This window comes from Symbiobacterium terraclitae, from assembly GCF_017874315.1.
Lineage (GTDB): Bacteria > Bacillota > Sulfobacillia > Symbiobacteriales > Symbiobacteriaceae > Symbiobacterium > Symbiobacterium terraclitae.
Genome location: NZ_JAGGLG010000037.1, coordinates 1 through 41530, shown reverse-complemented (window position 1 = coordinate 41530; position 41530 = coordinate 1). Strand labels below are relative to the sequence as shown.

The following is a 41530-nucleotide window of genomic DNA, read 5'->3' as shown; positions in this document are numbered from 1 at the left end:
CAGACAGCGCATGAAGAAGTAGGCACGATCGTTGATATCCAATCATTGGGAGTCTGCCCCTATCTCACGTGCGGTTACCCGGACAGGCTCCTAGGAAACCGGCCCTCTCGAGGGCCGGCTTTCACGGAAGCGCTTACATGACTAACTTGTACGAACTACTAAACTCTTTCTAATCCCACCTGTTTGGAGGAATCGTCTGCTGGAGGGAGAATACACCCCTTTTAATACGTTAAAGGGGTGACAGAAAGAAATGCCAGCCATCCGCCGCATCCTGGTGGCAAACCGGGGCGAGATTGCCATTCGAATCTTCCGCGCCTGCACGGAACTGGGCAAACAGACCGTGGCGGTCTACTCCGAGCAGGACAGCCTCTCCCTCCACCGGTACAAGGCGGACGAGGCCTACCTCATCGGCGAGGGCAAGGATCCCGTCGAGGCTTACCTCGACATGGAGGGGATCATCCGGCTGGCACGGCAGCACGACGTCGACGCCATCCACCCCGGCTACGGCTTCCTGGCCGAGAACGCCGCCTTCGCCCGCCTCTGCCGGGAGAGCGGCATCGCCTTCATCGGCCCGGACCCGGAGCACCTGGAGATGTTCGGCGACAAGGTGGCCGCGCGCCAGATCGCCCGGGAGGCCGGCCTCCCCCTCCCCCGGGGGACCGACCGGCCCGTCACGTCGGTGAAGGAGGCGCTGGCCTTCGCGCACGAGGTGGGCTACCCGGTCATCGTCAAGGCCGTGCTGGGCGGAGGCGGCCGGGGCATGCGCGTGGTCCGCTCCGACGCCGAGCTCAGGGCCGCGCTGGAGCGGGCGGGCTCGGAGGCGCGCGCCGCCTTCGGCTCCGGGGACCTCTACCTGGAGCAGTACGTGGAGCGGCCCCGCCACATCGAGGTCCAGGTGGTGGCCGACCGGTACGGCAACGTCGTCCACCTCTACGAGCGGGACTGCTCGGTCCAGCGCCGGCACCAGAAGCTGGTGGAGATCGCGCCCTCGCTGGCCCTCACCGAACCCCAGCGGCAGGAGATCTGCAGCGCCGCCGTCCGCCTGATGGCCCGGGTGGGCTACGTGGGGGCGGGCACCGTCGAGTTCCTGGTGGACCCCGACGGCCGCTACTACTTCATGGAGGTCAACCCCCGCATCCAGGTGGAGCACACGGTGACCGAGGAGATCACCGGCCTCGACATCGTGCAGGCGCAGATCCGCATCGCCGAGGGCGCCCGGCTGGACGAGGCACTGGGGGTGCCGTCGCAGGCGCAGGTCCACCGGCACGGCTACGCCATCCAGTGCCGGGTGACCACCGAGGACCCCACCAACGACTTCCTGCCCGACACCGGCCGAATCCTGGCCTACCGGTCGCCCGGCGGCCCCGGGGTCAGGCTGGATGGCGACAACGGCTTCCCCGGCGCCGTGATCACGCCCTACTACGACTCGCTGCTGGTGAAGGCCACCACCTGGGGCCTGACCTTCGAGGCCGCGGCCGCCAAGATGACCCGGGTCCTCGAGGAGTTCCGCATCCGCGGGGTCAAGACCAACATCCCCTTCCTGCTGAACGTCGTCCGCCACCCCCGCTTCCACAGGGGCGACGTCGACACCAACTTCATCGCCGACACGCCGGAGCTGTTCCAGTTCCCGCCCCGCCGGGACCGGGGCACCAAGCTGCTCCGGTACATCGGCCACGTGGTGGTCAACGGCGGGCCCGGCGTGCCGCCCGGGGCCAAGCCGCCCGCCCGGGGCCACCTGCCCCTGCCGCAGGCGGACGGGCCCGTCCCCGCCGGCGCCCGGCAGATCCTGCTGGAGCGGGGGGCCCAGGGGCTGGTGGACTGGATCCGGTCCGAGCGGCGGCTGCTGGTGACCGACACCACGATGCGGGACGCCCACCAGTCGCTGCTGGCCACCCGGGTGCGCACCCGGGACATGCTGGCCGTCGCCCCGGCCACGGCCCGGCTGGCCTCGGGGCTCTTCTCGCTGGAGATGTGGGGCGGCGCCACCTTCGACGCCGCGCTGCGCTTCCTGAAGGAGGACCCCTGGGAGCGGCTGGCGCTGCTCCGGGAGGCCATTCCCAACATCCCGTTCCAGATGCTCCTGCGCGGCGCCAACGCCCTGGGCTACGCCAACTACCCCGACAACCTGGTGCAGGCCTTCGTCAAGGAGGCGGCGGCGGCCGGCATCGACATCTTCCGCATCTTCGACTCGCTCAACTGGCTGCCCAACATGCTCCCGGCCATCGAGGCCGTGCGCAGCGAGGGCAAGGTGGCCGAGGTCGCCTTCTGCTACACCGGCGACATCACCGACCCCACCCGCACCAAGTACGACCTGAAGTACTACGTGAACCTCGCCCGTGAGCTGGAGGCCGCCGGGGCGCAGATCATCGGCATCAAGGACATGTCCGGCCTCCTGAAGCCCCGGGCGGCGACCATGCTGATCTCCGCCCTGAAGCAGGAGGTGGGCGTGCCGCTCCACCTGCACACCCACGACACCGCCGGCACCGGCCTGGCGACGCTGCTGGCCGCCGCGGCGGCGGGGGTCGACATCGTGGACGCGGCCCTCTCCTCCCTCTCGGGCCTGACCTCGCAGCCCTCGCTCAACACGCTGGTGGCGGCGCTGCAGGGCGACGAGCGTGACACGGGGCTCGACCCCGCCGGCCTGCAGCAGCTGGCAGACTACTGGCAGGAGGTCCGCCGCTGGTACGCCCCGTGGGAGTCCGGCCTGGCCGCGACGTCCGCCGAGACCTACCTGCACGAGATGCCCGGCGGGCAGGTCTCGAACCTCAGGCAGCAGGCGGCCTCCCTGGGCCTCGGCGCCCGCTGGTCCGAGGTGGTCGCGGCCTACCGCACCGCCAACCTGGCCCTGGGCGACATCGTGAAGGTCACGCCCTCCTCCAAGGCGGTGGGCGACCTGGCGCTCTTCATGGTGCAGAACTCCATCTGCACCGCCGAGGAGCTGGTGGAGCGGGGCGAGAGCCTGGCCTTCCCCGAGTCGGTGGTGCAGCTGCTCTCCGGGTACATGGGCCAGCCTCCGGGCGGGTGGCCCGCCGACCTGCAGCGGGTGGTACTCAAGGGCCGGGAGGCCATCACCGTACGGCCGGGTGAGCTGCTGCCGCCCATCGACTTCACGGCGAAGCAGCAGGAGCTCTCGGAGAAGCTGGGCCGCCCTGCCAGCCGGCGGGAGGTGCTCTCGGAGATCATGTTCCCCGGCCTGGTGGAGGAGCTGGCCCGGCACCAGGAGGAGTTCGGCAACACGGCCGTGGTGGACACGCCCACGTTCTTCTACGGCCTCCGCCCCGGCGAGGAGACGCGGGTGGAGATCGAGCGGGGCAAGACGCTGATCATCAAGCTGATCGACGTGCGGGACCCGAAGCCCAACGGCATGCGGGAGGTGCTCTTCGAGCTGAACGGCTTCCCCCGGGAGGTCGAGGTGCCCGACGCCCGCCTGGCCGAGGCCGGCGTGCGCCGCCCGAAGGCGAGGAAGGGCGACCCGAACCAGCTCGGCGCCTCGATGCCCGGCAGGGTGGTCAAGGTGCTGGTCTCCCCCGGCGACGAGGTGGCCAAGGGGGTCCAGCTGGTGGTCACCGAGGCGATGAAGATGGAGAACGTGCTCACCGCCCCCCGGGACTGCAGGGTGGCCGAGGTGCTGGTCCGGGAGGGCGACCGGGTGGAGGCCGGCGACCTGCTCGTGCGGCTGGAGGGTTGATCGGGCGCCCCTCACCGGCGACCTGCCCGTCCGGCGCGCGGAGCGGAATGAACGGCATGGCGAAGGCCGGCGGCCGCCTCGTGGGGTGGCCGCCGGCCGCTGTGTGGTTCCGCTCCTCTATTCGTGCGAGACCGCCTGCTTGATGTACCGGTAGAGTTCGCCATCCATGCCGAAGATCAGCCCCGCATCGGGGTTCTCCCGATAGTACCGCTCCGCCGCCTGCGTGAGCGGTTCGTCGGCAGGCAGCAGCGCCCCGGTCGCCTCCTTCCAGCGCCGGGCCAGGGCGATGACCTCGGGGTCGTCCGGCGGCTTGCCGGCGCTCAGGCAGCGGCGGAACTCGGAGACCAGCCGCCGGCCTGTTTCGAACAGCCGCTGCTGCTCAGCAGGGTCCAGCGCCAGGTAGCGCCGCCGCAGGTCCTCCACCTGTTCCCGGCGGAAATGCGGGCTCCGCGTGAGGGTCAGCGCGTGGGCCACGGCCATGATCTCCTCCGTGGAGACCGGCCGTCCACGCTGCAGGTGTTCGTAGATGCGCCGCACGCGGTCCCGCACCTCAGTCAGCGCCGCGATCTCCGCGTCCAGCCTGTTCAGCTGCAGCTCCAGCATCTCCCGGGGGTCAGCGCCCCGGTCGCTGATCATCGCCCTGATCTCGCCCAGCGAGAAGCCGAGCTGCTTGAGGGAGATGATCTGCAGGAGCGTGCGCACGTCCTCATCCGAGTACACCCGGTGCCCCGACTCCGTGGTGTGCGACGGCGAGAACAGGCCGATCCGGTCGTAGTGGTGCAGCGTCCGCACCGTCAGCCCGACACGCCGGGCCAGTTCGCCGATCTTCCAGCCGCGCCCGCTCACCCGCCTCCCCCTTCCGCAGCGCCGCGCCCTCCGCCGCAGCTTTCGCCATCTCCGGGGGTTGAACCTGACGTAGCGTCAGGTTCTATACTCGGTGGCGACCCAGCCTGGTGGAGAGCGAGGGGATGTCTTGTCATGGAAAACTATATCATCAGGACGCTGGCCTTCAACCGCAGCGTCCGGATCATGTTCGCCGAGACCACCGGCATCGCCCGGGCCGTCTGCAGTCAGGGACAGGTGAGCGGCCGGGCCCTGCGCGCGGCGCTGGCCACCACGGTGACGGCCGCGGGCCTGCTCTGCGGCACCTTGAAGGACCACCAGCGCCTGAGCCTCAAGGTGGGGGCGAGCAGGCCGGGCTGCCGGATCTTCGCCGAGGTCGACTCCGGCGGCAACGTCCGGGGCTACCTCAGCGACGAGTGGCAGACGGTTCCTGCACCCGAGATCGCCGGGTTGTCGCTGCCGGAGCTGATCGGCACCGGCGGATCCCTCCAGGTGATCAAGGACCTGGGGATGTACCGGGGGTTCACGGGCATCACCGACATGCCGTACGGGAACATCGTGGATGACCTCGCCCACTACTTCCGCCAGAGCGAGCAGACACCCACCTGCTTCGTCTGCCACGTGGAGTTCGACGGGGACGACGAGATCGTCGCCTGCCGCGGTGCGATGGCGCAGCTGCTGCCGGGGGCGGACGAGGACAGCCTCCGCGAGGTCGAGGGCATCCTCCGCGCCCCCGCGGTCGCAGACCCGGAACGGCCTGTGTCCGAGCTGCCCGCGCTGCTGCCGGCCGACACGGCTCTCCTGGGCATCGCCCCCCTTCGGGCGTCGTGCGGCTGCTGTCGGGAGATGTTCTACCCCATGCTGATGAGCCTGGGCGTGGCGGACCTGAAGGATGCGGTGGCGTCCAACCGGAGCCTGGACGTCGTCTGCCACGCCTGTGGCTGCCGGTACTCGTTCGCGCCCGAAGAGGTGGCCGCGCTGCTCCCCCGGAACTAGCCCCTGACCTGGCGGGCGACGGATGTGCCGACGGTCTGTCCCGCGGTTGACGGCATGACAGAGAGACCCGGCCGCCCGGGGGTGGGCGGCCGGTCGCCGTTACTTCCGTTTCGCCTCCAGTTCATCCACGAACTGCCGGGCGGCGCGGCCCGACAACCCGTTCTGCCACAGGGCCCAGCGCCGGGCGGCGTCCCGGAGCTCCTCCCGCCCGATCGGCAGCCCCCGCCGGGCGGCCAGGTGCTCGACGATCGCCAGGTACTCGTCCTGGTCCGGACGCAGGAACAGGATCGTCCGGCCGAACCGGTCCGCCAGCGAGAGCCGCTCCTCCAGGGCGTCCTGGCCGTGCACCTCGGCGTCCTCCGGGCTGTTCCGGTCGGCCCAGCGCTCGGGCACCATGTGCCGGCGGTTGGAGGTCACGTAGAGCAGCAGGTTGGGCGGGCGCCGCTCCAGCGCGCCCTCCAGCAGCGACTTGAACGCCCGGTAGTCGGCGTCGTCGGCCTCGAAGGTCAGGTCGTCGAGGAACAGGATGAACCGCTGCGGGTGCTTGCGGACGATCCTGTAGAGCTCGGCAAGGCTCCCCAGGCGCTCCCGCGCCACCTCCACAAGCCGCAGCCCGGCCTCGCCGTAGCGCGGCGCCAGCCCCCGGACCAGCGAGGACTTGCCGGTGCCCCGGGGGCCGTAGAGCAGCAGGTTCTGCCCGGCGCCCCCGCGCAGGAACGCCTCGGTGTTCTCCTGCACGGCCTTCTTCTGATCCACCAGGCCGGCCAGGTCGTCGAGGTCTACCACGTCCGGCTGCTCCACGACCTGGAGGCGCCGGCCGTCCCAGGTCAGGAACCAGGAGCAGGCCACGGCGCCACAGCCGTGTGCGCGGTGAAACGCCGCCAGGTCGTCCACCAGGCCGGCCCAGTCGTCCGCCTCGGCCAGCCGGCGTGCCATCTCCCGGAAGCCCGGCGCAAGGGCGGGACCCGCGTCTCCCTCGATACGGCCCGACCAGGTGGGCAGCCCGTCCAGGCGCACCTCACCCCGGGAGCCGCCGTCCGACCGACCGCCTGCGATCGCCAGGCAGCGCGGGCCCGACAGGCGGAACAGCTGCTCCAGGATGCGGAGATCCCACGCCGCCGCCTCCCGCAGCGCGGCGGGCACGGACCCGCCGGCCGCGGCGCGGGTGAAGGCGTTCTCCGCGCGCAGCAGATGGTGAAGCAGGTGGTCCTGCCAGGCGTCACCCGTGGGGCCGGTTACGGGGTCGGCTGCGTACATCGTGCGCACCAGGCGGAGGTAGGCCATGCGGGCCTCCTCCCCGCCCCGCGGTGCGGCCCCGAGGAAGGCCGCCATCGCCGCGCCCTGAGGGGTCTCCAGCAGGTCGTGGTAAAGCAGCAGGGAATCGAAACTCGGTAGCGGTGATGCGGCCAAGACATGCTCCCCCTTTCAATCGGGGGTAGATTGGCGAACCGCCGGCCCGATTCCTGCCCGACTACCTCGGCTTGCGCTCCAGGCGGTAGACCTTCTCGTCCAGCTCCATCCACTTGGCACCCAGGTACTCGAGGCGCTCCTCGATGCTCCTGAGGCGCGCCGCCACGTCCTCGTCCATGCCCTCGCCACCGAAGGCGCGACGCGCGCGGTCGCCGCTGCCCTGGTCGCGGGACTCTCCGCCTCGTTCTGCGCCCCCGCCTTGCTCCCGGCCCTCTCCGCCTCGTTCGGCACCTTTGGCCTGCTCGCGGTCCTCGCTGCCGGCACCACTCCGCCAACCGCGGCCTTCGTCGCTCCGGCCGTCGGCTCGGCTCCTGTCCGCACCGCTGCCCTGCCCGTTCAGGCCACCGCCGTGCTCCCGGTTCGCGCCGCCGGCCGGCTCTCCGCCGCCGTGGCCCGGAGCCCCGTTTCGCTCGCCCTGCGCCTGGCGCCAGTTGCCGTCGCCGTTGGCGATCTTCGCGCGCAGCGACTCCACGTTACCCTGAACGTCCTTGATCTTGTAGCGCAGCTCCTTCACCTCGCCAATCAGCCCCTCCAGCCGGTTGAAGCTGGCCTTGAGAAGCTCCTTGGTCTCGTCCATCCAAACACCCCCGCCCGGCTAGTATGCCCTTGCGGCGGGGCGCCCAGCCCTTCCGAACCGGCTGCGCCCGCGCAGCAGCGGAAGGGGGACGGCCTCGCCGTCCCCCTTCCCGATATCCAGTTCAGGAGCGCTCAGCGCCACTCGCCCGGGGCGACCTTGTCCAGCAGCCGCTTGATCACCGTCGCCGTCTCCGCCCGGGTCGTCAGCTCCAGCGGGGCGAAGGTGTCGGCGGAGCGGCCCTTCAGGAGCCCCTCGCCCACGGCGAAGCGGACGGCGTCCTGCGCCCAGGGGGCGATCTGTCCCCAGTCGGCGAACATGGCCAACCGCTCGGCATCCTCCCGGTCCAGCGTACCGGCCAGGTCCAGCCTCCCGGCCATCCGGCTCAGCACCACCGCCAGCTCCTGGCGGGTCACCGGCGCGTCCGGCCTGAAGGTGCCGTCCGGGTAGCCTGTCATCATCCCGGCACGGATGGCGCCGCCGATCTCGCCGGCCATCGCGTCGAACGGGGAGATGTCGTTGTAGATGCGGGCGAACCGGTCGTCCTCACCCAGCTTCAGCGCCCGGACCAGGATGGCGGCCAGCTGCCCCCGGGTGATCGGCCGCTCCGGATCGAACTCCGTGGGCGTGACGCCGCGCAGCACCTGGCGGGCGGCCATCTCGTGGACGATCTCGTGCGCCCAGTGGGTCTCGGGCACGTCCCAGAAGCGGTTCTCGTAGGAGAGGAGCACCGTGACGCCGGGGGTCGTCTGCGCCACCTGGATGGCGTCGCGCGCGGGCGTCAGGCGGCCGCCCAGCGGGACGAGCTGGGCCGTCGGCTCCGGCTGTGCGAACACGGCCAGCGTGACCGCCTCGATGGGGTCGGTGGCCGCCACCGGGTGACTGATCAGGATCGGCGCAGGCAGGGTCGTGACCGGCGTGGCCGCGCCGGATGCGCTGACCCGCGCCAGCGACACCGCAAACGGCTCGCCGGCCTGGCGGTAGCCGCCGACGCCGCTCCATGGCTCCACGTAGCGCGGATCGATCTGCGCCTCCGAGATGACCACGGCCAGGCGCTCATTCGGCGCCAGCCTGAGGTCGGTCACCAGCGCGGGCGTGAGGGTGACGGCGCCCCGGTCCGACTCCACAGTTACGGGCACGCCCAGCCGGGCTGCCCGCTGCAGGGCGGCCGCCTCCAGCAGCGCCACCCCGTAGGGCCGGTTCGCCAGCCGCACGGACACCGCCCGTTCGGCCTCGGGCACGTCGGATGCCAGCGCCGCCGCCACGGCAGCGCCCATGTCGGGATCGGTGACGGTGGCGGTGGCCACCAGCTCCGGCTGCGCCCCCTCGGGCGCCACGCTCAGCGCGATCTCCTTCTCACGGGACGTGGCGGGGCAGGACAGCGCGCCATCCGCACGCACCTCGCAGAGCCCCTTGGCCCCGGGCGCCTCGGTCCGGAAGGCGCTGACCAGCTCGGCGTCAGTGCCGACGGTCCGGTCGGCGTGGATGCGGTAGGTGTAGCCCGTGGCCGGCTGCAGGCCCGTCAGCGAGACCGTGTGGCTGCGGCCGTGGCCGCCGCTCCGGCTCTGCTCCTGGCCACCCGCGGCCCGGTAGTAGACCGTGACCGTCGCCGCGTCGTCGGTGTCGAACCGCAGCGTGGCCCAGTCGGGGCCCGTCTCCACCTCCACCTGTCCGATCGACAGGGGCGCGGGCTCGCGGGTCACGTTGATCGTGTAGACCTTCCGCTCGCCGTTCTCCGCCAGCACCGTGACGGTGATCCGGTTGCTGCCCACGCGCAGGTTCTGGTGGCCGTCGACGTACACCTTGGTCCAGGCGTCGCCCGGCTTCGCCACGACCGTCACCGCGGTCACGTCGTGAGGCACGGTGGCGGAGTAGCTGGTCCGGTCAGGCCGGAACTCGGGCTCCAGCCGGCCAGGGTTGATGGAGAGCTCCACCAGCTCCGCCACGGTGGACTTCGCCCGCACGAAGGTCAGCAGGTAGGGCTTCTTGATGCCGGTGACCGGCGAGTAGACCTCGACTTCCACATCGCCGCCGCCGTCGTCGAGGACGATCGCAGGCGACGGGACGCCGCTCTTGGCCTCAAGCCAGTCGCCCGCCGTGTCGGCCCGCCGCACCCGGAGGCGCACGCCGGCGTCCTGGGTGGTGGCGGTCACGCGGGCCTCGGGCAGCCAGCCCGAGTAGACCACCGCGTAGCTGAGCACGTGCTTGTCGAAGGCCGGGGTCATCGTGCCCGCGGAGGGCACGAGACCGCTCAGCCACAGGTCGTTGACGATCAGGTCGAACGTGCGGGTGCCGGTCGCGCCCTCGGCGTCGGTGGCCTTCACCGTGATGGTCGCCGTGCCGATCCGGCCGTCCTGCGGCTTCAGCTGCAGCTTCCACTTGCCGGGGCCGGCGGGGGTCAGGATGATGTGCCCGGGGTCGTTGGGGACCAGGCTGGTGTTGCCCGAGGTGACAACCACGCTGATGAGGCCCACATCGGAGTCCACGTCAGTGACCTCGATGTCGATCTCATCGGTGATCTGGCCGATCTCGGTGCCGATGGTCGGGATCTCGGCGATCACCGGCGCGTCGTTCACCGACCGCACGTTGATGATGAACTTCTGCCAGGGCGATGCGTCCTCGCCGCCGTAGGCGGTCCCGCCGTCGTCCACCAGGCGGACCTCCACCTCCGCCAGGCCGTACTTGTCGGGGGCCAGGGTGTAGGTCAGCGTGCCGTCCGGCTCCACCGCAGGACCCGCGGCGAAGAGGTCGGGGTTGTCGGTCCTGACCTCAAAGGTGACCTTCTGGTCCTCCTCGAACGGCCCGGGGGTGATCCCGGTCGCCCACTTGGCGATGCGCTGCGGCGGGGCGTCCTCGTCCACGGTCTGGTCGGGACCCTTCACGAACGACGGCGGGTCGTTCACGGGCTGGACCGTCAGCCGGAAGCTTCGGCTGGAGCTGTCCTGCCCGTCGGAGACGGTCAGGGTGATCGTCGCCGTGCCGTACCGGTTGTCGGCCGGCTTGGCGGCGATGCTGACCGTCCCCTGCGCCGCCCCGCCGGGATCGGGGGATGGCACCACGGACAGGCTGCCGTCCGGCAGGAGCTGCGGGTTGTCGGAGGTGGCCTTGAAGGTGAGGGCGCTGGCCGGCGAGTCGATGTCGAGGTAAGTGAGGCTGATCCCGGTCAGCGACTGGTCTTCCAGAATGGTCCTATGGGGCTCGGTGAACTCGCTCAGCACGGGCGGGTCGTTGACCGCGACGACCGTCAGCTCGATCACCGTCTCGGCCCAGGCGCCGTCGTCATGGCTCCGGGTGGTGATGATGATGGTGGCCGTGCCGCTCTCGTCGGGCGTGGGCTCCACCACCAGCCGGCGGTGCGCGCCCGATCCCTCCAGCCGCACGGCGTTGCCCTGCAGCAGGTAGGGGTTGGCCGGGTCGACCTCGTACCGGAGCGATACCTCCACCGCGCTCATGGGCGAGTCGGGGTCGTAGATCTCGATCTCCTGGTTGAGCCGGCCGTCCTCTTCGAGGGTGATCTGGCTGTCGATGCCCAGGATCCGCGGGGCGTCGGGAACAGGGGCGACGAGCACGGTGAACGTCCCGCTCACCTGGTCCGTCCCGTCGCTCAGCGTGACGGTCACGGTGGCCGTGCCGTACTGGTCCAGGGCCGGGGTGATCACCAGCTCCCGCTGCACGCCGGCGCCCTTGAAGACGAAGCTGCTGGGGGGCAGCAGGTCCGGGTTGTCGGAGACGGCGGTCAGGCCCAGCCGGTCCAGCGGCGTCTCGACGTCGTCGACGCTCATCCAGATGCTGGCGGTCTCGTCCTCCAGCATGTTGATCCGATCGCCGAAGATGGTCAGCTGCGGCGGGTCGTTGATCTCCCGCACGTTCACAGTAATCGTCCGGGAGGCCACCGGCGACGCCCCGCTCTTGGCGGTGAGGATGATCTGGATGGGCCCGCTCTTGTTCGGCTTGGGCGTGACAGTGATGGTGAACGTGTCCGTGTAGCCCTCGCGGGCGACGAGTGCCGTCGTCACCGCGGCATCGACGGACGTGGCCTCCAGGTCAACGCCGCCGGGGCCGTCGACGTCCTTGACGACGACGGTGAACGTGGCCGTGGTGTCCTCGTCCATCGCCAACGGCGTGTCAACGATGATCTCAGGCGGATCGTCCACCGGCTCGACGGTCAGCAGGAAGGAGGTGCTGTCCTCTTCATTTCCCTGGTCCCGCACCGTCAGGGTGATGACGGTGGAGCCGTGGGCGTCCTTGAACGGGCGGATGTGCAGCATCCAGTCGGTGCCCGAGCCCGTCCAGGTGATGTAGGGTGCGAACGGCGGCACCACGTGCTCGTTGCTGGAGGAGACGAAGATCGTCGGGTAGTCGTACGGGTCGGGGTCGTAGAGGTAGAAGGGCACGCTGATGGGCTCGTCCTCCAGCGTCCGCTGGGGCGGGATGGGCTTCGGTTCCAGGCGGGGCGGGTCGTTCACCGGGTTCACCGTGAGGGTGAGGTGGTGGGTGGTGGTCAGGTACTCGTTCTCGGCCGCCACCGTCACCACGGCCTTGCCGAACTGGTTCTCCGCCGGCTTCAGCACGAGGGTGTAGCTGCCCTGCGAACCGGCGAGCAGGGTGACGTTCGCCTGCGGGAGCAGCCGGGTATCCAGGGAGGTGGCCGTCACCTGCTTGATCTTGTCGTAGGGCGACACCGTGAAGGTGATCGATATCGTGCCATCCTCGTTGACCACTTCCTGGTCCGGCAGCCCCGAAATCTTGAGGTAGTCGGCGATGACCACCGCGAACTTCCGCTCAGACGTATCGCGGCCGTCGTTGGCCCTGACCGTGATCTCGGTCCTGCCCTCCCGGCCGGCCGGCGTGATGTACAGCGGCCAGCGGTCACCCACGGGGGAGCCCACGGTCACGTCCTGGATGAAGTAGGTGTCGTAGCTGGTCGTCACCGTGATGCCGCTGCTCGTCGACTCGACGTCGGTCACGCGCACCTGCACGGTGAACTGGCCCGTGCCCAGCTCGCGCACGACGTCCGGGATCGGATGGATCTCGGGCGGATCGTTGACCTCGAGAACCCGGAGCCGGAAGCTGTGCTCGTCGACGCCGCCGTTGCCGTCACTCACCTGCACGGTGATGCGCGTCTCGCCGTGCTCGTTGGGGCTGGGCCGCAGCGTGACCGTCCACTGGCCGGGGGAGCCGGGCGTCACCTCGATGCGGTCCATGGGCAGCACCACGGTGTTGCTGCTGAACACGTGCAGCGTGAGGGGATCCCCGTCGGGGTCGTGGGCCTGCACGTACTTCAGTTCAAGCTCTCCGTCCTCGAGGATCTCGCGGTCGATCAGGTTCGTCCGGTCCAGAACCGGTGCGTCGTTCACCGGGCGGATGAACAGCCCGAACGCCTCGGTCGTCTCGCCGCCGTCAGGATCCCGGACCGTGACGGAGATCTGCGTGTCGCCGTTCACGTCCTTGACGGGCTTCCAGCGCACGCTCACGTCGCCGGCCGGGCCGGGCCCCGTGATCTCCGGCGAACCTTCGAACCAGGAGGCATGCGTGGCGGTGACCTCCACGGTCAGGTCAGTGGCGGCCGACTCCGCGTCCTTCACCACAAACGAGAAGTTGAGTTCGTGGTCCTCGTCGATCGTGATGTTGTGGAGCCCGATGATCTCCGGGGCGGAGTTGACGGCCGTCACCGTCACGGGGAACGAGTAGGTCGCCTGGTCCTTCCCGTCGGTCGCCGTCAGCGTGACGTTGGCCGTGCCGCTCTTGCGCGGGACCGGGGTGATGACGAGCATCTGACCGGCGCCGGTGCCCGTCACCGCGACCGAGATCAGGTCGGGGTTGTCGGTGGTGGCCGAGAGGGTCACGGCGTCGCCGTCGCGGTCATGCAGCGCGATGTGGAGCTGGCCGGCGGCGGCCATGGCCTTCCCCGCTGCTCCCTGCGTCCTGATCGGGAGGGTCACCGGCGCGTTGTCCTGCGTCTCCACCAGGTCGGCCGTGAACGCGATGGTGGGAGGGTCGTTCACCGGCGTGACCGTGACCGCTACCTGGGTGTTGGTGTAGAGGTTGCCGGCATCCGTGGCCGTCACCGTGATGGTCACATCACCGTGCGCATCGGGCTCGGGGATGATGGTCAGAACCCGGTGCGCCCCCGTTCCCGAGATGCTCAGGCCGCTGTCCGCCACGATGGAGGCGTTGCCGGAGGTTGCCGTCACCTTCACGCCGGCCGGGTCCTCGTCCAGGACCTCCAGCGTGACCTGGACGCGCCCGTCCTCCTCCACGCTCACCGCGGCAGGCGCCAGGACGGTCGGAGGCGTGTTGGCGGTGGCCATCTCGATCTGGAAGGCGAAGTCGCTGTCATGGTGCTCCCGCCACGCCTGGGGCGCGTACTCGAGCAACTGGTATCCCGGCGCGGCATCAGGCCGGTCCACGTCGAACCAGAGGAAGCTGGTGGGCTGACCTGGACGGCTCTCGCCGACGCTGGTCACCACCAGGGCGTACTCCTTGTCCCTGGTCAACCACTTTCCGGGCCGGGCCTGCAGCTCGATCGTCGTCCAGGCCGGCACCTGTCCGTCTGCGTGGAGAGGCACCTGCGGGACCGGCCCGGATTCGGCCAGCACCTCGCCTCCGGGCGCACCGCCGGTCACGGTGCGCACCTCCACCCGCAGGGTCGCGGTGTCCCCTGTCCGCGCCAGCGGAAGGCTGACGCGTTCAACCGTACCGGTGGTGCTGGCGGTGAAGACCTGCGCGCAGGCGTAGCCAGCCCGGCACTCCTGGGGCACCGGCGGGTTGTTGACGTCCGGCTGGACGAGGAAGTGGTCCGCGCCGAGTGCCAGCGGGGCGCACAGATTGGACACCAGTACAAAGATCAGGGCGACGGCGAACCGGTTGACTCTTCGCATCCCACATGATCCTCCCGTTTCCCCGAACTTGATGGCTGCAGTCCGGGCCAACATCTGCACAAGGGTTGAAAAAGTATTGTTCAAAACTTGTTCGCTCGCGAGGCATCGATTTCCTCTCAGGGAACGCCTCCCCAGTCCAACTGGGCATACTGAAGGGGAGGTGAGTGCGGCATGAGGCAGGGCAGCAGCAGGCCCCGGATCGGTTTGGCTCTCGGAGGGGGAGGTGCGCGGGGGGCGGCCCACGTCGGCGTGCTGCGCTGCCTTTCTGCGGCAGGGATCCCCATCGACTGCATCGCGGGGACCTCTGCGGGCGCCATGGTGGGCGCCGCCTACGCCGCGGGGCTCACGCCGGACCAGATCGAGGCGATCTTCGCCTCGATCCGCCTGTGGGATCTCTTCCGCCCGGCCTGGTCCCGGGACGGCTGGCTGGACAACGCGCCGATGGCGGCCTCCTTCGAACGGCTGGTGGGGCCGCTCCGGGTCTCCGACCTGCGCATCCCCTTCGCCGCCATGGCCACCGACGCCGACACCGGCGAGCCCGTCACGCTGCGTTCGGGACCCGTGGGACCGATCCTGCGCGCCTCGACCGCCATGCCCTGCATCGTCCGGCCGGTGACACTGGACGGCCGGCGGCTCGTGGACGGAGGCGTGCTGCACAAGGTGCCGGTGCAGCTGGCCCGCGAGCTGGGGGCGGACGTGGTCATCGCCGTGGACCTGTCGGTTCCCTACCCCTGGAGACGAAGGAAGCCCAGGCACCCCCTGGACTTCCTCATGCGCATGTTGGAGATCATGGACGAGCGGCTGGTCACGAGCCAGCTGGCCAGCGCGGACGTGGTCATCCGCCCCTGGGCGGAGTGCGGCACCTTCGAGTTCCGCCGCTACAAGGCGCAGATGCTGAGCGGCGAGGCGGCGGCGGCCGAGGCCCTGCCCGCCATCCGGGCGCGCCTCGCCGCACTGGGAACGGACGCCGCGCCGGCCGCCGCGGCGGGGGAGCAGGTCTCCGGGTTCTCCGCCCCTGCGCCTGCAGCGGGCGAGCCGGCGCCCGCACTCGCCGCCCCGGCGCCGGTGAACGGTTCACCGGCGCCGGGCGCCGCCTCCACCTATGCGCGCGGGCGGGTGCGGTTGGTCGGCGAGGCGGTGAGCGGGTCCTCGGGCCAGTAGTGCTTGGGGTACCGCCCCCGCAGCTCCTTGCGGACGAGGAAGTACCCCTCCCGCCAGAAGCTGGCGAGGTCGCGGGTCACCTGCACCGGGCGGTGCGCCGGCGAGAGCAGGTGCAGGGTCAGCGGCACCCGCCCGCGACCCACCCGGGGCGTCTCGGTCCAGCCGAAGACCTCCTGCAGCCGGACGGCGAGGACGGGCGCGGCCGGATCCGAATAGTCAATGGGATGCCGGGAGCCGCTGGGCACGGTGACGTGGGTCGGCGCTTCCTCGTCCAGCGCCCGGCGCTGCTCCCACGTGAGCATACCCAGCAGCAGCGGCCCCAGCCGGAGCCGCTGCACCTCATCGCGCCTCCGGAGCCCCCGGATGTGCGGACCGAGCCAGTCGGCCAGCGCAGCGGCCAGGGCCTCATCCGAGACGTCCGGCCAGCCCGCCTCCAGCCGGGCCATGAACCGGATGCGCTGCTGCAGCTGCCGCGCCTCCCGGTTCCAGGGCAGCGCATCCACCCCCTCCTGCCGGATGCCCTCCAGCAGGGCAGCGGCCACCAGATCCGGGTCGGGATCCTCCCACGGCACCTCCCTGAGCCTGAGCGCGCCAAGCCGCTGCCGGACGGCGGCCCGCACCACGCCGGCCTCGCGGTCCCACCACACCCGCCGCTCGGTCTCGATCTGCGGGCCCCACAGCCGCTCCAGGTCGGCCTGGGTCAGCGCCGCGGCCAGGAAGATACGGCTCTCGGCCCCCTGGTCGGCCAGCTCCGCCGCCACCAGGAAGGGCTCCTCCGCCAGCGGCTGCCCCGGGGGCACGAAGGCCCCGCGTCCGCTGCGCAGCAGGAACCGCCCGCCGCCCCGGCTCTGGGCGATGCGGTCCGGAAAGGCCAGGGAGAGCAGCCCGCCGGCCTGCGCCTCATCGGCGCCTGGCGCGGCACCGTGAACTGTATCGTGGGCCGTATCGTGAGCAGCGCGAGGTGCACCGCGCACCGTCCCCGTGAGCGCCCGGCGGAGCGCCGCCGCCTCCACCTGAACCCGCCGCAGCGCGGCCGCATCGCCCGGCCCGCCCGTCCGGAGCAGGCGCAGCCGGGCGCAGAGGTCGACGTCGTCCGCGCCCCGGAGCGGGTCCCGCTCACTCAGGATCGCCGCCAGGTCACAGGCCAGGCCGCCGAGGCCCATCTCCGCGCCGGCCAGCAGCATGTGGGCGAGCCGGGGATGTACGCCCAGCTCGGCCATCCGGCGGCCGTGGGGCGTGACGGCCCCCGTATCGTCGAGGGCGCCCAGCATCCGAAGCAGGTCCCGCGCCTGGGCCATCGCCGCGGCAGGCGGCGGGTCCAGCCAGCGGAGCGACTCGGGGCCGGCCCCCCAGACGGCCAGTTCCAGCGCCAGAGGGGCGAGGTCGGCCTCCCGGATCTCAGGCGTGCGCCGGGGCACCAGGTGCGCGTCCTGCTGCGCGGTCCAGAGGCGGTAGCAGACCCCCGGCCCCAGCCGCCCCGCCCGGCCGCGCCGCTGGTCGGCCGCATCCCGGGTCACCGGCACGGTGACCAGCCGGCTCATGCCCGTGCGGGGCGAGTAGCGGGGCACCCGCATCAGGCCGCTGTCCACCACCACCGCCACGCCCTCCACCGTCAGGCTCGTCTCGGCGACGGCGCTGGCCAGCACCACCTTGCGCCGCCCGGGCGGGGAGGGGCGCAGGGCCCGGTCCTGGTCGGCCGGGGGCAGTGCGCCGTACAGCGGCAGGACGTCCACCGCCGCTCCGCCTGTCGGGGGCGCGTCCGGCGGCCGACCAGGCGCAGTCCCAGCAGCCCGCCCTGCGGTATCCGGCCCATCCCCCACCCCCATCTCCTGCAGAAGCCGCTCCGCCCGCCGGATCTCCGCCTCACCCGGCAGGAAGACCAGGACGTCTCCCGGGTGCTCCCGCAGCGCCCGCAGCACGGTGCGGGCCACCAGCGGCTCGACGGGGCCCGCAGGCGGGGCGTCGAGGTAGATGGTCTCCACCGGGTGGCTGCGCCCCTCGCTCACCAGCACGGGCGCACCGCCCAGCAGGCCGGCGACGGGCTCCGCCTCCAGCGTGGCCGACATCACCAGGATCCGCAGGTCCGGCCGCAGCACCGACTGGCACTCCAGGCTGAGCGCCAGCCCCAGGTCGGCGTGGAGCGACCGCTCGTGGAACTCGTCGAAGATCAGCAGGCCGACCTCCTCCAGGGCAGGGTCGGCCTGCAGCATGCGCGTGAGGATCCCCTCGGTGACCACCTCGACGCGGGTCTCCCGCCCCACCCGCGCCTCGTGGCGCACCCGGTAGCCCACCCGGCCGCCCACCTGCTCGCCCAGCGTGGCCGCCATGTAGCGGGCGACGCTGCGGGCGGCCAGGCGGCGGGGCTCCAGCATCAGGATGCGCCGGCCGCCCAGCCAGTCCTCGTGCAGCAGGGCCAGGGGGACCCTCGTGGTCTTCCCCGCCCCGGGCGGGGCCACCAGCACCGCGGCCGTTCCCTGCCGGAGGGCGGCGCGCAGCTCCGGCAGGATCGCCTCCACCGGCAGCACCGGACTCACCCCCACCTAGGCCTCCTGCTCGTAGCTTCGCCGGGCGTACTGGTCGGGAATCCAGCCCCAGCCCCAGATCGGCGTGGGCTGGCTCGGCACGGTCCCCAAAACCTCCAGCGGGTCGAGGTTGGAGGAGAGCACGCTGCACTGGTGGTGCCAGTTGGCCCCGAAGTCGAAGATGTAGGCGAACCGCTCCCCTCGCCTCACCTCTGCCCCCACCCGCACGGTCTGGTAGTCCCGCACCGCCAGCGGGTTCTCGTCGTCCGGGATGCCGAAGCAGCGCCCGTCGGCGAAGCGGAACTCGTGCAGGTGGCTCAGGTCCCACCGGGCAAAGCCGAGATCGATGGCGGTAGCCAGGTCGAGGAACGTATGGGTTGGCCCCACCAGGAAGATGCGGCCCGGCTGGGGGGCAAAGCGCAGGCCTGCGCCCGAAACCAGATCGACCCGAACGGTGAACCACCCTCGTACCGCCAACTCGGCGCCTCCTCCTGCAGCGGCGCGGCGGGCCGGCCGGCCCGCTGCGCGGCGATTGCATGGCACTACTGCTTCGCAGGCGGACCGGTGAACTCCTGCACCCGGGCAGCCGCGGAGGGACAAAACTGGGGGCACCGTTCTAGCGGGGGACGCGGTACCATAGCCTGTGACCGACCTGCCTTCGAGGGGAGCGGCTGCATGCGGCGCGTCTGGCGCCGGATTGCGGCGGGAGCCGGGCATCGTCGGGGGGCCTGCGACGAGGCACCGACCGGCCTCTTCACGGAGCGGTTCACCGACACCCTCTGCCCCCGCTTCCGGCGCACCTGCTCGCCGCCGGTCGCCATCCAGGGCCACTGGCAGCCCGCTCCCCCTGGCGAACCTGGCCGGCAACCTGCGCCGCCTGACCGAGGGCGTGACGTGCGAGGTGAAGGCCGCCATGTGCAAGGGGGCGTGACAGGAAGATGGGCATGAAGCGAATCAGGTGGTGGGTAGCCGCAGCCGCCTCCCTGCTCCTGCTGCTCGGGTACGTCAGCTGGCAGTTCGGCCTCTTCGCCCAGCCGCACCGGGCAGCGCCGCTGGTGATGCCGGAGCCGTCGGCCCGGGCTGAGACGCCCGACGGGGCCGCTGCACCGCCCGGGCATCAGGCGTACGAGGGCGGCGCAGCCGGCCCTGGCAAGGGGCTGGCGGGCACGCCCGGGCCGGGCGAGGGCGGCGAGCCCGCCGACCCCGAGGATGGCCGGACAGGACCGAACGGCCGCCTCAACATCCTCCTGCTGGGCTTGGACGCCCGTGAGCCCGGCGAGCCGTCCCGCTCCGACATGCTGCTGCTGCTGTCGCTGGACCTGGTCAGGCGGCAGGGCTCGCTGCTCTCCATCCCCCGCGACAGCCGCGTGGAGATCCCCGGCCGGGGGCTGGACAAGATCAACCACGCCCACGCCTTCGGCGGCGTCGACCTCGCCCTGCAGACCGTCGCCAACGCCTTCCAGGTGCCGATCCACCACTGGGTGCGGATCGACATGACCGGGGTCGTCGCCCTGATCGACCGGCTGGGCCCGGTGATCATCGACGTGCCGTACAGCCTGACGCTGGACGACGGCACCCTGATCGGCCCCGGCCCCGTGGAGATGGACGGCCAGCTGGCCCTGAACTACCTGCGGGAGCGGTACAGCGATCCGAAGGGGGACGTGGGGCGCACCGAGCGGGCCGGTGCCTTCCTGATGGAGGTGGGGCGTGCGCTGGCCGCCAACGTGGGCCCTGCCGACATCCCCCGCCTCTACGCGCTCCTGCGGGAGCACGCCGACACCGACATCGAGCTGCAGGACGGCCTGTGGCAGCGGGCGCTGCGGATCCCCCCGGACCAGGTGCAGCGCGGGACCGTCCGGGGCCGGGGCGTCATGATCGACGGGATCTACTACTACGAGGTGGACTGGGCCGAGACCGAACGGGTGCTGCAGGAACTGGGGATTCACTGACCGGGGCTCGCGCGTCCTCCCGCGCCCCCCTGGAGCCACGCCTGGTACGGGCGTGGCTCATCTACTTACCGCTGCGCAGGGAGTCGGGTTGCGTCGGCGCCTCCAGGTACCGCACCTGTGCGCCGGCGCCCCGATCCCGCGGTCCGCGCGGGTCGGAGGGGTCTGGGGTCGGCGGTCCGGGACGAGGCACGCGGCCCTGACTATCACCACTCCCCCGCCGCCTGAAGAGCAAGGGCGGCAAGCGGTTGCAGGGGTGGCGGCCCCAGGCGTCTGGGAAAGCCGCTGCGGTTTTCCCTCACATCTCGTCCGCATGGTGACCCGCCCCCCGGTATGGAGACGACCCCTGGTGCATAAGCATCGTCCATCCTCCACCGGTGAAGGGGGTCGCCATGGGACTCCGCGTGAAACGCTGTTTCGACCTGATCGGCTCAGCTGCGCTTCTCCTCTGCCTCTTTCCGTTAATGCTGCTGATCGCGCTGCTGATCCGATGTACCTCTCCGGGTCCGGTGCTCTACGTGCAGGAGCGGGTGGGCCTCCACGGCCGGCGCTTCCGCATGTTGAAGTTCCGCACGATGACGGTAGGCGCCGACCGGATCACCACCGCCCTGCACGAGTCGGACCCGCACATCACCCCCGTGGGACGCGTGCTGCGGCGCCTGAGCCTGGATGAGCTGCCGCAGCTGTGGAACGTCCTGCGCGGGGACATGAGCCTGATCGGACCGCGGCCCATGCTGCCCGAGACGGCCGAGGGGCTCCGGCCGCACCAGCAGCGCCGCCACCACGTGCGCCCGGGCCTGACCGGCCTCGCCCAGGTGCGGGGGCGCAACGCCCTCTCCTGGTCGGAGCGGGTCGCGCTCGACCTGGAGTACGTGGACCGGTGGTCGCTCTGGCTCGATCTCCGGATCCTCTGGCAGACGCTGGGCACCGTCCTCAGCGGGCGGGGCCTGTACGGACCCGACGGCTGGAACAGGGGGCAACTGGATGTCGACCAGCAGACCGGTTGAGTGGCTCGGGCTGGACGAGGCCGAGCGCTGGGACCGCATCGTGCAGGCGATTCCGGGGTGGGACGTCTACTGGCTCTCCGGCTACGCCCGGGTCTGGGAGGCCAACGGCGACGGGCAACCCGTGCTGGCCGCGCTGGAGCGGGGGGACGCACGGGCGGCGGCCGTCTACCTCGTCCGCCCGATCCCCGGCGAACCAGGCCTCTGGGACATCGCCACCCCTTACGGCTACGGCGGGCCGCTCTTCACCCCGGGCGCCGCCGGCCTGGCCTGCGAGCTGCTGGATCAGGTGGGCCGCTGCGCCGCGGCGCACGGCGGGGTGTCGGAGTTCATCCGCTTCCACCCCCTGGCGGCCAACCACGCGGGGCTGAACGCGCCGGGCCTCTCCGTCGCGCAGGTCTCGGAGACGGTCTACCTCGACCTGCAGCGGCAGCCCCACTTCGCACACGACTTCCGGCCCGAGGTGCGCAACCGCATCCGCCGGGCGGCGCGGGCGGGGGTGGCGGTCCGGCTCACCCCGGGACCGGAGGACGTGGACGTCTTCCTCCCCCTCTACACCGAGACGATGACCCGGGTGGGGGCCCGTCCGTACTACTTCTTCCCGGCCGAGACCTTCCGGCTGCTCTGCACCGGGCTGAGCCGGCACCTGCTGCTGGCCGAGGCCGTCCATGCGGGACGCACCATCGCCGCGGCGCTCTTCCTTTACAATGACCGCTTCCTGCACTACCACTTGGGCGGGTCGGCCACCGACGCCCTGCACCTCGCCCCGAACAACCTGCTCTTTGCCGAGGCAGCCGAGTGGGGCCGGCGGCGCGGCATCCGGTTCCTGCACCTGGGCGGGGGCGTGCGGCCCGGCGACTCCCTGATGCGCTTCAAGTCCGGCTTCTCGCCGCTCCGGGCCCCGTTCTTCGTCGGCCGCCGGATCCTGGATCCCGACCGCTACGCCGCCCTGGCCGCGGCCCGCGCGGAACAGGTCCGGCCCACCCGGCCGGCCCCGGACTTCTTCCCCGCCTACAGGGCGCCTGCGGTTCCGGTCCCCGCCGAATCCGCTGCTGTGAGGTAAGGACCTATGGGTACGATCCACCGGTTGGGCTGGCTGCTCACCGACGCCGTGCTCCTCACCCTTGCGGCCTGGTTCAGCGCCGCGCTGGTCGCCGGGGAGTTCCCGCTTGCGATGGGCCCGAAGCAGATCTGGCCCCTCGTGGCTGCAGGGGTCGTCTGCTGCGGCGCCGGGGCCCTGCTGGGCGTCTACCGGCGCCTGTGGCAGTACGCCGGCCTGCGGGATGCGCAGGCGCTGCTCCTGGCCTGCCTGGCGGGCGGGGCCGCGCTGCTGGCCGTGCCGGCACCCCTGCCCTACACCGTGCGGGCGCTCTTCTGGCTGACCGCCACCGCCGGCCTCTGCGGGCTGCGCCTGGGGGTGCGGGTGATCTACGCCCGCGCCGGTGCCCGGCGACCGGCCGGCGCCGACGACGGACGGCCCACCGACGCCAGGGGAGCGCGGTCCGCCCGGACCCGGCGTATCCTCATCATCGGCGCGGGGGACGCGGGCACCGAGGTGCTCCGGGAGCTGCAGCGCCACCCCGAGCTGGGCATCGCCGCGGTGGGCTTCCTCGACGACGACCCGGCCAAGCACGGCCGGGAGGCGTACGGCGTGCCCGTGCTGGGGCCCGCGGAGGCGGTGGGGCGCGCGGTGCGGGAGCTGGGCGTGAGCGGGGTGCTGATCGCCATCCCCAGCGCGCCGGCCGAGGCGCTCCGGCGCATCTGGTCACAGGCGTCGGCCCAGGGCGTGCCCGTGCGCATCCTCCCCCGGCTGGGCGACCTGGACCGGAGCCAGCGGCTGGTGGAGCAGATCCGCAGCGTGCAGCTGACCGACCTGCTGGGCCGGCCCGAGGTGCAGATCGACCAGGTGGCGGTGAGCCGGTATCTCACCGGCCGCACCGTTCTGGTGACCGGGGCCGGCGGCTCCATCGGCAGCGAGCTCTGCCGCCAGGTGGCCGCGTTTGGCCCGTCCCGCCTGATCCTCTTCGGCCACGGCGAGCACAGCCTGCACCAGATCATGCTGGAGCTGCAGAGCCACTACCCCGGGCTGGCGTTGACGGTGGCGGTGGGCGACGTGCAGGACCAGGCCGCGGTGGAGCGGGTCTTCCGCAGGCACCGCCCAGCGGTGGTCTTCCACGCCGCCGCCCACAAGCACGTGCCGCTGATGGAGCAGAACCCGTCCGAGGCCGTGAAGAACAACGTGCTGGGCACCTACCACGTCGCGCTGGCCGCACAGCGCCACGGCGCCAGCCACTTCGTCCTCATCTCCACCGACAAGGCGGTGCGCCCGACCAGCGTCATGGGCGCCACCAAGCGCGCGGCGGAGGCCATCACGGCCGCGCTGGCCGCCTGCGGACCCTGCCGCATGGTCGCCGTGCGCTTCGGCAACGTGCTGGGCAGCCGCGGCAGCGTGGTGCCCGTCTTCCAGCAGCAGATCGCAGCCGGCGGCCCCATCACGGTCACCCATCCCGAGGTCACGCGCTACTTCATGACGATCCCCGAAGCGGCACGCCTTGTGCTGCAGGCCGGAGCGATGGGCCGTTCCGGCGAGCGGTTCGTGCTGGACATGGGCGAGCCGGTGCGGATCGTGGACCTGGCCAGAACGCTGGCGCGTATCATCGCCCCCGAACGGGAGATCCCCATCATCTTCACAGGACTCAGGGCGGGGGAGAAGCTCCACGAGGAGCTGTTCGATGCAGACGAGGTCGTCACACCGACGGCCCACCCCCGCATCCGCCGGGCCGCAGCGGAACTGCCCGCCGGGTTCGATCTGGCGAAGGCCCTGGCCGACCTGATGCTGCAGGCGGACCGGGGCGAGGTATCGGTTGAGTCCATCCTCGCCGCGTTGGGCGAGGGTACGAGAGGAGATGATGGGCTCCATGGCGTTGACGACCAACCTGTCGGCGCAACTCGCGTCGCGCATTGAGAGCCGGGTTGCCCACGTCGCCGTGGTGGGCGCCGGATATGTGGGACTGGGTGCGGCGGTCCAGTCCGCCCGCGCCGGATTCAGCGTGACGGCGATCGACCTGAACCCCGAGCGGGTGGCCAAGATCGAGGCGGGCGAGAGCTACATCGGCGACATCGCGAGCCTGGAGCTGCAGCAGCTGGTGAGCGCGGGCCGGCTGCGCGCCACCACCGACTACGCCCCCCTCCGGGAGGCCGACGTCGTCCTGATCTGCGTCCCCACTCCCCTCACCCGAAACCGGGTGCCCGACCTCACCTGGCTGCGCTCGGCCATCGCGCAGGTGGCCCAGCACCTGCATCCGGGCCAGCTCGTAGCCCTGGAGTCCACCACCTACCCCGGCACCACGGAGGAGGAGGTGCTGCCGGCGCTGAGCGCCCGGGGGCTGAAGGTGGGCGAGGACTTCTTCCTGGTTTTCAGCCCGGAGCGAATCGACCCCGGCAACGGGACGTTCCACGCGGGGAACCTCGTGCGCGTGCTGGGACCCGTCACCGAGGCCTGCCGGGAGGTGGGCACCGCCTTCTACGCCGCCATCTCGGCCGGCGTCAAGGTGGTCTCCTCCCCCCGGACGGCGGAGCTGGCCAAGCTCTTTGAGAACCTCTACCGGGCCGTGAACATCGCCCTGGTGAATGAGATTGCCATCCTGTGCGACCGGATGCACATGGACGTGTGGGAGGTCATCGACGCGTCGGCCAGCAAGCCCTTCGGCATCCAGGTCTTCTGGCCCGGGCCGGGGGTGGGCGGCCACTGCATCCCGTTGGATCCCGCGTACCTCAAGTGGAAGGCGATGGAGTACGACCTGCCGCTCCGCTTCGTCTCCCTGGCGGAGGAGATCAACGGCTACATGCCCGACTTCGTGGTGCAGAAGCTGACCCGGCTGCTCAACACGCGGCATCTGCCGCTCCGGGGGGCGCGCGTCCTGGTCGTGGGCGTGGCGTACAAGCGGGACGTGGCCGACGTGCGGGAAGCCCCGGCGCTGCGCATCATCCGCCTGCTGCTGGAGGCCGGTGCGCACGTGACCTACCACGACCCGCTGGTGCCGATCCTCTCGCTGGATGAGCCGCCGACGGTGATGGAGTCCGCCCCGCTGGCCACCGAGCGGCTGCAAGCCCTGGACGCGGCCCTCGTCGTCACCGACCACACGGCCGTGGACTACGCCTGGATCGTGCAGCATGTGCCGCTGCTGCTGGACACCCGGGCCGTCACCGCCCGGCAGGGGATCTGTGCCCCGCACGTCTACCGGCTGTGATGACCGGCCGGGACCCGTGGTGGCCCGTGGACCGATCCGTGATCCGCCGCCCCCGCCTACACCCCCTGCGAAGGGAGAGAGCCTCATGCGCATTCCACTGGCACGCCCCGACCTCGGCCCGCAGGAGGAGGAAGCCGTCATCGCTGTCCTGCGTTCCGGGGTGCTGTCCATGGGACCCTGGATCGAGCGGTTCGAAGCGGCGGTGGCGGCGCGGGCGGGCGCCCGGCACGCCGTCGCCTGCTCCAGCGGCACGGCCGGCCTGCACCTGCTGCTCACGGCCTGCGGGATCGGGCCCGGCGACGAGGTCATCACCCCCTCCTTCAGCTTCGTCGCCTCCGCCAACGCCGTCGTGTACACCGACGCCCGCCCGGTCTTCGCCGACATCGATCCGGTCACCCTCTGCATGGATCCGGACCACGCATCGACCCTCATCGGCCCGCGCACCCGGGCGGTCCTGCCCGTGGACGTGTTCGGCCACCCCGCCCCGATGCCGGAGCTCAGGGAGCTGGCCGACCGGCACGGCCTGCTCCTGATCGAGGACGCCTGCGAGGCGCTGGGCTCCTCCCTGCACGGCGTGCCCTGCGGGAGTCCCCGCTGGGCCCACGGCGCCCTCTTCGCCTTCTACCCCAACAAGCAGATCACCACCGGCGAGGGCGGCGTGGTGGTCACCGACGACGACCGCCTGGCCGCCCTCTGCCGCAGCCTGCGCAACCAGGGGCGTGGGGAGGACGGCGCATGGCTGACCCACGTCCGCCTGGGCTACAACTACCGCATGGACGAGATGAGCGCCGCCGTGGGGGCCGTGCAGATGGCGCGGCTGGAAGAGCTGCTGGCGAAGCGGGACCGGGTGGCCGAGGCCTACCGGCGCCGCCTGGCGGGGATTCCGGGGGTAGCGGTTCCCGAGGCGGCCCCCGGGGCGGAGGTGCAGTGGTTTGTCTGGGTGGTGCGCCTGGACCCTGCCATCGACCGCGATCGGGTGATGCAGGCCCTGCTGGACCGGGGCATCGGCTGCCGTCCCTACTTCAGCCCGATCCACCTGCAGCCGTTCTACATGGCGGACTTCGGCTGCCGGCCCGGCGACCTGCCCGTCACCGAGGCCGTCGCCCGGTCGGTCCTGGCCCTCCCCTTCCACGCGGGCCTGACGGAGGCGGAGATCGACGAGGTGGCCGAGGCGCTGGCGGAGGCTGTGGCACGCGCAGGCGCGGTGGGGAGCGGAAGGTGAGCATGGTTCGCTTGTGTGGCGGGCGGGGCTGTGGCAGCCCCGCCCGAGCCTGTACGCGCCCCGGCATGGGGCGGTGGGAGGGGCCAGGTGACGCCGCCTTACCGGCGGGGTGCACACGATGATGGCCCCCCCGACCCGGTACACGAGCGCTCCTCCGATCTCAGCCAGCCCCGCCGGGACGAGGTGGAAGACGGTTCACTCACCCTCCGGGAGCAGGGTTCCAAGGAGTTCTGCAGGTCTCGGCCCTGCCCTCTGTCGCCAGGGCTCAGCGCGGAGCGGGAGCGGTGCGCACCCGTGCACCGCTCCCACTCTTCTGAGGATAAGCCCGCCCAGTACGGCCCGCGGGCCCGGCGGACAACCGGGGGCCCGCATCCACCGTCCCGCAGGATACGCCGCCGGAGACGATACGTCCCGGCGCGGCGCCCTGCGGATCTGTGCCACTTCACGTCTGACAGATCGTCCGGCCTTGTGTCCAGATCGCGGGTACCGGCGGCCACGGGACCGTTGACAAGTGAAGTGTCACTTTTCCGCAGCCTCCTGCGGCAGCACCCTGCGGATTTCTGCCACTTCACGTCGGAAAGACCGTCCGGCCTCGTGCCAGGATCGCGGATACCGGCTGGCCACGGGACACTGGACACGTGAAGTGTCACTTTTTCCGCACCCGTGAGCGCAGCGCCCTGCGGATTTGTGCCACTTCACGTCTGTACGACCGTGAGACGCATCCCCAGGTCCAGGATCAGCCTGCGGCTCTCCGGCCCCAGGTTGAGGAGCAGGTCGAACACGGAGAGGTTCGGCACAAACTCGGGAGAGCGGTGCTGCGGGTACGTGGGGTGCACGAACTCGTTGTACCGCAGGCCCACCCCCTCCGCCGCGAACCGGGACTCGTCCATGTACTGCCGGCCGGTGGGTCCGCTGAGGTAGACCGTGCCGCCGACGGCCCGGGTGAGCCCGAGGAGAAGCTCGGTGCTCTGCCCCTCCACCCCCAGCACGGAGGCCCGCACCAGCGGGCAGCGGATCCCGAGGTAGTCCATCACGTACCGGATCGCCGCCTCGTTCAGGTCCACCAGCCGCTCCCACCGGCGCTCCAGGTAGAGCTCGCGCAGGAAGGGCCCGTGCTCGTTCCAGTAGGGGGCCCGGCGGTAGTTGCGCTCAAACGAGAGGTAGTGCTTCTCGGCCCACCGGTCGTGGTCGGCGATGCGCAGCTCGTCGATCCGCCGGTGGCGTCCTTCCTTGCCGATGGGCACGGTGAGCAGCAGCGGGCCGCCCTGGCCGAGGATCTGGCAACGGTTGGTGTAGCTGCGGGGGTTGAACTGCACCGAGTCGAGGCTGACGTACACGTCGGCCCGTGCAAGCTTGTGGAAGAAGCCGATCCAGGGCAGGTAGTTGGGCTGGTGGATGGCCACCACCGTCACGAGACCACCTCCATCAGCACCCGTTCGAAGCGTTCGCCGAGCACCCCGAAGCTGTGGTGCGCCTCGGCGTAGGCCCTGCCCCGCTCGCCCATCGCCCTGCGCACCTCGGGCGGGGCCTCGGCCAGCCGGATGATCGCCGCGGCCATCGCCTCAGGGTCGTCGGGCGGAACGGTCAGGCCCGCGCCGGCCTCCGTCACGGCGTCGTACGGTGAGCGCAGTGCGCAGATGATCGGCCGGCCGGCCGCCAGGTAGTCGAACAGCTTGTTGGGGCTGTAGCCCCACCGGTAGAGGTCGGTGTTCTGCGTGGCGATGACGAAGGCGTCCGCCTCCTGGAGCACGCCGAAGATCTGTTCCTTGGGCACCGGGGGCTCGAAGTGAACGAAACTCAAGCCCTCCCGCGCCGCCCGCTCCCGGAGCCGGGGCTTCTCCGGCCCGTCGCCGATGAGCCGGATGCAGAGCCGGTCGGCCCACCCGAGGTCTCGTAGTCGGCAGGCGGCGGCAATCACCGAGTCCAGGTTGTTGCTGAGGCCGTGGGCGCCCGCGTAGATGATGGTGAACCGCGGCCCCGGCTCCGGCGGCCGGTAGGGTACCACGTCCAGGTCGACCCCGTTGGGGATCCATGTGACCTTCGCCGGGTCGGCGCCCTTCGCGGCCATGTGCTCACCGGCCCCCGAGAGCAGGGAGATGATCCGCCGGGCCCGCCGGTACAGCGTGCGCTCGACGGCCGTGAGGGCGAGCACCACGGGGTGGGCGGGCGACATCTGCCCGAGGTCCACCAGCGTCTGCGGCCACAGGTCCCGCACCTCGAGTACGAAGGGAATGCCCCTCGTGCGCGCCCAGCCCTCCGCCGCCAGGGCGGCGAACGGCTGCGGGCTGGAGCCCACCACCACGTCGGGCCTGCCGCCCACCAGATCGTCCGGCAGGCGCCCCACCTGCCGGGCGAAGGCCAGCATGTTCACGAACCGCCGGGGCCCGTTCCTGTCGTAGCCGGGCGTGCGCAGCCAGATCAGGTGGATGCCGTCCCGCACCTGTTTCAGCAGCCGCTGGCCCGCCCCCAGCCGCTCCTGGCGGAGCATGTGCGAGAAGCTGGCGGTCACCATGGTCACTTCATGCCCCCGGCGGATCAGCTGCCGGGCCAGGGAGTAGTGGCGCGTACCGCCCGCCGTGTCGGGCGTGCCCACATATTGATTCACCAGCAAGACGCGCACCCGGATCCCCTCCTCTCGCCCGCAGTCCAGTCCGAACACCCCTCGCTCCGCCCACCAGGCCCGTAGCCGAGCACGAACGCCACACGAGCCCGGTTCACAGGCGCAGCCGCACCACCTCGAACGCCTCGGCCAGCTCTGTCTTCACCTGTGTTCCCCGCAGGCGGGCCAGCGCCTCGGCGAAGCCCGGGGCGAAGTAGGGCCGCCCCAGCTCCACCTGGCTGCGATACGCGGTGAGGGCGTGCTCCTTCCGCTCCAGGTGGCGCCGCTCCAGCACCGCGTAGGCCTGGCCGCGGAAGGCAAGGTGGTTCCAGGGAAGCTCGTAGCCGAAGATGGTGGTCTCCTTGAACGCCCGGACGCCCTCCGCGTGGATCACCTGGTGGTCCTGGTGCACATCGGTGCTCGCGGGCAGGAGCACCAGGTCGGGCGCCAGCTCCCGGCGCAGGGAGACCATCTCCTCCAGGATGGACTGCCGGTGGTCGCAGAAGCGCCGCACCGGGTAGTCGCGCAGGATCACCTGCTCGGCCGGCACCCCCAGGCGGCTCAGCGCCAGGCGGCACTCGCGCCGCAGGGTGTCCCTCGGGGCACCGGGCGGCAGCGACTCGGCCGCCGACGAGTACGCCACAACCCAGACGTCCGCGCCCTCCTCCAGCGCACGGGCCAGGAAGCCGCCGCAGCCCAGCTCGCTGTCATCCGTGTGGGGCGAGAGCGCTACGATTCGACGCGCCCTCCACATGCACGCTCCCTCCCTCATGAGCCCGCGCGGCCCCCAGTGGTGCACGCGGCCTCCGCCCCCATGCGGGCCTCCGCCGCCCCCGTGGTCCCGGCAGCCGCACCGGGCGCCGCACGCCGGTCCGGGGAATCCCCCGCCCCGGTCCCCAGCAGGCGGCGGTAGAATGCGAGGAGCTCTTCGGCCTGTTTCTCCCAGGTGAACCGCTCGGCCGCCGCCCGGCGGCCGGCCTCGCCCATCGCCCGCGCCTCCTCGGGATGCTCCAGCAGGTGCTGCACCGCCCTGGCGATCGCATCCGGGTCCAGCGGATCCACCAGCACGGCGCCGCCCGTCTCCCCCAGCACCGACCGCCAGAGCGGGAAGTCAGAGGCGACCACGGGCAGCCCGGCCTGCAGGTACTCGAACGACTTGGTCGAGTAACACTCCACGTAGTTGGGCTCCGGGTGCAGCAGGGCGAGGCCGACCCTGGCCGAGCCCAGCAGGCGCTGCACCTGCTGCCGGTCCTGCCAGCCCAGATGGATGACCCGCTCCCACCCGGGCCACGCCCGGGCCTCCTCGGCCAGACCGGCGGGGGAGAACTCGCCCGCCAGGACCAGGCGGGCACCCAGGGACTCGGGCAGGCGCGCCATGGCAGCCACCATCTCCCGAAGCCCCCGCTCGGCCGTGATCGCCCCCACGTAGACCACCAGCGGCCCGCGGGCCGTGTATGGCGTGCCGTCGAACGGCTCCGGTGCGGGCAGTGGGAAGTTCTGCACCGTCATGCAGGGCACGCCCCAGGCGGCGCACTTGCGGGCGATGGCGGGCGTGGCCGCGACGGCGCCGTCGAGCCGCCGGGCGCAGAACGCCTCCACGCGGCGGACCAGCCGGCTCACCCAGGGGCGCAGCCACGGCGGGATCCAGTGCTTGGAGAGGACCTGCAGGGGGACGTCCTCGTGGACGTCATAGACCACCCGCCGCCCCCGCCGCCTGAGCAGGAGCCCCACCGGCAGCAGTTCGGGGTCGTGGAGGTGGTAGCAGTCGGCCCGCTCCTCCAGGGCGGCGCGGTAGATGCGGTACAGCGTGGTCGTCATGCGCTGCCACCGCCGCCGGGGACGGGGCAGCATGCGGATGCGCACGTCCTCCCACCGCCCGCCCTCTCCCCTCCCACCGCAGCGCCCCGACAGGCCGCCGGGCGGGGCCCCGCCTGAATCCCCACCGGCATCCCCGGTGGCCAGCAGGATCACCTCGTACCCCGCGGCGGCCAACGTACGGCACTCCTTATGGAAGATGCGGATGTCATGCGCCGGATGCACCGACGTGACGTGCACCACCCTGGGCCTGCTCATCATCCCACCCCGCATGCAGCCCTATCGCCATCAGGGCGAACAGGTGCCGGTTGTCGTTCAGGTCGCCGCTGACCATGGAGTTCAGGAGGAAGAACAGGTAGAAGAGAAAGACGCCGTGATGTTCGCTGGTCGGCCGCAGGCTGGAGATGCGCAGGCCGACCCCCGCGAGCAGCAGGGTCAGGTAGAGGCCTGCCAGCCATCCGCCCTCCAGGAAGGCCTCGAGGATCAGGTTGTGGGGGTACTGCCGGTCCGCGCCGGCCGTTCCCAGCTGGTCGATGCGGTGGGCGAAGCCTCCCCACCCGATCCCCTCGGGGTGGTCAGCGATCAGCCGGAGGGAGCGCGCGTAGGCATCGAGCCGGGTCAGCTCCGATGCGCCAAGAGCGCCCCTGGCCAGGCGCTCGATCCGGTGCCCGCTGTCCTCCGGCGAGACCAGCAGCGCCAGGGAGAGTGCAACCGCCACCGCTGCCGCGGCCAGGCCGAACCGGATCATGACCCGCGAGCTCCGCCAGTAGAACAGCGGACCGGCCGCCGCCAGCGCCCCCAGCGCCGCGAGCAGTGGCCCCCGTGACCCCGATCCGACCAGGAGCACCCCGGCAGCGACCACCCCGGCAACCGCCACGTCGACGCGCAGCCGCCCCTCCACGCCCAGCGCGGCGCACCAGAGCAGCACGCCGCCCATCTCCCGGCCGAAGCTGATCGGATTGGCCCCGAAGGCGGAGAGCCGGGTCACGTCTCCAGATCCCTGCAGGAGCTGCAGCGCGGCGTCGATACCCATCACCGCAGAGATGAGGCACAGGGCGTTGAAGAAGCGGTGCACGGCGCCTGGTCTCCGCAACAGGACGAAGGGGGCCACGGCGGCGATCAGGGTGAGGGTGAAGAACCTGCTCACCTTCTCGAAGGCGTAGGCGTGGAACTCCGTCCAGGGGACGGGGACGGCGAAGACCGCGAAGAGCAGCAGCATCCAACCGGCGTTCCGGTGGATTCGGAACCCCGACAGCAGGAGGTCCAGGCAGGTCAGCCCGGCCACGGCGAGGGCCAGGAGGAGCGTGGCGTCTACCGGAAGCCACTGCAGGCGGGGATCGGCCTTGAACGAACCCACCGAGAGGTAGGCGGCCAGGACCATGCCCCGGAGGTCCACGAGGCCCGGCCGCTCACCGTCCGGCAACAGCGGCCGTGCGCCCTGCGGCGGGGCCGCCCGTACGCTCACCCGCACCACCTCCCGCGCCTCACCCTGCACACCTTGCGTCGTGCCGGCCCTGCCCCTCCGGCAGTCCCGTCATGCGCGCCAGCGTCTGCGCCTCGGGCTCTCCATCGGCGCGGCCTCACCTGCTCGCCCGGCCTCAGGTCGTCCGGTGGCCCGGTCCCCGCCGGGGTGCCCCTCGCCGGTCCGTGCCGACGACGCCGCCCTTCAGGTGCACGCGTCCAGGACCGTCCGGTAGAGGTTCCGCTCCCAGTCCTGGATGAGGCAGCAGTTGTGCCAGAGGAGTGTGAAGTCGCCATCGAACAGGCCGCAGCGCCTGCGCAGCTCCACGATGCGCTCCAGGGCGGCGGCGGGCGGGAGCCCCAGGTACTCGAACAGGGTGACTTCCATCACCACCAGCGGCCGCTCCCGCAGGCGCAGCGTGCGGCGGGACTCGAGGTCAAAGACGGGGTGCTCGTGGCAGAGGCCGGTGCGGAAGCCCGGTTGGTCGGCATATCCCACCGTGCTGTCATACTGGAGCCCCGCCGCCTCCCATCCCTGCCACGTGACCGGATTGGCCCAGCGCAGGTAGTGCTGCCGCCCGCCACAGGCCGGCTGGTGGATGCCCTCCGCCTCGGCGGCCGCCAGGAGGTCCTGGAACTCCCTCCCGATCTGCTCCGGGTCGGCGTAGCTGTGGTAGCTGGTGTGCAGCCCCACCTCGTGCCCCCGCCGGGCGATCTCCCCCATCAGGCGCCGGATGAACGGATCCTGCAGCCGGTATGCGGCGTCCGCGGGACCCGTCACGGTGAGGAAGTTGAAGGCGCTGGTGATCCCTCTGGCCTCGCTCTCGGCCATGATCCAGTCGAAGTTGTTGCAGAGGTCGGCGTCCGGGGTTCGGCGGGTGCGGGCGTAGCTGACGATGCGGCGCACCGCCAGGGCGGGATCGGCCCGGCGCAGCAGGTCGCCGGCGGCACTGCGCCCCACCCCCAGCAGGGAGCGCCCCGCCGTGCAGAGCGGGTTGTCGACGTCGTGGCTGAGCAGGAAGCGCCCTTTCCGCTCCTTGCGGCGCAGTCCCGGCCAGAGCGTGTTCAGCCCCCACCAGAGCACCTCCGCGTACTCGTTCACCACCGGCCGGTCGAGAAAGCCTGCCCGGGCGGCCAGCGAGGCCCGGGCCGGGAACCGCCCGTGTGCGTCTCGCTCCGGGAGCACCGCCTCTTCATAGCGGGTCGCCATGAAGAAGGCGCTGCCCAGCACGTCCACGCCCAGCCGGATGGTCCCTGGCCTCACCTCGCAGAACCGGCCCGAGGGCAGGAGCGCACCGTAGATCACGGGCAGCGCCGGGGCCACCACCCGCACCGGCAGGCCCACGCGGGCGGGCCTCACCGCCTGGTTGGCCGGCGCAAGCCCCGCCTCGACAGCCGCCTCCGCCAGGTTCCACCAGGTCAACGGCTCCCGGGGCAGCGAGTCCGGCGTGAGCCACCGGTCGGGCTCCGTGGCGAACAGGCCGTCCGCAAGGTGCAGCTCGCCCGCGTGGCCGGGAAGGGTGATCAGCACGTCCGTGCGCTCCTCCGGCACCAGCGCGAACTCGAGCCCGAGGCACTCCCCCATGAGCACGCCGCAGGCGTAGCGCCGCTCGGGCAGGTAGCTACGAGGCACTCTGACGCAGAGCACGTCCAACCCTCCTGCCGGCAGGCGCCGCCATGCCCGGGGCGTGCGTGGGGTGCCACCAGTTCATCAGCCAGTGCGCCACAGACTTGAGTCCGCACCCGTCCACTGAGAGGTAGGGGGTGAGCCGGCCGCCGAACTGCGACTTGGCCAGGGCCACGCCGGGGATGTTCGCCCCCGCCAGGTTGATGGCGGTGGCCCCGGCGGCCGCCAGGTCCGTCAGGCAGGCCACCCTGAGGAGCTGCGCCGCCCCCGAGGAGAGGTGGGCGGAGGCGATGCCTCCGACCCAGCCCACCGCCATCCCGCCGGGCCGGTAGAGCACGACGTTGGCCGCGGCGGGCTCGCCGCTGGAGCTGTAGCAGATATAGACCCGCAGGCACTCGTCGCCGAGCAGGTCCCGGAGGAGCTGCAGGTCCCGCAGGCTCACGCTCAGCCGGAAGCCCTTGCGGCTCCCGGTGGCGGTGAGGCAGGCGTGGGCATCGGCCAGCCGGCCGGTGCGCTCGCAGCGATAACCCGCCCGCAAGGCCTTTCGCGCGATGCTCCGGGCCGCCTTCTCCATCCGCTCCGGGTGAAATGGCAGGTCGATGACGTAGGTGTACTTCACCTCCACGTGGAAGCCGGCCCAGAGCCAGGGGCGCCCGTCCACCACGTCGACCGGCAGGTCGATGCTGTTGGCGGTGCCGAGGCGCCGCATCTCCACCGCCAGCTGCTCGGCCAGCCTGAGCCATTGCCCCTCGACCCGGCATGCGGGGTTCGTGAGGTCAGGATGGAACGCCACCGGGATGTAAGGGTTCTCTTCGGGCTGGAACACCCGTCCGCGGCGGTCGAGATAGAGGACCGCATCCAGCCGTGCGCCGGCTCCGTCGTCTGCGCCGAACCGCAGCCTGAGCGGGCGCACGCCCCACTTGATGCGGTTGAACTCGTGCCATCCATCCAGCATCAGGGGATCTGACTCGTGCCACTCCACCGCAGCCCGCCTCCCTCGTCAACGGCCTCAGTCCAGCCCCGACGGCTGCGCCCCTGCGCTCCCGCCATGGGCCGGCACACCCAGGGGCCCGCGGCCGCACTCACACCCCTCTGCATCCCCCTGGCGCACTCCGGCCGATACGCAGGTGCGGCGCCGCCGCGCTTGGCCCCGCGCCGGGCGGAGCCACTCCAGGATCCAGATGGCCAGCGGCTTCAGTCCCACGGGACTCACGAAGTAGTAGGGGGTGAGCCGCCCGCCGAACTGCGCCTTGGCCAGGGCCACCCCGGGGATGTTGGCACCCGCCAGGTCGTAGCAGGTCGCCCCGGCTGACGCCAGGTCATCCATGCTGAACACCTCGAGGAGCTGGAAGGCACCCGTGGAGAGATGCGCGGAGGTCACCCCCCCGAGCCAGCCCACGGCCATGCCGCCGGGCCGGTGCAGCACGAAGTTCGCGGCCGCCGGCGTCCCGTCGGGGCCGTAGCACACATAGACCCGCAGGTGCTCGTCTCCCAGCAGCTCCCGGGCCATCTCCAGGTCCCGCAGGGTCAGGTCGAAGCGGAACCCCTTGCGGGCGGCCGTCTCCATGAGGCAGACGTAGGCGTCTGCCAGGCGGTCGGTCCGCTCGCAGCGGTAGCCTGCCCGCTCGGCCCTCCTCATGGAGGAGCGGCAGTTCTTCTCCATGCGCTCGGGGCTGTACGGCAGGTCGAGAATGTAGGTGTATTTCGCGCCGACCGAGAAGCCCGCCCAGCGCCACGGCCGACCGTCCATGATCCCCACGGGCAGGTCGACGGCGTTGGCCATCCCCCGCGCCCGCATCTCGTCGGCCAGCTGTTCCGCCAGCGTCAGCCAGCGCCGCTCGCTCCGGGAGGGAAAGCTCGTCGGGGACGGCCGGAACGACACCGGGAGGTACGGGTTGTGGTGCGGCTGGTAGATTCGTCCCCGCCGGTTCAGGTAGAGCACCGCGTCCAGCTTCGCCCCGTCCCCCTCGGCCTGCCCGAGCACCAGCCGGTGGGGCCGGATCCCCCACTTGATGCGGTTGAACTCGTGCCAACCTTCCAGCGCCAGCGGGCTGGACAAGAGCGGTTCCATCCTACCCTCTCCCTTTCCTATGATCCCGGGGCAGACCCCAGTCCGCCCTGGCGCTGCCCGCCCGGCCGGCTGACCGCCAGGAGCATGACCCCGTAAAGCGCCAGGTAGCTCGCCGTCATCGCCCCGCCGTACATGGCCACCGCCACCTCCGGCGGAGCCCCCAGCCCCCTCGCCGCCAGCAGGGCGCCCAGCGCCAGCACGAGGCGGCCTGCGTCCCAGCAGAGCTGCAGGTCCTGCCGCTCCAGGGCGTCGAGGGTGTACGAGAGCGGCACCACCACGAACTTGGCCAGCATCATCACGACGAGCACCTGCGTGTACATCCCCGCCTCGCGCCACTCCGGACCGAAGACGAAGCTGAAAAGCTGCGGGCCGAAGGCGCCCAGGAAGAGGATCGGCGGCGTTCCGACCAGGAGCAGCCGCCAGGCGAGCTGCTTGAAGAGCGGCCGGATCGACCCGGGCTCCTCCCGGGCCAGGCGGGCCACCTCCGCGGCGTAGACCTGGGAGACCGCCTGCCCCACCAGCATCATGGGCGCGTCCACCATCCGCTGCCCCAGGGCGTACCAGCCCGCCACCTGGGTGCCGTAGAACACCCCCAGGAGCAGCTGGGCCACCTGCAGTCCGCCGCTGTTCAAGAGGCCGGCGCCCGCGGCCAGGAGGGGAAAGCGGCGGAAGCGGACGGCGCCGGCCCACATCTCCCGGAGGGAGAGCAGGCGGAGCAGGCTGACCTGCGCCCCCCGCTCCCTTCCCATCAGCACCAGGGCCCCGGCCCCGTAGCCCGCGGCCCGCCCCGCCACCAGCCCCAGCGCACCGCCGCCCAGCGCGCCCAGGCCGATCTGCAGGCCCACGGTGACGGCCGACTCCACCATGCGCGAGCGGGTCATGCGGCCGAAGGCCTGCTGGCGGGTCGCCCACCCGCCGGCCGCCTGGAGGATCCCCAGCGCCAGGAGGGTGAGCGGGAAGAACCAGACCATCTCCTCCGGGATGGCGGCAGCCAGCCCCCCCGGATTCAGGCGGCGCAGCAGCCAGAGCGCCGCCCAGGCGAGGCCGCTGATGACGGCCGCCACCAGGGCCGAGACCGCCGTCAGGTTGGCGCTGCCCTCCACCGTGCGGGCGATGGGCACCGCCAGTTCGTAGCGGAGGCATACCGCCGAGGACAGGATCGCCAGCACCGCGGTGTACAGGGCATAGACGCCCATGTCCTCGGGGGAGTAGACACGCGTGATCACCGGTGAGGTGAGCACCACCAGCGCCTGGGCGAGGGCGCTGCCCCCGGCCACCATGGCGACTGCCCTGGTGAGCGGGCTGGCGGCGAGGCGCCGCTTGAGAGACTGCATGACGCTCACCTGGCCAACCCTCACCACAGGGCCTGCCGGAGCGCGGCGGCCACCTCGTCCTGCTGCTCCCTGCGCAGGAAGGGGCCCATGGGCAGGGAGAGCACCTCCCGGGCCGCGGCCTCCGCCGCGGGAAGGCTCAGGTTCATGTGGCGGTAGACGGGCAGCTGGTGCAGGGGCACGGGGTAGTAGACCATGGTGCCGATGCCCCGCCCGGCGAGCGCCTGCTGCACCGCATCCCGCCGCCCGTTCGGGATGCGGATGGTGTACTGGTGGTAGACGTGGTCCACACCGGGGCGGACTGCGGGCAGCACCACGCCGGGCAGGTCGGCCAGGATCTCCCGGTAGTACGCGGCGGCCTCGCACCGGCGGCGGTTCCACTCGTCCAGGTGGGGCAGCTTCACCCGCAGGATGGCGGCCTGCAGGGCGTCGAGCCGCGAGTTGTAGCCCACCACCTCGTTGTAGTACTTCCGGCGGGAACCGTGGGCCCGCAGCATCCGGGCGGCCTCGGCCAGGGCGGCGTCGTCGGTGGCCAGGAGCCCCCCGTCGCCGTAGGCTCCCAGGTTCTTGCTGGGGAAGAAGGAGAACGCCCCGAAGTCGCCGAGGGTGCCCAGCATCCGGCCGTGGAAGCGGCCGCCGAAGGCCTGGGCCACGTCCTCCACCACGTGCAGGTCGTGCGCCCTGGCGAGGTCGCCGAGCCGGTCCATGTCCGCCGCGTGGCCGAAGAGGTGCACCGGGATGATCGCCCGGGTGCGGGGCGTGACCGCCGCCTCAGCCAGGTCGGGGTCCAGTGCGAACGTATCGGGCTCGATGTCGACGAAGACGGGGGACGCCCCCACGTGGCTGATGGCCTCTGCGGTGGCAAAGAACGTGAACGGGGTGGTGATCACCTCGTCGCCGGGACCCACCCCCAGGGCCCGCAGGGCGATCACCAGCGCGTCGGTGCCCGAGTTGAGGGCCACCGCGTGGCGCACGCCCAGGTAGGCGGCGACCTCCCGCTCCAGCGCGTCCACCTCGGGGCCCAGGATGAACTGGCCGGACCGCAGCACCTCCTGGATGGCCCCCTGCAGGGGCTCCCACAGAAACTCCACCTCGGATGCCAGATCCAGCAGCGGAACCCGCTCACGCATGCACCTCACCCATCCCTTCTGACGGGCCTTCCGGAACCGGGTCGGCCTCCGCCCGCCACCGCAGGCGGAGGCGGAAGCGGTGCCGGTACCTGCGCCTGCGCCGCAATGGCAGCGGCGAGCCGACCGTGTCGGCGAGTACGTCGGCCGGCGCGGTGGGCGGCGACTCCCCCTCAGCGTCCGAACTGGTCACCGGGGCACTCCCCGGGGGTTCGCCCTCCTCCGGCAGGATGTCCGCCGGCGCGCCCGCCGTCATGTCATCGGCGGTCGGCGCATCCGCCGGCGGCGGACCCGCCATGGGGGCTCCCGCCAAAGGCGCACCGCTGGCCGCCTCGGCCGCCGCAGGGGCACCCGCTGTCGGAGCACCACTCGCCGCCTCGGCCGCCGCAGGGGCACCCGCTGTCAGCGCACCGCCCGCCGGCACGTTCACCGCCTGCGCACTCGCCGCGGAGGCGCAGGCCGCCTGCGAAGCCGCCGGGGACACGCCCGCGGCCCTCCGGCAGGCCAGCGGCGCACTGGCCGCCGTCCCACCGCCGCCGGGGCCTCCCGCCCCGGCCGGCATCAGGGCCTGCGCGGCCGGAATCGCTTGTCCCGCGTCCTCCGTCAGCGCCGCCGGTTCAGTCGGCTCCCGCCGTGGGCGCCGGGGGAAGAGGTGGTCCACCAGCGCCGCCAGCCCGACGCCCGACGCCAGCCCCACCACCACCCCGACGGTGATGTAGAGCACGGGCTGCGGGCGGATCGGCTCCACCGGCGGCTCCGCGGGGTCGACGATGCGCAGGCTGTCGAGGAACGTGAACTGCCAGAACCGGCTCCGGAAGGCCGAGGCCAGGGCGTTGGCCGCGTCGGCCGCCCGCACCGGGTCGGTGTCGATCACGGCGATCTCGATGACCTCCGTGTCCCGCACCACCGAGACGCGGATGCGCTCCTGGAACTCCTCGACGCTCTCCTGCAGCCCGAGCATGGCCGCCGCCTCCGCCGCCACGCTCCGGCTGCGGGCCACCTCGGAGTAGGTCTTGGCCAGGTTGCGGTTGAACAGCAGCGTCTCGTAGTTGGTGGGCGAGCCGGTCGGGGTGGTCAGGATCAGCGTCGTGCTGGCCTCGTAGACCGGCATCATGTAGAAAGTCGCCGCCACGGCCAGGCCGGTGAAGAGGACGAGGGGCAGCAGCACCCACACGAACCGCCGGCCCAGCATGGCCAGGATCTCCCGCAGGCTGATGCGATCGTCAGCCACGGACGACACGCCCTTCCACCCGCCGGTAGGCCTGCCCGCAGGCGGTGCACCTGCCCGCCTCCTCGCCCTCGCCGAAGGCGATGCGGCTGCCGCAGCGGCAGACCCACCCGGCGATGCGGCCCGGGTTGCCCAGCACCAGCGCGTGGTCCGGCACGTCCCGGGTGACCACCGCCCCCGCCCCGACGAAGGCGTGCTCGCCGATCGTCACGCCGCAGACGATGGTGGCGTTGGCCCCCAGGGTCGCCCCCCGCTTCACCAGGGTGCGGCGCAGCTCGTGCATGCGGGGCGTGTGGCTGCGGGGGTTGTGGACGTTGGTGAAGACCACCGAGGGCCCGCAGAAGACCTCGTCCTCGAGCTCGACCCCCTCGTAGACCGACACGTTGTTCTGCACCTTCACCCCGGCCCCCACCTGCACGTTGGGGCCGATGACCACATTCTGGCCGATGCGGCACCCGGGGCCGATGGTGCTGCCCTTGCGGATGTGGGAGAAGTGCCAGACCGTCGTGCCCGGCCCGATGACCACGTCGTCGTCCACGTAGCTGGACTCGTGCACGAGGGCGCCGGGGAACCGGTTCTGCGCCCCCTGCTGGCAGGCCTCGAGCACAGCCAGCACGCCGAGGGCCTCCCGCCCGTCGGTCTCCGGCGTGCGGCGTTCGGCCACACAGTCCAGGAAGTGGCGGCACTCGGCGGCCAGCGGCTCCTCCCGCTGGTAGTCCACCGGCACCGGCTCCCCCCTGCGGGGTACGGGACGGCCGTCCTGCCAGTCCGCACCGGAGGGGAAGAGCAGCAGCTTCTGAACCGGCTCGGTGTCGGCGAAGACGGCCATGCGCCGGTCGCCGACCACCGTCAGCCGCTGCTGCTTGAACGGGTGGAGCCACGAGAAGAGCAGGTAGGCGCTGGCCCCGCCGGGGAACGTCAGGGCGGCGGCGTATACGTCGGCAACCCCCGGCTGCAGGAAGGCGCTGCCCTGGCCCCGCACCCGCACGGGCGCCTCGCCCACCAGCCAGAGCACCACCGAGACGTCATGGGGCCCCAGCGACCAGAGCACGCTCTCCTCCCGGCGGAACCGGCCGAGGCTCACCCGTTCCGCGGTGATGTACTGGATGCGGCCCAGCTCGCCGTCCGTCACCAGCCGCTTCAGCCGTCGCACGGCGGGGTGGTAGCGCAGCAGGTGGCCGACCATGAGGATGCGCCCCTCCGCCTCCGCCAGCCGCACGAGCTCCTCCCCCTCGGCCAGCGAGAGGCAGAGCGGCTTCTCCACAAAGACGTCCTTCCCGGCCTCGAGCGAGCGGCGCACGATCTGCGCGTGCGTGGCCGCAGGCGTGGCGATCGCCACCGCATCCACCTCCGGATCGGCCAGCGCATCGGCCAGTTCGCCGGTCACCGTCGCTCCAGGATAGCGCAGGGCCATCTGCCTCCTGAGGCCCTCGTCCACTTCCACCACCCGATGGAGGGCGCCCAGCGCGTGGAACGTCCGCACCAGGTTCGCCCCCCAGTATCCGGCCCCCACACATGCCACCCGGGGCACTCTCACGGCACGTCTCCCCTTCCCTGTCCCCAGGAGACTATGCGCGGACAGGCCTGCACTTGCCCGCGATTGCGCGCGCCGGCGATGGGATCGAGTAGACCGTAGGGTCGCCCTACGGCCTCTCACAACACCGGACATGCGGGTCACGCATCCGGCGTTTCGTCAAGCACTCCGAGTCGATTC

27 protein-coding genes and 1 pseudogene are annotated in these 41530 nt (G+C 71.7%); 9 read left to right on the top strand and 19 right to left on the bottom strand.

Annotated features, from left to right (window positions below; translation table 11 throughout):
* Nucleotides 1-250: 250 nt before the first annotated feature.
* On the top strand, nt 251-3688 hold the full coding sequence (locus tag J2Z79_RS16360) for a pyruvate carboxylase (protein ID WP_209467978.1): 3438 nt from the start codon (nt 251-253) through the stop codon (nt 3686-3688).
* A gap of 117 nt (nt 3689-3805) precedes the next feature.
* Here the strand turns inward: J2Z79_RS16360 and J2Z79_RS16355 are convergent, their stop codons facing one another.
* Nucleotides 3806-4534 (bottom strand): MerR family transcriptional regulator, encoded by a 729-nt coding sequence (locus J2Z79_RS16355; protein ID WP_209467977.1) that lies wholly within the window; start codon nt 4532-4534, stop codon nt 3806-3808.
* 132 nt (nt 4535-4666) lie between these two features.
* On the opposite strand from J2Z79_RS16355, the gene J2Z79_RS16350 reads away from it, so the two are divergent.
* Complete coding sequence (locus J2Z79_RS16350; RefSeq protein WP_209467976.1) at nt 4667-5527, top strand: Hsp33 family molecular chaperone HslO; 861 nt, start codon at nt 4667-4669, stop codon at nt 5525-5527.
* Between the two features lie 99 nt (nt 5528-5626).
* Here J2Z79_RS16350 and J2Z79_RS16345 read toward each other — a convergent pair whose 3' ends face one another.
* From J2Z79_RS16345 to J2Z79_RS16335, 3 genes are all read right to left on the bottom strand, one after another.
* Nucleotides 5627-6937, bottom strand: coding sequence for an ATP-binding protein (locus tag J2Z79_RS16345; RefSeq protein ID WP_209467975.1), 1311 nt, complete (start codon nt 6935-6937; stop codon nt 5627-5629).
* A 61-nt stretch (nt 6938-6998) separates the two neighbouring features.
* Nucleotides 6999-7574 carry a hypothetical protein gene (locus tag J2Z79_RS16340; protein WP_209467974.1) on the bottom strand — a complete coding sequence of 192 codons (576 nt, stop codon included), beginning with the start codon at nt 7572-7574 and terminating at the stop codon, nt 6999-7001.
* 131 nt (nt 7575-7705) lie between these two features.
* On the bottom strand, nt 7706-14452 hold the full coding sequence (locus tag J2Z79_RS16335; RefSeq protein ID WP_209467973.1) for a tandem-95 repeat protein: 6747 nt from the start codon (nt 14450-14452) through the stop codon (nt 7706-7708).
* Between the two features lie 171 nt (nt 14453-14623).
* On the opposite strand from J2Z79_RS16335, the gene J2Z79_RS16330 reads away from it, so the two are divergent.
* Entirely contained in the window at nt 14624-15613 is a 990-nt protein-coding gene (locus tag J2Z79_RS16330) for a patatin-like phospholipase family protein (protein WP_209467972.1), read from the top strand.
* Here the strand turns inward: J2Z79_RS16330 and hrpB are convergent.
* Both hrpB and J2Z79_RS16320 read right to left on the bottom strand, forming a co-directional pair.
* A complete protein-coding gene (gene hrpB / locus J2Z79_RS16325) occupies nt 15553-18147 on the bottom strand; it encodes an ATP-dependent helicase HrpB (RefSeq protein ID WP_342589520.1) in 2595 nt (864 codons plus the stop codon). The genes J2Z79_RS16330 and hrpB overlap by 61 nt on opposite strands.
* Before the next feature lie 6 nt (nt 18148-18153).
* A complete protein-coding gene (locus J2Z79_RS16320) occupies nt 18154-18612 on the bottom strand; it encodes an IS1096 element passenger TnpR family protein (RefSeq protein WP_209467971.1) in 459 nt (152 codons plus the stop codon).
* Nucleotides 18613-19079: 467 nt separating this feature from the next.
* Here J2Z79_RS16320 and J2Z79_RS16315 point away from each other — a divergent pair, with 467 nt between their 5' ends.
* The 6 genes from J2Z79_RS16315 (at nt 19080) to J2Z79_RS16290 (ending at nt 26557) form a co-directional block, all read left to right on the top strand.
* Nucleotides 19080-20084, top strand: coding sequence for an LCP family protein (locus J2Z79_RS16315; RefSeq protein ID WP_209467970.1), 1005 nt, complete (start codon nt 19080-19082; stop codon nt 20082-20084).
* A 389-nt stretch (nt 20085-20473) separates the two neighbouring features.
* Entirely contained in the window at nt 20474-21088 is a 615-nt protein-coding gene (locus tag J2Z79_RS16310; protein ID WP_209467969.1) for a sugar transferase, read from the top strand.
* The gene (locus tag J2Z79_RS16305; protein ID WP_209467968.1) at nt 21066-22148 is read left to right on the top strand and encodes a GNAT family N-acetyltransferase; all 1083 of its coding nucleotides are present in this window, start codon (nt 21066-21068) and stop codon (nt 22146-22148) included. The genes J2Z79_RS16310 and J2Z79_RS16305 overlap by 23 nt, the downstream gene beginning before the upstream one ends.
* Nucleotides 22149-22154: 6 nt before the next feature.
* Nucleotides 22155-24050 (top strand): polysaccharide biosynthesis protein, encoded by a 1896-nt coding sequence (locus tag J2Z79_RS16300; protein ID WP_209467967.1) that lies wholly within the window; start codon nt 22155-22157, stop codon nt 24048-24050.
* The gene (locus tag J2Z79_RS16295; RefSeq protein WP_245302894.1) at nt 24004-25335 is read left to right on the top strand and encodes a nucleotide sugar dehydrogenase; all 1332 of its coding nucleotides are present in this window, start codon (nt 24004-24006) and stop codon (nt 25333-25335) included. The genes J2Z79_RS16300 and J2Z79_RS16295 overlap by 47 nt, the downstream gene beginning before the upstream one ends.
* An 85-nt stretch (nt 25336-25420) precedes the next feature.
* Nucleotides 25421-26557, top strand: a complete 1137-nt coding sequence (locus tag J2Z79_RS16290) for a DegT/DnrJ/EryC1/StrS family aminotransferase (RefSeq protein ID WP_209467965.1) — start codon at nt 25421-25423, stop codon at nt 26555-26557.
* A gap of 695 nt (nt 26558-27252) precedes the next feature.
* On the opposite strand, the gene J2Z79_RS16285 is transcribed toward J2Z79_RS16290, so the two are convergent.
* The 13 genes and pseudogenes from J2Z79_RS16285 to J2Z79_RS18640 form a co-directional block, all read right to left on the bottom strand.
* The gene (locus J2Z79_RS16285; RefSeq protein WP_209467964.1) at nt 27253-27969 is read right to left on the bottom strand and encodes a WbqC family protein; all 717 of its coding nucleotides are present in this window, start codon (nt 27967-27969) and stop codon (nt 27253-27255) included.
* Complete coding sequence (locus J2Z79_RS16280) at nt 27966-29177, bottom strand: glycosyltransferase family 4 protein (protein WP_209467963.1); 1212 nt, start codon at nt 29175-29177, stop codon at nt 27966-27968. Before J2Z79_RS16280 ends, J2Z79_RS16285 begins: the two co-directional genes overlap by 4 nt.
* A gap of 94 nt (nt 29178-29271) precedes the next feature.
* Entirely contained in the window at nt 29272-29910 is a 639-nt protein-coding gene (locus tag J2Z79_RS16275) for a PIG-L deacetylase family protein (protein WP_209467962.1), read from the bottom strand.
* A gap of 14 nt (nt 29911-29924) precedes the next feature.
* The gene (locus tag J2Z79_RS16270) at nt 29925-31229 is read right to left on the bottom strand and encodes a glycosyltransferase family 4 protein (protein ID WP_209467961.1); all 1305 of its coding nucleotides are present in this window, start codon (nt 31227-31229) and stop codon (nt 29925-29927) included.
* Nucleotides 31180-32436: an O-antigen ligase family protein gene (locus J2Z79_RS19215; protein WP_209467960.1), complete on the bottom strand. Its 1257-nt coding sequence runs from the start codon at nt 32434-32436 to the stop codon at nt 31180-31182. Before J2Z79_RS19215 ends, J2Z79_RS16270 begins: the two co-directional genes overlap by 50 nt.
* Before the next feature lie 201 nt (nt 32437-32637).
* A complete protein-coding gene (locus J2Z79_RS16260) occupies nt 32638-34080 on the bottom strand; it encodes a polysaccharide deacetylase family protein (RefSeq protein ID WP_209467959.1) in 1443 nt (480 codons plus the stop codon).
* The gene (locus J2Z79_RS19210) at nt 34055-35041 is read right to left on the bottom strand and encodes a GNAT family N-acetyltransferase (RefSeq protein ID WP_209467958.1); all 987 of its coding nucleotides are present in this window, start codon (nt 35039-35041) and stop codon (nt 34055-34057) included. Before J2Z79_RS19210 ends, J2Z79_RS16260 begins: the two co-directional genes overlap by 26 nt.
* A gap of 27 nt (nt 35042-35068) precedes the next feature.
* A complete protein-coding gene (locus J2Z79_RS16250) occupies nt 35069-36130 on the bottom strand; it encodes a GNAT family N-acetyltransferase (RefSeq protein WP_209467957.1) in 1062 nt (353 codons plus the stop codon).
* Between the two features lie 17 nt (nt 36131-36147).
* Nucleotides 36148-37464 carry a lipopolysaccharide biosynthesis protein gene (locus tag J2Z79_RS16245; RefSeq protein WP_245302897.1) on the bottom strand — a complete coding sequence of 439 codons (1317 nt, stop codon included), beginning with the start codon at nt 37462-37464 and terminating at the stop codon, nt 36148-36150.
* A 20-nt stretch (nt 37465-37484) separates the two neighbouring features.
* Nucleotides 37485-38591, bottom strand: coding sequence for a DegT/DnrJ/EryC1/StrS family aminotransferase (locus tag J2Z79_RS16240; protein ID WP_209467955.1), 1107 nt, complete (start codon nt 38589-38591; stop codon nt 37485-37487).
* Nucleotides 38584-39819 (bottom strand): Wzz/FepE/Etk N-terminal domain-containing protein, encoded by a 1236-nt coding sequence (locus J2Z79_RS16235; protein ID WP_209467954.1) that lies wholly within the window; start codon nt 39817-39819, stop codon nt 38584-38586. The genes J2Z79_RS16240 and J2Z79_RS16235 overlap by 8 nt, the downstream gene beginning before the upstream one ends.
* On the bottom strand, nt 39812-40372 hold the full coding sequence (locus J2Z79_RS18645) for an acyltransferase (protein WP_342589521.1): 561 nt from the start codon (nt 40370-40372) through the stop codon (nt 39812-39814). The genes J2Z79_RS16235 and J2Z79_RS18645 overlap by 8 nt, the downstream gene beginning before the upstream one ends.
* 27 nt (nt 40373-40399) lie before the next feature.
* A pseudogene (locus J2Z79_RS18640) lies at nt 40400-41485 on the bottom strand (Gfo/Idh/MocA family protein); the annotation flags it as partial.
* Between the last annotated feature and the right edge of the window lie 45 nt (nt 41486-41530).

Excerpts from the sequence above, each read along its gene's own strand:
- J2Z79_RS16360 (WP_209467978.1), top strand. The coding sequence starts at position 251 with ATGCCAGCCATCCGCCGCATCCTGGTGGCAAACCGGGGCGAGATTGCC.
- J2Z79_RS16350 (WP_209467976.1), top strand. The coding sequence starts at position 4,667 with ATGGAAAACTATATCATCAGGACGCTGGCCTTCAACCGCAGCGTCCGG.
- J2Z79_RS16340 (WP_209467974.1), bottom strand. The coding sequence starts at position 7,574 with ATGGACGAGACCAAGGAGCTTCTCAAGGCCAGCTTCAACCGGCTGGAG.
- J2Z79_RS16335 (WP_209467973.1), bottom strand. The coding sequence starts at position 14,452 with ATGCGAAGAGTCAACCGGTTCGCCGTCGCCCTGATCTTTGTACTGGTG.
- J2Z79_RS16330 (WP_209467972.1), top strand. The coding sequence starts at position 14,624 with ATGAGGCAGGGCAGCAGCAGGCCCCGGATCGGTTTGGCTCTCGGAGGG.
- J2Z79_RS16315 (WP_209467970.1), top strand. The coding sequence starts at position 19,080 with ATGAAGCGAATCAGGTGGTGGGTAGCCGCAGCCGCCTCCCTGCTCCTG.
- J2Z79_RS16310 (WP_209467969.1), top strand. The coding sequence starts at position 20,474 with ATGGGACTCCGCGTGAAACGCTGTTTCGACCTGATCGGCTCAGCTGCG.
- J2Z79_RS16305 (WP_209467968.1), top strand. The coding sequence starts at position 21,066 with ATGTCGACCAGCAGACCGGTTGAGTGGCTCGGGCTGGACGAGGCCGAG.
- J2Z79_RS16300 (WP_209467967.1), top strand. The coding sequence starts at position 22,155 with ATGGGTACGATCCACCGGTTGGGCTGGCTGCTCACCGACGCCGTGCTC.
- J2Z79_RS16295 (WP_245302894.1), top strand. The coding sequence starts at position 24,004 with ATGGCGTTGACGACCAACCTGTCGGCGCAACTCGCGTCGCGCATTGAG.
- J2Z79_RS16290 (WP_209467965.1), top strand. The coding sequence starts at position 25,421 with ATGCGCATTCCACTGGCACGCCCCGACCTCGGCCCGCAGGAGGAGGAA.
- J2Z79_RS16275 (WP_209467962.1), bottom strand. The coding sequence starts at position 29,910 with ATGTGGAGGGCGCGTCGAATCGTAGCGCTCTCGCCCCACACGGATGAC.
- J2Z79_RS16270 (WP_209467961.1), bottom strand. The coding sequence starts at position 31,229 with ATGAGCAGGCCCAGGGTGGTGCACGTCACGTCGGTGCATCCGGCGCAT.
- J2Z79_RS16250 (WP_209467957.1), bottom strand. The coding sequence starts at position 36,130 with ATGGAACCGCTCTTGTCCAGCCCGCTGGCGCTGGAAGGTTGGCACGAG.
- J2Z79_RS16245 (WP_245302897.1), bottom strand. The coding sequence starts at position 37,464 with ATGCAGTCTCTCAAGCGGCGCCTCGCCGCCAGCCCGCTCACCAGGGCA.
- J2Z79_RS16240 (WP_209467955.1), bottom strand. The coding sequence starts at position 38,591 with ATGCGTGAGCGGGTTCCGCTGCTGGATCTGGCATCCGAGGTGGAGTTT.